This window comes from Burkholderia sp. Ax-1724 (genome assembly GCF_011752995.1).
In the GTDB taxonomy this organism is placed as follows: domain Bacteria; phylum Pseudomonadota; class Gammaproteobacteria; order Burkholderiales; family Burkholderiaceae; genus Paraburkholderia.
In genome coordinates this window covers 1-57,006 of record NZ_VWWL01000035.1, presented here as the reverse complement: position 1 = coordinate 57,006, position 57,006 = coordinate 1, and the positions used below count along the sequence as shown (strand labels likewise).

Sequence of the window (57,006 nt, the reverse complement as noted above, 5' to 3'; positions counted from 1 at the left end):
GCTCTCGATGAACGCCTGTTCCGCTTCGAATTCCCGGAGCGCCCGGGCGCGCTGATGAAATTCCTCTCGTCGATGGCGCCGAACTGGAACATCAGCCTGTTCCACTATCGCAACCAGGGCGCGGACTACAGTTCGATCCTGGTCGGTATCCAGGTGCCCGAGAGCGACCACGCCGCGTTCGAGCGCTTCATCGAAACGCTCGGCTATCCGTGCTGGGAAGAAACGAAAAACCCGGTCTATCGCCTCTTCCTCGCCTGACCTCTCTGAACCGGAACGCACCGATGGCGCTGTCACTCGCCGACAAACTCGTGGTCGCCATCTCGTCGCGCGCGCTGTTCGACTTCGAGGAAGAGAACCACATCTACGAGGCCGGCGACCTGAAGGCCTACGAAGCATTGCAGCGCGAGCGTCTGAACGTGCCCGCCAAACCGGGCGTGGCGTTTCCGCTGATCCGCAAGCTGCTCGCGTTGAACGCGGGCGGCCATCGCGTCGAAGTCGTGATCCTGTCGCGCAGCGATCCGATCAGCGGACTGCGCGCGTTTCACTCCTGCCGCGAACATGGGCTCGCGATCGAGCGCGGCGTGTTCACGCGCGGGCGCGCGCCGTTCGGTTATCTGAAGCCGCTGAACGCGTCGCTGTTCCTGTCGGCGAATCAGCAGGACGTGCGCGATGCGCTCGCCGCGGGTTTTCCGGCCGCGCGCGTGTTGCCGGAATCGGCGAAAATGGCGAGCAAGTACCCGGATGAAATCCGCATTGCGTTCGACGGCGACGCGGTGCTGTTTTCCGACGAGGCCGAGCGCATCTTCCAGCAGGACGGCCTGCGCGCATTCGTCGGTCACGAGATCGACAACAAGCACCTGCCGCTCGCGGACGGTCCGCTCAAGCCGCTGCTCGAAGCGCTACACCGGCTGCAGAAACTCGCGGACGCGGCCGCGCCGATGCGTATTCGCACGGCGCTGGTCACGGCGCGCTCGGCGCCCGCGCACGAGCGCGCGATCCGCACCCTGATGGCATGGAACATCGAAATCGACGAAGCGATGTTCCTCGGCGGCCTCGATAAAAGCGCCTTCCTGCGCGAATTCGAGCCCGACTTTTTCTTCGACGACCAGATCGGCCACTGCGAATCGGCCCGCGTCGTAACGGCGACCGGGCATGTGATGAGTGGCATCGTGAACGCATCATGACACCCGAACAATCTCCGCTCGGCAAGTCCTCGACTTACACCGAACAATACGATCCGACGCTGCTGTTTCCGATTGCGCGCAGCCATGCGCGCGAGGCGATCGGCATTACCGCGCGACTGCCGTTTTTCGGCACCGACATCTGGAACGCCTACGAGCTGTCGTGGCTCAACACACGCGGCAAGCCGCAGATCGCGGTCGCGACGTTCTTCGTGCCGGCCGACTCGCCGAACATCGTCGAGTCGAAATCGTTCAAGCTCTATCTCGGCTCGTTCGCGCAGACCGCGTTCGACTCGGCCGAAAGTGTGCGCGACACGATCAGGCGCGACGTGTCCGCATCGTGCGGCGCGACGGTGTCGGTGCATCTGCACACGCCGCACGAATTCGGCAAGCTGAAAATGGAAGAATTCGACGGCCTGTCGCTCGATCGGCTCGATCTCGAAGCGAGCGTCTATCAGCCGGACGCGTCGCTGTTGAGCGCGGCGCACGACGAGGCGCCGGTCGAGGAAACGCTGTTCTCGAACCTGCTGAAGTCGAACTGCCCGGTGACCGGCCAGCCCGACTGGGGCAGCGTGCAGATTCACTACGCCGGCCCGCAGATCGATCATGCGAGCCTGTTGCGCTACATCATTTCGTACCGCAATCACACGGGCTTTCACGAGCAGTGCGTCGAGCGGATCTTCGTCGACATCATGAAGATGTGCAAACCGCTGAAGCTCGCGGTGTATGCGCGCTATACGCGGCGCGGCGGGCTCGACATCAACCCGTTCCGCACCAACTACAACCTGCCGATGCCGGACAACATGCGGCTCGCGCGGCAATAACGCCAACGCGCGCGCACGGCAAAACGCGGCGGCAGGTCAACGCGACGAGGGCGCAGCAGCGCCATCACAGCCTGCCGCGCCCTCGTCATATTTGAGGCCTTCAGTCGGGTGCCAGATCAGGCCGCCGGCTTCTTATAAGCCACGCAATCCACCTCGACCTTGCAGTCGATCACCATCGACGACACCACGCACGCACGCGCCGGCGGATTCTCGCCGAAGTACTCGCGAAACACCTTGTTGAACGAAGCGAAGTCGCGCGGATCGTCGAGCCACACGCCGCAACGCACGACGTGCTCGGCACCGTAACCCGCTTCCTCGAGGATGGCGAACACGTTCTGGATCGCCTTGTGCGATTGCTCGACGATGCCGCCGTTGATCACCTCGCCGTTTTCCATTGGCGTCTGCCCCGATACGAACAGCCACCCGTCCGCTTCGACCGCACGGGCGAACGGCATATGCTGACCACCCGTTCCTTTTCCGCCTTCCACGCCATATCGCTTCATCGTCATACTCCTTAAAAAAAGTCGGGCATGCGCGGCGCCCTCGCTGCGCATGCCGCCATCAATCGAAAAATTTAGAACGCGCCCTGCGCATCGCCCTGCGACGGCGCGCCGCGCGTGACGAACCGGCCGGCCCGCTCGCCCGTCGCCGCGCCGTCGCGATACGACAGCACGCCGTTGACCCACACCGCGTCGATACCGGCGGCCGCCTGCTGCGGCTGCTCGAACGTCGCCGTGTCCTGCACTTTCGCCGGGTCGAACAGCACGAGGTCGGCGTGATAGCCGACATGTACTTCGCCGCGTTCCGCGAGACCGAAGCGGCGCGCGGACAGGCTCGTCATCTTGCGTACCGCTTCTTCGAGCGGCAGCAGCGCGGCATCGCGCGCATAGTGGCCGAGCACGCGCGGAAACGCGCCCCACAGCCGCGGATGCGGCAGCGGATCGTTCGGCAGGCCGTCCGAGCCGACCATCGTCGCCGGATGCGAGAGGATGCGCCGCACGTCGTCTTCGGACATGTTGTGATAGACCGCGCCCGCCGGTTGCAGGCGCTTGCCCGCTTCCTGCTGCGAGACGCCCCACTCTGCCGCGACTTCCTTGATGAGCTTGCCGGCCATCTCCGGATGCGGCTCGGACCACGTGATCGTGATGTCGATATCGCCCGTGACCTGCTTCAGATCGAGCGTCGACGAACTGCGGTTGTACGGATAGCAGTCGCAGCCGACCAGTTGCCGGCCGCGCGCACCTTCGAGCGACTTCAACACCTCGACGCTGCGCCCCCAGTTCGACGGCCCCGCGCATTTCAGATGCGAGATGATGACCGGCACGCGCGCATGGCGGCCGACGCGGTAGGCCTCGTCCATCGCGTCAAGAATCGCGTCGAACTCGGTGCGCATATGCGTCGTGTAGAGCGCGCCCGCCGCGGCGAGCGGTTCGGCGAGCGCCATCACTTCCTCGGTCGGCGCGGCGAACGCCGAACCGTACGCAAGCCCCGAACTCAAGCCGAGCGCGCCATGCGCGAGCGCTTCCTCGAGCTGCGCGCGCATGCCTTCGATTTCCTCTCGCGTCGCCGCGCGATCGAGCCGGTCCATCTGGTTGTTGCGCAGCGCCGTGTGGCCGATCAGCGCGCCGACGTTCACGGCCGGCCGCGCGGCGTTCACCGCGCTTACGTAGTCGGCGAAGGTCGGGTACTGGAACGCGTCGCGCTCGCCGAGCAGGTTCATCGGGTCGGGCGGATCGCCCTTCAGCGACACCGGCGACGCGCTGATCCCGCAATTGCCGACGATCACCGTCGTCACGCCCTGGGTGATCTTCGGCAGCATCTGCGGCGAGCGGATCACGTGCGTGTCGTCGTGCGTATGCACGTCGATGAAGCCCGGCGCGAGCGCCCGGCCGTCGGCCTCGATCACCTCTTCGGCGAGCCAGTTCGACAGATTGCCGATCGCGGCGATGCGTCCGTCGCGGATCGCCACGTCGCGCTCGACGGGCGGCGCGCCCGTGCCGTCGTACAGTTGCGCGCCGACGATCAGCGTGTCGGCGGCTTCGGGGTGCGAATGCATGGATCAGTCTCCTATCAGTCCCCTAAGGGTTGTCGATCGCCGCCGCCGCGGTGCGCGTCGAGCGCGTGCTTCATGCGGCGCAGCAGTTCCCGGCTCTCGTCGCCCTGACTGACGGCAAGTTCGGTGACGAGCACATCGAGCGCCATCATCATCGCGTAACGGGATGACGACGGCTTGTAAATAAAGTCGGTTTCGAACGCGACGATCGGAATCAGCCAGTCGGCGAGCTTCGCGAGCGGCGACGCGGGCGCGGTCAGCGCGATCACGGTCGCGCCGTAGCTGCGCGCAATCCGGCAGTTCTCGACCACCTCCGGCACGCGCCCCGTGGTGGACAGCGCGATCACCACGCACTCGCGCGACACCGTGCTCGCGACCATGCGCTGCAACAGCCCGTCCTGATAGGTCGCGACCGGCCGGCCGAGGCGCACGAGGCGGAAACGCATTTCGTCGGCGAGCGCGGTCGAGCCGCCGCCCATGCCGAACACGTAGATCATGCGCGCGTCGCGCAGCGCGGCCGCCGCTTCGGCGAGCGGCGCCTGGCGCAGCAACTGATGATTGTGCGCGAGCGCCGTTTGCAGTTCGTCGAAAACGCGCGTGGCAATCGGCTCGGGGGCATCGCCGGTGGCCCCCGCTTGCAGGAAGCGCTGACCGACCGCGGCCGCCTGCGCGAGCCGCAGCTTCAGTTCGCGCACGTCTCGGCAGCCGACCGCCTTGGCGAAGCGCGTGACGGTCGCGACGCTGACCTCGGCCTGCTGCGCGAGTGCGCCGATGCTCGCGCGCGACGCGCCGGTCAGATCGTCGAGAATCAGCGCGGCGACCTTGCGTTCGGCCGAGCGCAACTCCGGCGCGCATTCGGCGATGCGCGCGACGATGTCGAAAGCGAGCGGTTCGGCGCTACTGTTCATGGCAGGCAGTGGGGTTCGCGGCACGTCCTGCGCGGGCCTTTCCGGCGGCCGGCGTGAGCGTGGCACTCGCGTGGTACTAAATAACATTTCTCCGGACATCCTACTTTCGGTAACATACTAAAGTCAAATCCGTTTCAATTTAACTGGCCGATGGAGCACGGAGACATGAAAGTTACAAACTATCAAGGCGCGACGATAGATCCTTATAGCAAGGGCTTGGGCATCGTTCCGGGCACCAGCATCCAGCTCACCGACGCCGCGCGCCTCGAATGGAATCTGCTCGACGAGGACGTGAGCCTGCCGGCCGCCGTGCTGTATGCCGATCGCGTCGAACACAACCTGAAGTGGATGCAGGCGTTCGTCGCCGAATACGGCGTCAAGCTCGCGCCGCACGGCAAGACCACGATGGCGCCGCAACTGTTTCGCCGCCAGCTCGAAACCGGCGCATGGGGCATCACGCTCGCCACCGCCCACCAGGTGCGCGCCGCCTACCACGGCGGCGTGTCGCGCGTGCTGATGGCGAATCAGCTGGTCGGCCGTCACAACATGATGATGATCGCCGAATTGCTCAGCAATCCGGATTTCGAATTCTTCTGTCTCGTCGATTCGGCCGAAGGCGTCGAGCAGCTCGGCCAATTCTTCACGTCGGTGAAGAAGCCGCTGCAGGTGCTGCTCGAACTCGGCGTGCCGGGCGGGCGCACCGGCGTGCGCGATGAAGCGCAGCGCAACGCGGTGCTCGATGCGATCGCGCGCTATCCGGACGTGCTGAAGCTCGCGGGCGTCGAACTGTACGAAGGCGTGCTGAAGGAAGAGCATGAAGTGCGCGCGTTCCTGCAAAGCGCAGTTGCCGTCACGCGCGAGCTCGTCGCACAGGGCCGTTTCGCGCGCGCGCCGGCGGTGCTGTCGGGCGCGGGGTCGGCGTGGTACGACGTGGTCGCCGAAGAGTTCGCGCAAGCCACCGAATCGGGCAAGGTCGAGGTCGTGCTGCGTCCCGGCTGCTATCTGACGCATGACGTCGGCGTCTACCGCAAGGCGCAGACCGACATCTTCGCGCGCAATCCGGTCGCGAAGAAAATGGGCGAAGGGCTGCTGCCGGCGCTGCAACTGTGGGCTTACGTGCAGTCGATTCCCGAGCCCGATCGCGCGATCATCGGTCTCGGCAAGCGCGACTCGGCGTTCGACGCGGGCATGCCGGAACCGGCGCGCCACTATCGCCCGGGCAGCGAGGCGCCGCGCGACATCGCCGCGAGCGAAGGCTGGGAAATCTTCGGCATGATGGACCAGCACGCGTATCTGCGGATTCCCGCCGGCGCCGATCTGAAAGTCGGCGACATGATCGCGTTCGACATTTCGCACCCATGCCTGACGTTCGACAAGTGGCGTCAGGTACTCGTCGTCGATCCGCAGTATCGCGTGAAGGAAGTAATCGAAACGTTCTTCTGATTCGAATTCGAGCGCGCGGCGCCGTTGCTTGCGGCGACGGCCCAAAAAACGAAGGCTGTGGACCCTGAGGTCCACAGCCTTTTTTATTGCACGGCGAACGCGTAGTGAACCTGTGAACGCGTGGCGCGCTTCAGATACGCTGCGCCGCCTCGTCGCCGGCCGTTTCCGGCACCGCCGCGACAGTAGCGTCCGCCATGCCCGGTGCGGCTGCTACTTCGCCGATGCGCGTCTCCAGTATCTTCAACGCGCTCGACAGCGCCCCGAGCGCATCGTCCGGCAACCCCGCCATCGTGTCGTGCAGAAACGCATTGCGGCGCGGCAGGCTCGCCTCGGTCGCGGCCTGCCCCGCGTCGGTCAGGCGCACGTTGGTCACGCGGTTGTCGCGCGTATCCATGCTACGCGCGATCCAGCCCATCCCTTCGAGCACCTTCAACTGCCGCGTGAGCGCGCCCGGATCGACGCGCAGCCGCTCGACGAGCCGCTTCTGCGACGACTCGCCGGCCTGCTCGTGCAGCGCGAGCAGAATACGCCAGCGCGGCAACGGATGCCCCACCTGCGCCTCGAAAGCGGACATGAACGTCCGATACGTGCGGCCGAATTGCTGCATCACGGCGACGCGGTCCTGTTCTTCCATAGTCTGTCCGTCAAACGCCAAGTCCAAAAATCAGTCCACGTGCATCACGGGCTCGAGCTTGCGCTGCAGCTTGATCGGCGGCACGCGGCGGCTTTGCCACACCGACACCACGGCAATCACCGCGGCCATCGCGAGACCCAGATGGATCGCCGAGACCAGCGCCTCGCGCGCGCCTTCGAGCAGCACCGCGCCGTTGTGGCCCGCGTGCGTCAACTGGGCGACGAGCGTGGTCTGCGCCTCGCGGTTGATGAGAATCTGCGGATCGCCGAGATCGCCGAACCAGTGCGACGCGCCCGCGCTGTCGAGCGCGCTGCGCACGCCACTCTTGTACATGTGGGTGACGAGCGTGCCGGTCAGCGCCGTGCCGATCATCCCGCCGATCATCCGCAGCGACTGCAGCAGCGCCGTTGCGATACCGAGGTGCTCGCGGCCGGCTGTCTGCTGCGCGAAGATCGTCAGGTTCGGCATTACGAAGCCGAGCCCGAGGCCGCCCGCGACCATGAACGACATCAGCGCCCACTGCGGCATCGAACGGGTCGCGACGACGACGCCGAGGCAGGCCACCGCAACCAGCGCGAAGCCGACGTACAGCATCAGGTTCGGATTCTTCACGCGCGACACGACCCGCCCGTTCGCAATACTGCCGATCGTGATGAACACGACGAGCGGCGTGATAACCAGCCCCGCGTCTTTCGGCGACATCCCGAAACCGCCCTGGAACAGCAGCGGCGCGTAGAACAGCAGCGAGAACATCGAGAAGCCGCCGAGCACCGCCAGCGTAAAGAGCGCGGACAGGCTGCGGTTACGGAACATGTCGACCGGCAGGATCGCGGTCGGGCAGCGCTTTTCCCACTGCCACAATCCCACCGCCGAGGCGATGCTCAGCGCGAGCAGCGCGAACGCGCTCAGCGTGACGCCATGCTTCGGCAGCAATTCGACGAACAGTTGCAACGAGCCGAGTGAGACCGCGATCAGCACCGCGCCGGGCCAGTCGAGCCGCATCTTGCCCTCGTGCTCGACCTGCCGCAGATGCGGCAGGAACCGCCACACGAAAAACAACGACAGCAGCCCGACCGGCAGATTCACATAGAAAACCGAGCGCCAGCCGTAGTACTGCGTAAGAAAGCCGCCGAGCGACGGCCCGACCGCGTTGGCGATGCCGAACGCCGAACTCATCAGCACCTGCCAGCGCAGCCGCACGACCGAGTCGGGAAACAGATCGGGAATGCACGCGAACGCGGTGCCGACCAGCATGCCGCCGCCGATGCCTTGCAGGCCGCGCGCGAGCACGAGAAACAGCATGCTGTTGGCGGCGCCGCACAGCACCGACGCGCCGGTGAACACGACGATCGACGCGATCACGAACGGCTTGCGCCCGTAGTAATCGCCGAGGCGCCCGAAAATCGGCACGGTGATGACCGAGGTCAGCAGATACGAGGTGGCGACCCACGCGTATAGCTCGAAGCCCCGGAGCTCGGACACGATGGTGGGCAGCGCGGTGCCGACCACGGTCTGGTCGAGCGCGACCAGCATCGTGACGAAGGAAATGCCGAGCATCGCCAGCAGGGATTCACGGAACGGTAAAACTTGCCCACTCGAATGGTGGGCGGCGGTATGGACAGCCATTTTTGATAGAGCAAAAGTTGACTTGTCAAAGAATAGGGAATCATACCACGGCCAGGGGCTCTAAGCGTGACGTGCCGGCGCAACACCTCACACCGGCAAGCCGACCCATCGGATCCATGAACATGAACACGACCACGCCAGGGAGGCTCATGCAGCCGAGTTCGCTCGCAACACCGTCTTTATCGGAGCAGGACCTGAGCGCGCTGCGGCGCGCGAAACATCAGCTCGAAAGCCCCGCACTCGCGATGAAGCTCGCGAGCATCGTCGGCGCGCCGATCGAGAAGCTGCTCTCGCGCATTCCGGCGTTCGCCAACGAAAAGGTCGCCGATGCGACCCAGGCCGCGCTGCGCAAATGTCTGTCGATCGCGCTGCGCACGCTCGGCCGGCGCGACGCGGCCAAGCTGCTCGCGCCCGACAAGCCGAACAATCTGCTGCACAAGTTCGCGGTGGCGACCACCGGCGCGGCCGGCGGGGCGTTCGGCCTCGTCGCGCTGCCGGTCGAGCTGCCGGTCACGACCACGCTGATGTTCCGCTCGATCTGCGATATCGCGCGCAGCGAAGGCGAAGACCTGAGCTCGATCGAAACGCAGCTGCAATGCCTGACGGTGCTCGGCATGGGCGGCACGTCGAGCGAGGACGACGACGCCGACCTCGGCTATTTCTTCATGCGCGGCGCGCTCGCGCAGGCGGTGTCGAAGGCGTCGTCGGAAATCGCGAGCAAGGGCTTCACGACGCACGGCTCGGCGGCGCTGCTGCGGCTGCTCAACGCGATCGCCGCGCGCTTCTCGGTGCAGGTCAGCGAACAGATCGCCGCGAAGTCGATTCCGGCGATCGGCGCGGTGCTCGGCGCGATGGTCAATACGGTGTTTATCGACCACTTCCAGCAGGTCGCGCACGGGCACTTCACGGTGCGGCGGCTCGAACGCGAGTATGGCCAGGCAGCGATCGAGGCCGCGTATCAGACGCTCGACGTCACGCCCGATAACTGAGCGGCATCGGCGACGCGGGCGGCGCTCGCGGCGCGGCTCGTCGCGCGCCGCACGAACGCGGCCGCGCGGTCGAGCGCACGGTTCGCCTCGGGCATGAACGGCGCGAACATCGGCCAGACGTGCGGCACGTTCTTCCACACCTCGCATTCGCAATCGACGCCGGCCGCGCGCGCCTTGTCGGCGACGCGCCGCGCGTCGTCGAGCAGCACTTCGGTGCTGCCCACCATCATGTAGAGCGGCGGCAGACCGCGCAGGTCCGCATAGAGCGGCGACGCATACGGATGCGTGGCCGGCGCATCGCCGAGATAGACGCTCGCCGCGCGCGCGATCGACGCGCCGCAGAACATCGGGTCGGCGCTGTCGTTGTCGAGAAGGCTCGCGCCGGTCGTCGCGAGATCGGTCCACGGCGAGAACAGCAGTCCGCCCGCGGGCAGCGGGTCGCCGGCGTCGCGCAATGCGACCAGCGTGGCGAGCGCGAGGCCACCACCGGCTGAATCGCCGGCAATCACGATCGAGCTGGGCGCGATACCCATGACGAGCAACTGGCGATAGGCGGCGATCGCGTCGTCGAACGCGGCCGGGAAGCGATGCTCGGGCGCGAGACGGTAATCGAGGGAAAAGAGCCGCGCGTTGACGCGCGGCGCGAGCGCGAACGTCAGCGAGCGATGCGTGTCCGGCGAGCAGAAGTAGTAGCCGCCGCCGTGGCAGTAGAGCACGACCGGTTCCGCGGCGCCGGCCGGCGTGCCGTTCGCGCGCTCGAGCCATTCGCCGCGCAATGGCGCATCGTGCTCGCCGTACGTTTCTCGCAGATGCCAGCCGCGCGGCACGCGAGGCGTCCAGACGCGCTTCGAGGTCAGCGCGCGCGCCCGTTCGACGTCGATATGCGGCTTGAGCGTTTCCGGCCGGAAGTGCCTGCGCAAATACCAGCATGCGAGCGCATTTTGCCAACTCATCGGGACATGCTCCTTCAATGATGTCCCGTCATGGTACGTGCGTTGGCCGCGATGCCGGTGGATGGCGGGTTCTAATCGCGGGTTGCCTGCTGAGGTTTGGTGGGGCTGGGTCGTTGAGCGTCCATGTCCGGGCGCTTGGGCTTGAACTCATGCTCAAGCCGCAACCGGGACCGCAGCCTCCGCAGCGAGCCCGCGCCGACGCTGGACCTAGTTGGCCGGCAGGACCTGCCCGCGAATCTCGCCCATCGGGTTCTGCGCGGTGTGCACGTTGAAGTACCACTGCCCCGCCATCAGATCCGTGACCTGCTGCTCGGTCAGCTTCGCCGATCCTTTGATCGGGCTCGCCAGCGCGTTCTTGTCGATCGGCACCTGGACCTTCGCGTTCTGGCCGACCGGCGCGGGACCATGAAAATGCGCGGCGCTCGCCGGGCCGCTCAAGCCTTCATAGGTGACGGTCCATTGCAGCGATTGGGTCGACGTGTCGAAGGTCGCGTTCAGCATGCCGTGCCCCTGACTCACACGCGGCGGCACCTCGCTCGACGGTTCGAGGTCCGCTTTCAATGCCACCGTATCCGCAAGCGCCACACCCGACGCCAACGCCCACATCACCACGGCCAGATTCAATTTTCGCAGCGTAATCATAGTTTTCTCCGGACTTTGACGCGCCGCCGCGGTGTCGTTTCGGGCCGCGCGGAGCTCCCACATACTAGTGCAAATCGGCGGGCCTCGGTGGACGTGCTCGGGTGTTCCGGCAAGCGCAGATCGAGCTACGCCGGACGCCGGTTCGTCGCGGTTCATCGTTATTCGTTGCGATGAAAAGTACGCAATACGTACACACGTTCGACAAAAAAGCCCTGAAAAAGGGACTCAAATGCGCGACACCACTGTTTTAAGCGATTTATTCAAACAATTAATTGTGCAATTTGTAATGAATAAATGAGACTACAGCGGTTATGCTTCTGCCTGCGAGAAGTGACTCCTTCATCGAAGGACGTCTCCAAATCTTTAACGCGGCTTCGGCCGCGTTTTTTTTCGTCCATAGCGTTTGATTCGCGCGTTTTTACGAGACAAAACGCTACGCGAGCAACGCCGCCTGCTGTTCGATCCCGTCCATGAGCGCCTCGCACTCGCGGATCAACGCAAAACCCTCGTCGCGCAAACGCTCGGACGTCTTTATGTCAATGCCGTGACGATATGTTTCGAGCAGCTGCATCAGCGGCGGATACTGCAACACGCTCGCCGCGCCCTCCACCCGATGCAGCCATTGCCGCACGCGCGCGACCTCGGCACGTTCGAGCAGCAACGCGAGCGATTGCAGATCGTCGCGCGTGGACGAAACAAACGAGTCGAGCAACGCCTTCACCGTCGATTCGCTTCCCCACAGCTGGATCATGTGTGCGAGGTCGACCGGTACGAACGGCTCCTGTCGTCGAAGGCCCGGTTGAACCGTCGGGCCTTCGGGGGCCTCTACCGCTTCCGCTGTCGCCCCTGTGACCACAACCGCGTCGGCCGGCGCGGCCTGCCCCTGCCACGCACTGTCGGTGCCGAACCAGCGGCTCAGATAGTCGCGCAAGGTGGCGAGCCGGGTCGGCTTGATGAGGCTGTCGTCCATGCCGGCCTCGCGGCACAGGTCGAGGTCGTCGGGTGCGGTGTTCGCCGTGATGCCCAGAATCGGCAGACGATGCGCGCCGCCGCGCGCCACCTCCGCTTCGCGGATGCGCCGCGTCAGCTCGTAGCCGGAGAGATTCGGCATATGGCAATCCGTGAGCAGGCAGCCATAGCGCGTGTGTTCGAGCGCGACGAGCGCTTCCGCGCCGTCGTTCACGACGTCGCAGGCGAACCCGAGCAAAGCCAGTTGATGGCGAATCAATTCCTGATTGACGGGGTGATCTTCCGCGACAAGGATCAGCCTTCCGTTCGCGATGGCCCGCGCGCGATCGGGTGGCGTCGCGACGCCTTCGGGCGCATGCGCCACACCGGCTGTGCGCGGCACGAGCGCGGCGAGTCCGGTCAGCGCAGCGGCGCACGCAGCGCCGAGACCGCGCCACGAAATCGGATTGATGCTCACGCGCACCTTGTCGTCGAGAATGCGGTAGCCCGTCGGCTTCGACTTTTCGGTCAGCGTGACGATGCGCGTATTCGCGCCGATAGCCGCCGGCAGCACCACGTCCTCGCCGACGAACAGCAGGTCCACGCCGGCCAGCGCGGCAGGCGCGCGCAACCGTGCCGCTTCGGGCACGATGGCATGCAACTCGAGCCCGAGCGCCTTGCCGAAATGCGTCAAGGCAAGGCCGACACGCGGGTCGCCGGCAATCACGACGCCGCGCTTGCCACGCAAACCGTTGACCGAATAGCGTTGCGCGACGACGGATAGCGTGAGCCGCACGATCATGTTCGTGCCGCGACCGGGTTCGCTGCGCAGCGCAAGCGTACCGTTCATCAGTTCGATCAGCTTGCGGCAGATCGTCAGCCCCAGACCCGTGCCGCCGAAGCGCCGCGTGGTGGACGATTCGGCCTGCACGAACGGCTCGAACAGACTGGCCTGCACGTCCGGCGCGATGCCGATGCCGGTGTCGTGCACGCTTATTTCGAGCGTTTGCGCAGATGTCTCCGCGAATGGGCGCGACAATGGACGTGACCCGCCGCCGTGCGCGGCGACCGACACGCTCACGCCGACCTCGCCCTTCGTCGTGAACTTGATCGCATTGCCGAGCAGATTGAAGAGAATCTGCCGCAGGCGCACGCTGTCGCCGCGCAACGTCGCGGCAACCTCGGCGGCGATTTCCACGCGCACCTTGAGCCCTTTTTCATGGGCTCGTCCCGCAAGCAGGCCGACCGCGTTATCGACGAGTTCGCGCAGATCGATCGGCTCCGCTTCGAGCGTCAGCCGCCCCGCTTCGATTTTCGAATAGTCGAGCAGATCGTCGAGAATCTGCAGCAGTGCGCCCGCCGACTCGTGGATCATGCCGAGCATTTCGCTCTGGTCCGTGCTGAGCGGCGTGCGCTCCAGCACCTCGACGAGACCGAGCACACCGTTCATCGGCGTACGGATTTCGTGGCTCATCATCGCGAAGAAGCTGTCTTTCGCGCGCGCGGCCGCCTCGGCCAGATCGCGCGCCCGCGCGAGTTCCTCCGAGCGCGCGTGCTCGAGGCTCGCATCGACCCAGTAGCCACTCCAGACGACACCGCCGTCCGCTTCGCGGCGCGGCACCAGTTCGGCGCGCACCCACTTGGGCTGGCCACCGCTATCGAGGCGAAACTCGGTGTGCACCGGCGTTTCGCACCGCGCCGAGCGCTCGAGTTCGGCCAGCACGAGCGGCCGGTCTTGCGCCGACACACGCTGAAAATCACCCCAGCCATGCGGCCCCGGCGACACCTCGCCGTCGCCGAGCAGATGCCGCGTGTCGCCGCCGACATACGGAAACGAATACGCACCGGCCGGACTGCGCCGCAGTTGGAACACGACGGCCGGCAACGAGCGCGTCACGTCGAACAGGCGCCGTTCGGTTTCGCGCGCAAGCATTTCGGCGCGGCGGATGTCGGTGACGTCGACCATCGTGCCGAGCACGCAGACCGGCTGGCCGTCGCTGCCGCGGCAAACGCTCGTCCAGAAGAAGCCGTGCCGCGTCTCGCCTGCCTCGTCTTCGAACTGCAGTTCGACCTTCGCGAGACTGCCGCCGCGGAGAATCTCGCGCGTCATCTCGTCGAGCTTGCGGCTGTTCTCTCCGCCCCAGGTTCCCACTTCCGCCGTGGTGCGCCCGAGTACCGCGTCGCGGCGCTTCCCGCACGCTTTTTCATAGGCCTCGTTGATCGCGATATAGCGCCCATCCAAGTCTTTCGCGATGAGCGGATAGGGCACCGTCTTCATCATCGTCTCCTGAAAGTTCAGTTGCAGCGCGAGTTCGCGCTCGGTCTGCTTGCGCAACCTGACTTCGCGTTGCAGCAGCAGATAGGCGCGCAACGTGACCAGCAGCACGACGCCGATACCGATCAGCACCGGCAGCAAGCGCATTGCGGTCACGCTCCAGACTCTCTCGTTGGCGGCAACGGGGCTCACCCACTTCTGCCGGATACGCTGCTTTTCGGCAGCGGGCATCGCCTGCAATGCGCGGTCGATCAGTTTGACGAGCGGACTCAAGTCCTGACGCACCGCGAAATACAGCGAATCGGCTTCGCCGAGCGTGCCGAGCACCGCGAGCACGCCCGCATAGCGCTGCTGGAGTTGCGCATTGATGGCGGCCGCATTGCCGACGAGGATGTCGGCCTCGCCGCTCGCGACCTTGCGCAACGCATCGCCGAGACTCGCCGCGACGGCGATGTGTCCGGCCGGTACGGCTGCGAACGCGAGCGGCAGCGAGCCGGCCACATGCGAGGGAATGACGATGCGGCATGAAGCGAAATCGCCGAACGAACACGCGGGTGGCGCACCGCTGCGTCCGACGATCACGAGCGGATCGCGCTCGTAGACGCAGCTATGCTCGGCGCCTTCGAGAAGCGGGCCATGGCGCGACGCCGTCGAGAGAATCGCGAGGTCGCCGCGCTGGAACGCTTCGACGGTGGACGGCCAGTCGGTCATGCGCGCGCGGTTGAATACGACACCCAGCGTGCTGCTCAGATAGGCGAGGTAGTCGGCGGTGAGACCGACGGGTCGGCCCGCGTCGTCGATATAGCTGAACGGCGGCCAGTCGCCGTCGAAACCGACCTGCAACGGCGGCAGCGAGCGCAGCCAGTTCTTCTCCTGCGACGTCAGCGTGAAGCCGGGCTCGGCCGGCTCGGGCGCGGCGCCGAAGTTGCCGGAAAGCCAGCGCGCGCGAATCGCGGCGGCCTCGGCGGGATTCATCGACGCGATTGCGTGGTTCAGACGATCGCGCAACGCAATGCGGTCGAGCGGCACGCCGAAGCGCAAGTCGAGTGCCTTGCCGCCCTGCTCGAACGCCACGCGCAGGCCGCGAAACTCGTCGGTCGCCAGTTCGAACTGCACGACCGGCGTGAAGCCGATGTAGAGATCGGCGTCGCCGCGCAGAACCGCCGCCAGTGCCTCGCGCGTGGTCGTGAACGGAACGAGCGCCGCGTGCGGAAACCCCTCGCGCAGCAGACGCTCGCGGGCGAACCCGTGCTCTATCGCAATCCGCGCGCCGGCGAGTCCGGCCAGATTGGTATAGCGGTCGTCGTCGCGCCGCACGACCGCCGAGGCGAACGCGCGGAAATAGGGCGCCGTAAAACTGAGGCAGCGCTCGCGCTCGGGCGTGCGGGCAACGCTGATCAGCAGATCGACGTCGCCGGCGCACGCCGCCGCGAGCAATTGCGCCATATCGGGAAACGTCTTCGCCTCGATGACGACGTTCGGCCCGACAAGCGCGCGCAACAGATCGCCGCTCACCCCCGTGAGCCGGCCGCCCTGCTCGATATCGAACGGCGGCCAGCCTTCGGCGAGCACACCGACGGTCAGCCTGGCGGGGAAGTTCGTGGAATGCGCGGCGAAATCGGTGGTGAAGGAAGCGAGAGGCAACGCCGATGCGCGGGGAGCCTGCAACGCGCCGTGAGACGGCCTGGCGATGCCGGTCGCAAACACCAACGCCGCGACACATATCGCGAGCAGCCGCCACAACGAGCGACGCGCCCCGCACGTTGCCGGCATGACGTGGCGCACATTCGCGTAACGCGCAACCGCATGACGCAAGCCCACGCGCAACGACGCCGCCTGCCCTCGACAACCGCTCACGCGACGTCACCCCGCTCATCGGCCAACTTAGCGGACGGATCGGCGTTGCCGTGCATCAACGAGAACAGAACGCCGGCCGCGACCGCGCCCGAAAGTGGCGCGGCCCAGAACAACCAGAGCTGATCCAGCGCCCAGGCACCGACGAACAACGCCTGCGCCGTCGAACGCGCCGGATTGACCGCGCCGTTGGTGACCGGAATCGACACGAGATAGGCAAGCATCAAACAGGCGCCCGTCACGAGCGGCGCGACCGGCGCCAGCTCTTTCCGGTCGACGACGAGCAGGCAAGCGATGACGAACACGAAAGACAGCGCGAACTCGATGACGAGCGCCGAATGCAAGGGATAGTCCGCCGGCGAATGCGCGCCGAAGCCGTTCGCCGCGAAGTCGCTCGCGGCGATTTCGAAGCCGGGCCGGCCGCTCGCGACGTAGACGAGAAAAGCCGCCGCAAGCGTCGCCCCCACGAGTTGCGCGGCGATATACGGCAGCAGGTCGCGCACCGGAAAGCGTTGCGCGACCGTGAAGCCGATCGTGACCGCGGGGTTGAAATGCGCGCCCGAAGTCTCGCGAAACACATAGCTCGCGGTCGCAAAAGCAAGCCCGAACGCCAGCGACATTTCCAGCGCGCCACTGCCTTGCAGCACCCCGCCCGGATCGAGCACGGCGCTCCCGCACCCGACGAACACGAGCCATGCGGTGCCCACGCTTTCGGCCCACAGACGCTTACCTAGCGCGACCATTCCCTCTCCCATTCGTGTCGATACAGGGCAGAGGGCGCCGCCGGACAGCACGAAAACCTCTGCATTGATATCCCTCACCGCCTTCTATCAGGATGGCGAAATAAACGCCGCGCTACTCACAACGCTTGACGAGTCGTGAATAACACCGTGACGGGTTCGACATTATTGAATGGTGCCTACCCACGACCAATCAGAATATTCTTAAAACCAGGAGCAATCTGAATTGGGCTGTCACGAGACGCTGCGCGCATACGTCAAACATCGTCAAATCAATCCGATCTGACTCGCGTAGTTGACGAGATCGCCTTCGGTTTCGAGACCGAGCTTGCGCATCGCGCTGCGTTTCTGCGTGCTGATGGTCTTGCCGCTGCGCCGCAAGCGCCTGGCAATTTCATGCACCGAGAGTCCATGCGCGTAGAGCTGGAACACTTCCCACTCGCGCGCGCTGAGCGTGCCCGAATCCAGCTGCAAGTCCGGCTGCGCCGCTTCGAGCACCGCGCGCACCTGCTGCGACAGATGAATCCGCCCCGCGGCGACCGCTTCGATCGCATCGATCAAGGTCGCCGCGGCATCGCGTTTGTCGACGATGCCGGTCACGCCGATTCTGCGCAGGCCCATCAGCATCGGCGCGCGGTTCACCATCGTCAGCACGACGACGCGCGGATGCCGCTTGCGCCTCAGCACACGGCGCAACAGCGGCACGGCGTTGCCACTGCCGTCGAGCCCCGGCATGCCGATGTCCGAGACGACGACATCGCACGCGCAAGTGTCGAGCAGTTTTTCGAGCGCGTCGGCATCGGCCGCTTCACCGACGATTTCGAGATTGGGTCGCGTGTGCAGCAGATGTCTGACGCCTGCGCGAATGCAGTCGTGATCGTCCGCCACGACAATTTGGATCTTGTTTGCCATCCGTTGTTGTGTTGTCATCGGCACGCCCGCACGCAACGTGCTCCCCGGGTCATGCCGATAGTGATGCCAGTGCCGCGCGGCTGCGCGGCACATCGCCGCCGCTCAGCGCTCCTGCCCGTCGCCCTGCCGGTCGCCGGGGTATTCGTCCTGCTGCCAGTCCGGTTCGGGGTCGCCGGCGCGACCGTAGACCGTGCCATGCTCATGGACATATTCGTGGCCATATCCGTGACCATATTCGCCGCCATAGCCAGGCCCGTACTCGAAGCCCCGGCCCGGCCACTCGGACACCACGCCGTGCTCGAACGCAAAGCGGAACAGTTCCGCGTCGCTATGGAGAGCCAGCTTGCGCATCGCCATGCGTTTCTGCGCGCTGATCGTCTTCACGCTGCGCCCGAGCCGCGCCGCGATCTCGGTGACGCCGGAGCCGGCCGCATATTGGGTGAACACCTCGAGTTCACGGCGCGACAGCGTGGCGCGCACGATGTCGCGCTGCTGGCTCATGGCGACGTCGGCGAGCAGCGCGCGCACTGCGGGCCCGACGTAGCACTCGCGCGCGAGCGCCGTCACCACCGCCACGCGAATCAGATCGATCCGGTCGCGCTTGCTGAGCAGTCCGTCGACGCCGAGCGACATCAGCCTGCGCAACGTCGACGCCTCGGTTTCCATCGTGAGGATCACGAGCGCGACATTCGGGTAGCGCTCCTTGAACAGCCTGACGGCATGGAAACCGCCGCCGTCGAACGCGCCCGGCATGTAGAGGTCCATCAGCACCAGGTCGCATGGACTGCGATCGACCTGGCGGAACAGCTCGTTGAGGTCCGCCGCGCGGCCGACCAGTTGCAGATCCGGATAGTTGCCGATCAGGTGCTCGATAGCCAGCAGAACCAGCGGATGGTCGTCCGCGATAATGGTTCGAACCGGCATGCCTGTCGCAGCAATGGAGTTCATCGTCTCACGCTCCCTCTTACGTTCGTTTCGTGATGCCTGATTCCGTGTGAACGGCATCTTCGAAATGATTGAGGATTTCGGCGGCGATACATATAAGAACGCTCTGAAATGGCGCGAACGATTTCGCGCATCTACGCCGGCTGATCCGATTCGAGGCAAGGCATGCCGTGAGCGCGCACATGCGCAAGCAGATCGGGGTCGGTGGCGACGCCGAGCCGCTCCATCGCCGCGCGCTTTTGCCGCGTGACCGTACGGCGATGGCAGCCGAGCGCCACCGCGATCTCGCCGATCGACTCGCCGCACACGAGCCGGCGCAGGATTTCGCTTTGGCATCCCGACAATTGCGACTCGGGCGCGAACGCCGGTGCATTCCCGTCGTCCGGCACGGGGCCAAGCGCCGCGACGACGGAGCGGCCCAGATAGCGCACGCCGGCCGCGCTGCGCGCAATCGCCTGGGCAAGCTCGTCGAGCGGGTCCGCTTTGGAAAACACACTCACCGCGTCATCCGAGACGAGTGCGCGCAGCACGTCGAGATCCGTTTGCGCGGTCGCGACGACCACGCGCAGCGCCGGCCAGTCGCGGCGAATGCACTGCACGAGGCCGAGTCCGTCTTCGAGCGTGCCGGCGGGTTCCGGCATCGAGAGATCGATCACGAGCACGTCGCACGGCGTGCTTTGCAGCAGCGCGATCAACGCGGCGGGAGTGTGCGCCTGGCCGACGACCGCGACACCCGTTCGGATCGCGAGCGTGGAGCGCAAGCCGAGCAGAATGAACGGGTGATCGTCAGCCAGGATGATTCGGAGAGTCGTCACGATGGACCTCGCATGTCGTAGCGGTGATGGGCTCGCGCGGCAAACGCCTGGTTGCGCCGCGCGTGTCGGGCCGCTTCCCGCTGCGCGCCAACGTGCCGAATCGGCTATCAGATCATCGCCACCATCGCGCGACAATCGGACCGTTCCGAATCCGCTTCAAAAGCACATCGTGAGACTCGCGTTCCGGCGTCTCACGATCCGGCGACATCGCAGGCGCGCGCCGTCGGCATCGCGCGTGCCGAGGCCGCGCGCGGCAGCACCGGCAGCGCGATCAATGCGCATGCGCTCGCGACCGCCCACACCATCGGCCACGAACCCACGGACAGCAGAGGCGGAATCACGAGCGGCGTCACAAACAGCGTGAGGAACACACAGGTGTTGCCGATCGCGAGCGCGGTGCCCGCGCGGCTCGTGCCGGCGAGCGTCGCGAGTTCGGTGAACGCGACGCCGTGCCATGCGGACGCACTCACACCACCGAGCACGATCATCAGCGCGAACAGTGCCGCGAGCGCGCCGTGATGCAGACCGGCGATCCCCGTCGCAAGCGCGAGCGATGCGAACAGCACCGCGGTGAGCAGACTGCAGGCGCGCATATACGCACGGCGATTGCCGCGCCGGTCGGTCCACGTGCCGCTCCACACGCGCGCGATCGCGGCCCCCGTTTGCACGGCGGCCATCGTTACGCTGATCGCGAGCACGCCGGCCCGGCCGAAGTCGTGCAGAAACACGGTGCCGAACGTGATGACGGCGATCTGCGGTGCGCACAATGCGCCCGCGCCCAGCGCGACGCGCCAGATGCGCACGTCGCGCAGCGGCGAGACCGCCGCCGGCACGCTGGGCCGCGCCGCCGCCGCCGCAGCAGCAGCAGCAGCCTGCCGGCAAGCCGGGCGGGCGGCGTGGGTGCCGCGCGCCCGTTCCGCGCCGCCAGCATCGTTAGCCGCGTTGGCTCCATTCGCGCCGTCTGCCCTTTGCCCGTCTTCCGTGCGCAAATGCGCCGGCTCATGCAGCCAGCACCACGCAAACCACGCCGTCACCGCGCACGCCACCGCCAGCACCGCATACGCGCTCGCAAAACCGCAGCGCGACACGAGCACCGGCAGCACCAATGCACCGAGCCCGCCGCCGGCCGGCACGGCCGTCTGCCGGATGCTCATCGCGAGACCACGCTCGCCTTCTCGAAACCACGCCATCACGGCGCGGCCGCTCGATCCGTTGACGCTGCCACCGAGCAGGCCGACGAGCAGCAGGCCAAGCGCGAGCGGCGTCATGCCCGGCACCTGCGCGCCGCCCGGCGACACGAATAGCGCAAGACCGGCGAGCGCGGCCGCGGTCGACAGCAAGCCGAGCAGCAGCACGCGGCGGTCGCCCCAGCGGTCGGTCAACAGCCCCCACGGCAACTCGCTGACCGCAATGCCAAGCCCGAGCATGCCGAGCACGAGACCGAGCCCGTCGTTGCCGAGGTGATAGCCCGAGCGTAGAAAAACCGCCGTCGTCGGAATGCCCGAGAACGCCGCCGAAAAGCTCGCGTTCGCGGCAAAGCCCACGCCGAGCACCTTCCAGCGATGCTTCGCGCCGCGTTCGACCGCACCGCCCAGCGGCACCGCAGATTCGTTGTCCATTCCACCCTCCGAAAGAATTCAGAGGTATCCTACGGCTGGGCTTTCCATCGGAAAAGCCGGAAAATCAGATCGTCATCATCGGAAATACCGAATCATGAGCCAGCGCGGATTCGACCTCACGCAGTTGCGGACTTTCGTCGCCGTCGCCGAATCGGGCAGCGTGTCGGCGGGCGCGGAACGCGTGTTCCTGTCGCAGTCGTCGGTGAGCGAGCAGTTGAAGAAGCTCGAGGAACGCGCGGGCCAGCCGCTGTTCGTGCGCAGCAAGCAGGGCGTCAGCACGACGCCCGCGGGCGAGCGGCTGCTCGATCATGCACGGCGCATCATCGCAATGAGCGAAGCGGCATTCGACGACCTGCAGGGCCGCTCGCTCGACGGCGAACTGCGCATCGCGATCACCGACTATTACCGGCCGCACGACATCGCGCGCATTCTGAAAGCCTTCTCCGAGCAGCACCCGCGCCTGAGGCTGCACGTCACGGTGCAGCCGAGCGCGGTGATCGACAGCGGCGCCGACGATCACACCTCGTTCGACATCGGGTTGTCGGCGCGGCTCGTCACCGGCCAGACGCGCACGCGCGGCGGCGCACCGGCGAGCACGGTCGTGAGGCGCGAAAAGCTGCTGTGGGTCAGCGCCGCCGATGCCGCGCCGCGACCGTCCGCGCCGTTTCACCTCGTGCTGCTGCCGTCGACATGCCAGTTGCAGCGTTTCGTCGTCAAGCTGCTCGACGAGCACAAAGTGGCCTACGTGGTGTCGCATTCGGCCTCGGGCGTCGCGGGTCTGCAACTCGCGCTGAAGGCGGGGCTCGGCATCTCGTGCCTGAACGAATCGTCGACCGGCAACGGCGTGGTGGCCTGCCCGGCCAACACGGGCTTGCCCGCGCTGCCCGCGGTCGAGTTTCATTTGCTGCCGGGGCGGCCCGGCGAAAGCGAACGGGTCAGCAATGCGCGCACGGCGCTGATGCGGCTCTTCGCATAAGACGTCACGCGCCAACATCGGACGATCACATTCGCATACCAACCCGCATCGCCCAAGCGACGCTGTGCGCCCGCACATTGAAATTGCGTTGCATCGTGCATAGCATGGTTTGATCTAGCTCAAGAATCCGTCGAAGCGTCGGCCGTTGCGATTGACGCTCCTGTTGAATTGCTGCAACCTGTGCGCGCTGTCCTGGCCCGACTCCACGCAGCCGTTTGAATGCGTTGCTCATGCTCAGTGCGGCAGCAGCCGTCCTCGGCGTATTCAGCGTGCATCATCGTTGTCGCCATGCAAGTGCATCGCCATCGCGAATCGATACTTCGCGATGCCAAACAAACCGGTTCCGCCTCGCTGTTCAAGCAGTCCTTAAAACAACGGGCAGGAAACACACGATGGTCCGTCATGCGCCGCCGGCCGGATTCGCCTGAGAGCCCGCGAACGCGTATGAAAAATCGATCGTGAGAAAAGAACGTTCCCCTGACGAGGCCTCGCGTGCATCGTAGAACCATCGGATCTTCAGTTCTGCTATTTCTGCTGTACGCGCTCGGCAGCGGTGCGTCGCTCGCGGCCGCCGAGGTGCCCGGCGCGATGCCCTCGGCGATGGACGAGCGCGTGCGCGCCTGCACCTCGTGCCACGGCGTGCAGAGCCAGGGCCTGAACAACGACTACTTTCCGCGCATCGCGGGCAAGCCCGCCGACTATCTGTTCAACCAGCTCACCGCGTTTCGCGACGGCGGCCGTACCTATCCGCCGATGGGCTATCTGCTCGCGTTTCTGCCCGACGACTATCTGCGCAAGATCAGCCAGTATTTCGCCGATCTGCAACCGCCCTATCCCGAGGCCGATCACGGCAACGTATCGCCCGAGGTGCTCGCCGCAGGCGAGCGGCTCGTGCGGCACGGCGACCCGGCGCGCAAGATACCGGCCTGCATCGCCTGTCACGGCGCGCGCATGACCGGCACGCAGCCGGGCATTCCAGGCCTGCTCGGCCTGCATGCGAGCTATATCGCCGGACAGATGGGCACGTGGCGCTCGGGCACGCGTCACGCGCTCGCGCCGGACTGCATGCATACGATCGCGGTCAAGCTGAGCGACCGCGACATCACCGCGGTGTCGAGCTGGCTCGCGCGCCAGCCGCGTCCGGCCGATCCGCGGCCCGCGCCGACGGCCGCCGGGCCGCTGCCGCTCGCCTGTGGGAGCCAGCCGCAATGAAGCCGATACGTCGTTCGCCGGATTGGCTGCGCTCGCTGGGTGCGAGGCTGGGCTTCGGCTCGGATCGTGGTGTGAGATCCGGGTTGAGTTCTTCCGGGTCGAGTTCCATTCCGCGTTTCGTCACGCGCCTTGGCAAGCCGCGCCACACAATGAGATCGCTCGCGGCCGGCTCGCTGGCAGCTGGCCTCATCGCGAGCGGCGCTGGCCTGCTTGTCGATCTGCCGGCCATGCCGTTGATCACCACGGCCCATGCCGCGGCGCCGCAAGCCACGCCCGCCGCCGCCAACGCAACGACAACCGCAACCACCGCGGTCACCACACCCACCGCCGCCCCCCGCTCCGACCTCGTCAAGCGCGGCGAGTATCTGGCGCGCGCCGGCGACTGCATCGCCTGCCACACCGCGCCGCGCGGCAAGCTGTTCGCGGGCGGCCTCGCGATGGACACGCCGTTCGGCACGCTCTATTCGCCGAACATCACGCCCGATCCGCAATACGGCATCGGCACGTGGAGCGAGGACGCCTTCTTCAAGATGATGCGCACGGGCCGCAAGCCCGACGGCACGCTGATCTATCCGGCCATGCCGATTGCGCAATACACGAAGGTCACGCGCGAGGACTCCGATGCGATCTTCGCATTCCTGAGAACCGTCGAGCCGGTGCGCGAACCGAACCGCAAGCACACGCTGCGCTTTCCGTTCAACCAGCGCGAGCTGCTGTACGGCTGGCGCACGCTGTATTTCCACGAGGGCGAGTTCAAACCCGATCCGGCCCAGTCGGTCGAGTGGAACCGGGGCGCGTATCTCGTCGAAGGGCTCGGACACTGCTCGATGTGCCATACGCGCATCAACATGCTCGGCGGCTCGTCGCAGCGCGAGCAGTTCGCGGGCGGGCTGATTCCGGTGCAGAACTGGTACGCGCCGTCGCTCACGTCCGACAAGGACGGCGGCCTCGGCGACTGGAGCATCGAGGACATCGTCGATCTGCTGCAGGCCGGCATTTCGAAGCGCGGCGCGGTCTACGGTCCGATGGCCGAAGTCACCTATCACAGCCTGCAGTATCTGTCGGACGACGACATCCGCGCGATGGCCGTCTATCTGAAGTCGCTGCCCGACAATCGCGGCCGCAAGAGCGGCCCGAGCGCGACGCCCGACGCGCAGGTGTTCGCGCTCGGCAAGCAGATCTACGCGGACAAATGCGCGCTCTGCCACGGCGCCAACGGCGAGGGACAACTGCCGCACTATCCGCCGCTCGCGGGCAACCAGTCGATCGAAATGGATTCGGCCGTCAACCCGATCCGCATCGTGCTCAACGGCGGCTTCCCGCCCGGCACGAAGCGCAATCCGGAGCCCTACGGCATGCCGCCGTTCGGCCAGGAGCTGAACGACACCGAGGCGGCCGCCGTCGTCACCTTTATCCGCACCGCGTGGGGCAATCACGGGCTGCCGGTGACGGCCCGCGAGGTCAACGCGTTGCGCAACGCGCCGCTGCATTGACGCGCCGCCCCGGACAACACGGAGAAAACCGCAAGATGGAAGCGAACGACACCCACGACGCGCCGCCCACCGACGCCGAAGTCGAGCGCATCGTCGCCGCCGGTCCGCATGGCGCGATCGCGCTCGCCGGCGTCGCGACGCTGATCGTCATCGCGATCTGGTTCGGCTTCTACTTTCTGGTGTTCCTGCCGCGCGGCATCATCCACTGACCATGTCGACCGAATCGAGCCATCAACCCCATAGCGGCCATGCGGTCGCGTTACGCGCCGAGCGCCGCTGGGCCATCTTCGCCAGCGCGCTGATCGTGCTGCTGCTCGCCGTGATCGTGTTCTCCGGCGTGCACTGGGCGATGATGCCGCCCTCGCGCGTCGAGACGATCGATCCCGCGCGGCTGCAACTGTCCGGCGAATTCGTCGAGGACAATCTCGGCAGCGCGGTCCAGCCCGACGGCTCGGTGATCGTGCGCTTCGTCGCGCAGCAGTACTCGTTCACGCCGCAGTGCCTGCTCGTGCCCGCCGACACGCCGGTCACGATCCGCACGACGAGCGCCGACGTCGTGCACGGCCTGCTCGTGAACGACACCAACATCAACACGATGATCGTGCCCGGCTACGTCTCGACGCTGAACACCTATTTCGACCATCCCGCCGACCACGCGATGCCGTGTCACGAGTTCTGCGGCTTCGGCCATCAGACCATGTGGGCGCACGTGAAAGTGATCGACAAAGCCGCCTTCTTCGAGCAGGCCCGACAATCACGGAGACTCAGCTGTGTTTCACGCTAAGCGACTCGTTCTCGCGCATTTCTGGCTCGCCTTCGTGCTGTTCCTCGTCGCGCTCGTGCTCGGCGCCTGGCAGATGCTCGCGCGCAGCCCGTTCCTGCCGTGGGTCGGCGACCCCGAGCTGTACTACCGCTCGGTGACCGCGCACGGCACCGTGATGGCCTACGCGCTGCCGACGCTCGTCGCGATGGGCTTCGGCTACGCGATCGTCGAGCTTGCGCTCGCGCAGCGCCTCGCGGGCCTCAAGTGGGCATGGGCCGCGTTCTTCATCCTGCTCGTCGGCGCGGTCATGGCGATGGTGCCGGTCGCGCTCGGCGAGGCCTCGGTGCTCTACACGTTCTATCCGCCGATGATCGGCAGTCCGTTCTACTACCTCGGCGTGGTGCTCGTGGTGATCGGCTCGTGGATCTGGGTCGCGCTGATGCACGTGAACCTGCGCATCTGGAAGCGCGCCAATCCGGGCAAGCCGGTGCCGCTCGCGATGTTCGCCAACGTGGCGGGCGCGTATCTGTGGGCGTGGACCGCGGTCGGCGCGGCGCTCGAAATCCTGTTCCAGATCCTGCCGGTCGCCTTCGGCCTCACGAAGACGATCGACGCCGGCCTCGCGCGCATCCTGTTCTCGTGGACGCTACATGCGATCGTCTACTTCTGGCTGATCCCGGCGTATATCGCGTACTACACGCTGGTGCCGCGCGCGATCGGCGGACGGCTCTACAGCGACTCGATGGCACGCGTGTCGTTCATCCTGTTCCTCGTGTTCGCGATGCCGATCGGCATCCACCATCTGTTCGCCGATCCGCAGGTCGGCGCGGGCTTCAAGTTCCTGCACGCGGTGTTCACCGGCATGGTGTCGGTGCCGACGCTGCTGACCGTGTTCACGATCTGCGCGTCGGTCGAAATCGCGGGCCGGCTGCGTGGCGGCAAGGGAGCGTTCGGCTGGCTCACGGCGTTGCCGTGGCGCAATCCGATGATGCTCGTGATCGCGTTCTCGTTCGTGATGCTCGGCTTCGGCGGCGCGGGCGGGCTCATCAACATGAGCTATCAGCTGAACTCGACCGTGCACAACACGCAGTGGGTGACCGGGCACTTCCACCTGATCTTCGGCGGCGCGATCGTCATCATGTACTTCGCGATCGCGTATGAACTGTGGCCGCAATTGACCGGCCGCGCGATCTGCTCGGCGAAGCTCGTACGCACGCAGTTGTGGCTGTGGTTCATCGGCATGATGGTCGTGACACTGCCGTGGCACTACGTCGGCCTGCTCGGCGCGCCGCGCCGCATGGCCTATTACGACTACAGCATGCCGGGCATGCAGGGGCAGGCGTTCTGGGTCGGCATGTCGGCGGTCGGCGGGCTGATCCTGCTCGTCTCGGGGGGGCTGTTCATCTATATCCTCGCGAAGTCGCAGTTCGGGCCCGCGACCGAACCGCAAGCATTCCGTTTCGCGACCGCCGCGCATCCGGTCGAGCGCGTGCCGGTCGCGCTCAACGGCTTCGGCCTGTGGGTCTCGCTGATGATCGGGCTCACGGTCGTCAACTACAGCGTGCCGATCCTGCAACTGCTCAGGCTGCCGCAGACTTCGGTGCCGGCGGTCGTCATCGGAGCGCAGCGATGAACGAGGAACGCGTCTTCAGCTTGCGCAATCCATGGTTCACATGGAGCGTGGGCGGCACGATCGCGATTGCGATCGTCGCGATACTGATCGGCTTCGTCTGGCTGCCGTCGGCGAGCACCGCGTTCGGCGGCCTCGATCTATGGGCGCGCATCTGCGGCGCGGCGGGCGTGCCGTCGAGCTGGTACAGCGGCGACAGGAGCGTCCCGGCAACGGTGCCCAGTGAAGTGGTCGTGCTGCCGCCGCAGCGAGTCACGCATGCGGCGGCGGATTCGATCGGCCGCGGCGCGACGATCGCGACGCAGAACTGCTCGATGTGCCACGGCGTGTCCGGTACACCGCCGGTCACGGCGCCCGCGCTCGCGGGGCAATACGCCGACGTGATCTACAAGGAGTTGCGCGACTATCAGAACGGCCAGCGCCTGAGCGCGGTGATGCAGGCGATCATCGCGCCGCGCAGCGAGCAGGATCTGCACGATCTGGCCGCTTACTATGCTTCGCTGCCGCGCGCCGAAGCGACATCGTCAACTTCGCGCGCCGGCGCGGAGCCCGATGCGAACGCGGTGCGGCTCGCGATGCAGGGCGATCCCGAGCGCAATATCGCGCCCTGCGCGGCCTGCCACGGACAGCTCGACCGCAAGGGCGCGGCGCCGTGGCTCGGCGGGCAATCGGCGGTTTATCTGGCGGCGCAGCTGCACGCGTTCGCGGCGGGCGACCGGCATAACGACATCAACGAGCAGATGCGCAACGTCGCGCGGCAAATGACGCCCGAGGAAATCGAAAGTCTCGCGAAGTACTATGCGGCGATGCCGTAACGCACGACCGGCTTGCTGGCGCGTGCGGCTTGAGATAAATCAATAAGGTGTCGCAACGCAATTCCTGTTCGGGAGTGTCCTCCGTATGTCGGAAATCGGTTCGGCCGTGCTGGTGTTCGTGCTGTTGCTGGCCGCGACCGGCATCGGCGTCGGCGTACGGCCGCTGCTGCCTGAGGAGCACAAGGCGCACGAGACCGTGCAACTGATCCAGCTCGTGATCGGCATGCTCGTGACGTTCGCCGCCCTCGTGCTCGGCTTGATGACGGCCTCGGCAAAATCGGGCTTCGACACTGCGGCGAACGATCTGCGCACCCTTGCCGCCGAGCTGATCGAATTCGACACGACGCTGCGCGAGCTAGGCCACGATACCGACGACTCGCGACGCCTGCTGCGCCAGTACACGGCGGCGGCGATCGCCTCGACGTGGCCGGGCGAGCCGGCGCCGGGCGGCGACTATCCGCGCGTCGGCACGCAGGACAGCGCCGGCACGCTCGAAAACGAGCAGCTCGGCGACATGCTGACGTCAGTGGGACAGCAATTGCGGCAACTGCGCACGCGCGATTCGCTGCAGCAACGCACGCTGGAGGATGCGTTGACGCAATACCGGCGCGTCGTCGACGCACGCTGGCGAATCATCGAAGAGGCGCACAGCTCGATCTCGCAGCCGTTCTTCACGACGCTCACGTTCTGGCTGTGCGTGATTTTCCTGAGCTTCGGACTGATCGCGCCGCGTAATGCGCTCGCGCTCGTCACGATCACGCTGGGGGCGGTGTCGATTGCTTCGTCGATCTACGTGATCGTCGATCTGGATACGCCCTTTTCAGGGCCGATCATGATTTCGAGCGCGCCGCTCAGAGGAGCGCTCGACCATCTGCGCAAGTGAGGCGACATTTCCGATGCCTCGCGCGAAACGCAGCGGCACGAGCCGACGCAGACCTCGGCTCGATTGGCGTACTAGGGTTTATCGACGGTGCCCTGAAACGAAGTCTTCGCACGGTCCATCATGTCGTGTACCAACGGCCCGTTCGTTTTCTGCAAAACGACCAGCGCGACGGATGCCAGAACCAGCAACGCTACGCCGCCCCATAGAATCCGCGCCCGGCGACCCGCTCCTCGCGTACCTCCCGCTGTCGGGCGGGCTGTCGCGCCCACGGGCTGATCGGTGCGTTCATGTTCGGAGACCGTGCCGATGCCGTCGCCGCGCAGCGCGACGACTTCGGCTTGCAGCCTCGTGAGTACTTCGATCTTCCGGTTGGCAATTTCACCGTCGATCTTCGCCGCGCGCAGTTCGCCGCTCAGCCTCAAGACGGCATCCTGAAGCGCGGCGGCGTCTTTGTGAGCCTGCCTGAGCAATTCTTCCAGGCCGTCCCGGCCGTTTAGCACATGAAGCCCTTCGGTATCCAGGGGTGAATTGATTGGAGCGTGATATGTGTAGTTATAAGGTTGGTTCATGATTTCGTTCAAATTTTTGTCGAAATAAATTTTATACGTTCGATTACGGGATATATTCATTGCAGGAGAAATGACATTCGCCTTTTGTCAAGATGGCAAACAGATAACTGCATTTTTTAATTGAGCGAGCTTTATTGGAATGCGCTTGCCATCTTCGTTGCGAATGCGGCCGACGTAACGAGCGTCGATCATCGAACGGATGTGGTCACAGGGATTAGCCTGTGCAAGCGCTTCTGGCAATCGTGCCGGCGATGGCTACGTGCCCATGAACCCGGGGATTGCGCTGTCAAACGGACGGCGCTCTAATGCAACTCTGCGTGCAACCCTGATCTGTATCGCGAAAAAATCTTGTGATGGTGATGCCTGATTGAACGGCACCGCATTCGGAATTCTTTTTATCAGCAGCAGCACTGAAATTGAATCAGCCGTGTCCGAAATTGGCGGAGTTCTGGGTTTTATTTTTTATTATTTTCCAGATCGACTGATCGAATTATTTTGGGAAATAACGTGCTCGACAAAAGCGGGAGAGGAAGGCGCCAATACTGTGAGGCACACCCTTGGTATTCACGTCGATGCCGTTGTTCCAGTCTTCTAACGGTTCGAAGAGCACCACGCTATCTGCCCTTGATATGACGCGATTTTCAATGGGCGAAGAAGTGTAGCCGTATGCGATTTACATAGACGGCTCATCTCTTCGAACACAAGCCAGTACGGGTGACGCGAATATGCGCGGGCCGTTCTTTCACGTAGTCGTTGAGTAAAAACGCCATCCAGTCACAATTTGGCACGTGGGTAAAGAAAAAGCCCGTGTGCTCAAGGCACACGGGCTTCAATCAACACAAATTACGCGAAGTAGGTTTTAGAACCATTATGAGCACCTTTCGCGTGTAAACAGTCCTGCAAATATGTTCAGCACGGATGTCAGGCGGCATCACCGATCACAAGGTAAACAAGTAGCGCCATTGATGATCACTTGTTTACACTTTTCATCGTCCCGCAAACCCCCGCGTAGCGGATGTATACGGCGGGTTTGTTGTTGCCTTTGACCTTTCGACCATAAATATTTCTCATTGGCATTAGGGGGTGCAGGGGGAGCCTGTGGTCAAGTTATCCACAGGGCCGACTTCACAACCGAATTACTTCACCCGTGGATTTTCCGAGTTTGATTTCGCAGCTACCTCGGCCTGCCTTGGAAAATTCCAGACCATCCGAAACCCGTCATAAGGTCGGCCACATGGTCGAGGACTACGAGCTTAGCAAGATTGCTGACGGACCATGACCACGTCAAGCGCATGCGGGGCGACACACTGGTCGAAGCGTTCAAACGCGGGCGGATCGCTGCCCATGGACGATCGAGCAGGTACTGAGCGAGGATTTCGTGCCCGCATGAGATGCCGTAGGGCTTCCATGCATTGGCGGTAGATTCCACCAAAAACGGGAGCAACATGAAGAAACTGCGGTTTAAAACCACCACGCATACATCGTCCTTTGTCGCGGGCCTCGGGATCGGAATAGGACTCGCGTTCCCGTTCGCGGCACTTCTCAGCGGAATGCGCAGCGCACCGCGGCGTCACCCATCCTTGTCTGCGTTCCAGTGGGTCGGGAAAAAAGAGTCCGCAATTTTCGCCCGCGTACCGTCTTGGCAAAATGGGGTTATACGGCATCGCTCACGCTAGTCGCCGCAATGCGTAGGGCAATACGGAGCGGAGTCGCGTAGTGTCTTCCATTCGAACGGGTTCGAGATCATTGGGCCGCTGACGGTGTGGCGGCATTGCTTCCCGCGGGCGGTGCGAGCCGTGCAGCGCACACGACCGCTCAGCTCGACCCATTCGGCATATTCGTCTGGCGTGAGACCCGAAACGCGCGCCGCGAGATTCACGCCGTCGAGGATGGCCGATGCGATGTCTTCACCCGTGATGTGCGCGTGCGCGCATCCACAGGCACCAGGGTATTCCAAGATGAAGTTACAACGGGCCTTACGAAGCGTTTCGATGGCGTCGATGATCGCGGCGCGGCTGGTCATTTGACTATCTCCATGAGTAAGCCATGACGATGCTAGTTTTCGTCGATCAGCTTCCGTAATCCGGCGATGTAACGTTCCCTAAGCGCGGCACGAAACCTGTCATCGAATGTCGGTGTCTCAACATCAGCCCGATAAAAGGCGACATCATCGACCGTAATCACCAACTCCTCGCCTTCGACCGTCATCTCGAAGTGAAGCGTGAAACGTTTATCAAGGCTCGAAAAATGGGAAAATCCTAAGGTTTTCTGGAATTTTTCCGCGAAGTTCACATAGCCAGTTTGGTACGGTTTCAGACGATCCGATCCGATCTCGTCTAGAACAGATCGATGAATCGCCTCGACTTCCTCCATAGCGATGTCGTACAGCTGTTTATTGCGAGTGAGCTGCTCGTTGGCTTGGTCATTAAGCCTAGCCTTTATAGCTTGCAAATCATTGTCGGTGCTGTCCACGATTTCCCTATTTTTTTCGATTAACACCGCTTCCAGCGCTTCTCGCATCTCAATCGCAGACGTGAAACGCAAGCTGATCTTTTGCGCAAACGTATGGTCAAAAAATCCCAAAAGACGGTACGTCGCCTTTCCACCCACCTCTCTTAGACGATCAAGCACTTCGGCTCTTTGGTGCGGCAACCTTCCGTCACCATGTATAAGAGCCCCCGGAATCACACCTGTGAGCATGTAGAACAGGATGCCTCCGAAGAACGCAAGATCAGTCCGTGGATCTTGCTTCTGCACGCTGTTCACGGATAACTCCGGCAGACGCAAGAATCGATTGTCGAGTCCTTGGCCGTCTTCAGTTTGAAATTTCTTGGTAACGCCATCCCTGTATGCAAGCCCAAAGTCGATCAGAACCGGATCCGACAGGTCGCCATTTCTCAGGATGATGTTGTCGGGCTTAATGTCGCGGTGAACCCATTGCTCCGAGTGGAAATACTCGGCCACATCGAGAAGACGAATGGTCGTGCTTGCTGCTTCCTCCAGACTCCTAGGTCCTGTCTCTTCGATGAACTCCCACAGCGTTTTTCCCTCGATAAATTCGGTCACTAGAAAAAGCTGAACGCTCTGATCCTCGTGCATCTGCGCGTTGCTCTGCACGAGACTGGGGATGCAAGCGTGGTCGCATGTCGCATAGGCAGTAGCTTCACGAAACAGCCGTGCTCTCCGCTCCGAATTTTTCGGTTTGTTCAGGGTCTTCATACAAGCAATCGCATTTGTGGCGCGATTGCGGACCTTTCTTGTGGCTCCTTGGCCTCCGTCGCCGATGCCCTCAAGCGATATCCATTCTTCTTCCCATTTCTTTTGTTTCGACCATTTTTCCATGTGCTTTTGCCCGTGATAAGACGAAGAAAGAGCTTGCTGACGATGACTTACAGACTATCGTGAAGTGGCTGCCAACCGTCCAGGGGCGCGCCGTGAACTCGTTGCAGCGGACATCTAGACGATTGCCAAGGTCCGCTGCTACGAAGGAAACGAGTGCTCGACATTCTCCCTTAACCGTGAGTTTCTGGCCCTGTGATTAGATTCTGATATATCGGCAAAATCTCTGACGCCTGAACAGGGCCAAAGACGGCGAGGGCTGAAACAACGGCGCGACATGTAGCAGGAGGTACAAAAAATGATGAAGCCTGCTCCCCAAGTTAGCGCAACATGTCACGAGGGCTAGCCGCAAAGGTAATCCTGTTTTCGAATATTGATTTCCATAACTTAAAAAGTGCTTCTTGGGCGTCAAGTTTGACTGCCAAGTAGACGTTTAAGGTTGGTCCGAAGCTGTTCTTCGACGGCGCTGCGAGGCATCGCCCATACGTCTGAGAGCGTGGTGCAGACGTTCCAAGCATCCCAGGGTTTCAAAGGAACACCACCCTCCGTAGCGAACGGTCCATCAGTCTCCGGGAGAACACGATCCAGCGGCATGTGGCTCAACAAGCTGCGGCCCTTCTCGCCGGCAAGCATGGCAGGCCCGACGCTGAACCAGCAGCCGAGGCGTGCTGCCGTTCGAAGCTCGGAGACTCCTCCGGAAAACCAGTGCAGGACTGGATAGCCTACGTCATGCGCTTTCGCCAACGCTTCGATAGTTCGCTGCGCTGCCCCACGGGAGTGGATGCTGACGATTTTGCCACCTTGGCGGCCACATTCAGTGAGGACCGCTTGAAAAATGCGCTCCTGTACTTCAATGGATTTGCGAAACCTTGGTGAACCGTCGAGTCCAACTTCACCGATAAATCTTGCATCCTTGACTCCCGCAACCAACGCGTCCAGTTCATTAGACTTAGCCTCCGCAACTTCGGGATGAAGGCCAAGCCCGATGCGGATGTTTCGCAACCCGCTAAATACTCGTGAGGTTGCGTAATAAGCGCGCGGACTGGTTGTAACGACGAGGGTGAATTCGTTGCGGCGGTTGACCTCGCGTGCCAGCGCTAAGCCGTTGGGATACAGGTCAAGGTGGGAATGGAAGTCAATCACAGGACACGATGCAAGCGCAGTAGGGCACCCAATTCTCGCAGTCCTCGCTCGACCACGCCTTCGAACGCAACGCGGCGAGAGGAATCCGCAAAAGCGAACTGGCCAGCGGTGACGGCACGAATCCCCTCGTCCTCGAGCTTTACCACGGCAGTCGCCACTGCAGCAACGTCATTCGGGCCCTTATCGGGCTGCGCAGCCTTCAAATCGTCGTAGACGTAGCTCACAGTGGTATCCGTGGTGCCGGACCGGAGAAAAGCCGACCGACGAACCATACAGGGCACGCACCGACCACAGTGCCGCAGTCCGAACACGGCGAAGCGGCCGCAACTCGTGGACATTCCGGCCAGATCCGCCAACCGGGTTTGGTCAAGACACTCGGCCATCATCTCCCCCTTGGTTTGGGCAGCGTAGGGGAGCCGCAAGGTCGCGGGTATTCCCAACTGAGTCCAGAGGGCTTGCAACCGCTGCATGAATACCGGGTGGGTAGTCTTCGTGCTCAAGCTACCTACCCGGCCGGCGTTCAGCGGCACATTCAAGCTGATGAGACCGTTCTCTGGCACGAACACCTCGACAAATTCGGTATTGGTCGCGGTTGCGTGGCTGTCGGCAGCAAGTGCCGCAAAGGCGAAGAATACGATAGACCGCGCCCGAGTGGAGCCCTCACCATCTCGCTGCGGCTTCAGCCAGATGTTCTGATTCCACTGCAAATGGCGATCGCCCGCATCGAGTGTTCTCGCGTACAGCACTTGCGTCTCTGAATCGCCCTTAGCAATATGCGAAACGAAAATTGGGCGCCGACCTTGGGCCGTGAGGTCCAGCGCACCGATCAGACTATCAAGACCACCTGACAGGAGCGCTATACAGTCCGCATCGTGCACCACGTGTTGTCGCGGAATTGGTGGGGGGTATCCACCATCGACGAAGCGCAAGCGCCAGAAATCGCCCGTCAAAAAGCGCAGCGCCTGCTCGATTTCGTCCTTCAACCGCTCAAAGGGTTCTGGCTCGTACAGGGCTATTTCCAATTCGATAATTCTGGTCCAACCGTCGGCTGAAATACCGCGTTCCACCGCATGGTCGGCCGCGTTGACCGCGAGTGCAAGCGACAGGAAGTCCCAACTCGATGTGCTCGGGGCGAGGCCTGCCCTACGAATTTCATCGATGAGGGACGTCCCCACCGTGCTAACGTCAGGCAGCCCATCGTGTGCGTACATCGAGACATACGTAGTGTCAGCACGACGGGAGTCTGGAATCAGGTCTTTGGGTGCGCTGAAAATCTTCATCATAGATCGGCCTCGAAGAGTTCGAAGGTCATCTTCAATGCCTCTTGCAGAATGCCGTTCAACTGAGACCGCGTTGGATTCGCGCTACTACCTTGAAGCAGGTCGACATGCGCTCCAATTTCGTTCTTCAGAAAACGTCGCATCTCCCGTTCTCGCATGACTGCGGTTCGTGGGTCAAGCTGCGAACTTTCGAAGATGGGGCCCAAATCAAAGCAAAGCCGGTTGGCGGCCTCAGTTGCCAGGTAGCCTTTCATCAGCTCCCAGATGTCGTTGACTCCCATGTTCAAGGGGTCAATGGTTGGGTCTTCCTTGATGAACTCAGACAAAGCGAAGTCCATTGCATCACGGAACGATTCTTCGTCTGCGCTACCACCAGGAGGGGCCAACTCCCGAATGATGGCGTCGACCACGTCGTCCGCCGAAGGGTTGGTGGCACGTAGCGCATCCACCCATTGGCGGGCCTCGGCTGACGTTCCTTGGCTAATGGCGTTGAGAAACGAGAACAGTGCGGCGCCAGCACTGGTCGATGCGCGCATGCGGCTGGCCGCCGCACTCGCGCCGCCGCTACCCCGATGCGAGTAGTGCCCGATGGCTTTTCGAAGATGTTCGGTGTTCCCTGTCTTGGCGAATTTCCCGAACTCTCGACGAGCATCGCCGTATCGCGCGGACGGAGCATTACCCATTGGACCTGCAGGAGAGTCAGCAGGAACTGCGTCATTTGGGGTGACCGCGCTACCCTTGCCGATATCGCCCACGACGTCGTCCAGCCAAGGCGGGTCGAGGCTCACTCCACTGCCCGGGCCCGTGCTGGATGTGGAGGTTCCCATTACTTGGCTCCCCTCTTCTGCAAGTATTTGCGCGATTTTTCGTCGGTCTCCGGGTCATCCGCCCAGTCTTGCAACAAGTCGCTGGCCCAGGCCCGCGACTTGAGCAGGGGGAGGAGCGCCACGCTGCGTTTGCTTCCCGGAACCTCAAAGAGTGCGGGCACAAGTTGAAGCCCCAAATTGGGATGGGCATCTGTGCAGTTAAGGCATCGCATAATGTCGTCAAGCTCCCACTGACTTTCACGCGCCTTACGAATCGTTCGGTTAAGGATTCGGGAGACGTCTCCTTCCCCTAGGGCCGTCAACTGCTGGACTAGAATTTTCGATAGCTCAGTCGCCTCCATGGTTGCTTCGAGCACTTTTCTCGCTTCAGCAGACAGTTCGTCGTAGGCAGCCAGGCCCAAACTGCGGTCGCGACTGAGATGCAAGATCGGCCGCAAATCCTTGTCTGCCAAGCGCGGAGCGAGCTTGACCCATTGTTCGTAGAATGGGCCCGTCCACGATGCGTGAGGCGGCTCGTACTTTTCTGCCTTTTGTGCCGCAGTCTCCACCGAGTCCAAGAATTCGGCCTTGCCGTCCGGATTCGAGGCAACCGCTTTGACCAGGAATTCGAATGCCGCAGTCGATGCACAGCGTTCGAAGAGCTGAATTTTGACAAGCTCTTCCAAGGCAAGCGGCATGTCCATCGCTTCGGCGATGGTTTGCCGAATCATAAGATTGTTCAAAAATCGCTTGATGAGCCGAGGATTGCCAGCAATCTCCGCTGACGTAACCAGCAACGGTGCCAACTGGTCAGCGATGTCCAGTTCTTTGGCTACCAGCGATTTCTCGGGACCGAACGCCTCGTCGAGAAGCTCGCGCGAAATGCCCTTTTCCCACGACTTCTTGAGCAGTCCGAGAACCGCGGCTTGCCCCCTCGTCTGAACGTCCACGGAAAGGCGGTTTTTTCGTGCAGCAAGCTCCGTCAAAAGGAGTACCAAGTAAGCCTTGACCTCATTGATGCCCAAACGAGGGACGCGCAAGGGAATTTGGATGAGCTTGTCGAAGTAACTGGTGACAAGCCCCTCTTCAATGTCAACGCCCTTAAAGTGCGCCCGGACCGCGCCACGAATCATGCTCTCATCGGCAGCTATCAGGAAAGCAGTTCGCTTGACGTGGAGCAATAGTCGCATCGCTTCCAACGTTCCAATGGCAGTCGTAGGGAGGCATCGGTCCAAGTCATCTACAAACACAACTAGACGAACGTCGAGCTTTTCCAATAGCTCAGCGAACGCTTTGCGCAGCCCCTCAATTTCCTTCGGCAGGGACGTTTCCTTCTTTTCTCCGATGACTTCCTTGAGTTCCGGAGAGAGTTCCGCGTAGGCTTCCTGAATCGCCTTCATGCTTTCCGCACGTTTTTCTTCGTCGGAGAAGCCTTGCACCAAGCCGCTGACTGCACCGAACAGGGCTCCGAGAGGGCCCGCTGCGACGGTTCCGACGGCAACGTGCGCAACAACTGGCGCGACGATACGTCCGAACTTGAGCAGTTTGACACGCTTGGCGAAGTCCGTCGCTTTGTCGACAAACGTTTTCCGCTTCGTTGCTTCCTCTACGAGGCGATCTGAAACCGCTTGGAGTAGCGCCTGGCGCGCGTCCTCGTACCCCTGATAAAGCCACGCGTTGAACTCCATGAGTATGTAGGGGGAGTTCTTTTCGTCGTTCTTCGTGTCCTGCTGCAGCTGAGCTTGAACAAGCTTTACAAGGGTAGATTTGCCGGCACCCCATCCGCCAGAAATTCCGACAGTGACTGGCGTGTCGCCCGCGTCCTTTATCAGATTTGCTGCTGCATTCGCTACCAAACCGAAGTTGAGTAGGTCAATCTCAGCCTCAATGTCGTGCCACATCTATTATTGTCCTTATTCCTACAGCCATCTTCGGGAAGCTAGACGCACGTGTCGTTTGCGCGGGGGCGAGACGCCTGCCTTACACGCTTCTCGCGGCGACGGCTACGAGAACGGGGAGGACGGGTACTAGCCTAGATTGTCTTTAACGCTGTCGCGATTGTCGACCATCTTCGAGACGCTGTCGAATGGCCGACTACGGACTTATGCTGTACGCATCACCACCGTTCGCTAGCAGCACTCTGCAGATCGCATCGCGCCGGCTGTGTGGCATCAATGTGCGTGAGCAAACCTTGTAGAATTTCACACTGGTCGCTTCCCCGTTCTGGCGAATTGGCGCAGGCCTTGTGCTCGAGATCTTTTCGTACGCGCGAGCAAGCGTTATGCGACGAGGTCATACCGCCGAGTCCCTGCACATGCGAAGCATGAACCACCGCTCCGGACACATGAAATCCACAGAATTTTCTACCCTGTCTTCTCTTCTTGAGAGAGAGATACAGCCAGATCCGGAAGCGGGTCTGGAGAGCGCTGCCGACGCATGCCTAGTCTCTGCCCAATATGGTGAAGCGCTTTGCGGATACTGCCAGCTTGACCTCACGAATGCGCGTATCGCAACGAAGATGGCCTACTGCGAGTGGCTGACGGGGAACCATGACGAGGCACGAACCCGACTCCTTGAACTCGGAGACGATCTCGAGGAAGACGGTCTCGGTCTGTTATCTAATCTAATCGTCGTCGATTCCGACTACAAGCGGCGACGCGCTGACATGGAAGCGATCTGGCCGCGGTTGCAGGCGGTGATCGCTGCCGATTCGGTACCGCTGATTGCAGCGGTCGCCCGAAGCCAAGGATTTTGGCCAACCGATTCTGAGAACAGGAAGCAACGCCGATGTGACGTTGAGCGCCTCCTCGAACTCCACCCGGCCAATCAGTTCATCCGCCTCGCAGTCCTGCGTGAGAGGCAGATTGACGACGTCGATGCGGTCGAGCAATACGCATTGCTCAAGGCAATGCCGAATCGGTCACCGGCGCCTCGTTACCTCTGGGAAGCTGCCAAGGTCGCGGCGAACGCAGGGCAACCGGCCGAGGCGCTCGAGTACCTGAACCAGCTTGATGTGCGCGAGCGCAGCAGTGTTGCCCCATCGAGCAATCTTCTCTTTCAGATCGAGCTCGCGCGTTGCGTCGTCGCGACCGCAGAGAATGCGCCCGACTCGATGTCGGGATTCGATCGTCTGCTTGGTGACACGTCGTTGGACGGTGAACATCGCGTGATTGCGTGCCTCGCCGCACTTGAGGCTGCGTGCCGAGTTGCCCCGGTGCGCGTCAGTGAACTTGGTGACCGCTACCTTGCCGCTCGGCAAGCGCAAGGCTACGGGCTCAGCTTCGAGGCGTACGACCTCTCAAACGACACTATGCCAATCGAGGGAGCCGGGTGGGATACGTGGGCAAATACTTGGTCATGTGGCGACGTACGGCCGCTTCTCACGAGGCTCGGTACCGCATCGCATGGGCGCGCCAGTCTTTTTTTTCGGGCCTGCCTTGCAAACTTGAAAATTGACGAGCAAACCGATGCGGGCGTCGAGGTTGCAGACCTTCCGACTTCGTTCTGGGATGCCCTCGCCGAAATTCTCGGTGACATCGCGGGCTACGAAGCGGAGTTTAGCGGACGACTACTGTCCTTGCACACTGCCATTCGCGCCCATCGCGCGGATCCTGACTGGGCCGCGATCGGGTGGCACTGGATCGCCTCAGAATGGGCCGGCAAGCAAGACAAGTACGCAGTGACTCACGGGGAGCTGACAGTCGAGCTGGCTCGTCGCGAAGCCGAGTCGGTCCAGCGCTTCGCGGCCGGCATCATAGACTGGCTCAAAGATACCCCGGTGCCCGCGCCAAGCGGCTACGACATGGTTGAAGGGGTCCTCGACGAACTCCGTTCGAGAGAGGTACGCAACGAGTTCTATCAGTTGATCGATATTGTCTCGCAGCGCGACGATCGGCCCGACGTGCAGTTCGATCTCGGACTAGGCGCCCAGTGGATGAAAAAAGATGCGGCAGCTCGAGCGGCCTATCAGCGAACCCTGGCCAATCAGCCCGAAAACGGCTCGGCGATTTTCAATTCGCTTCTGCTCTGCAAATCGTCCGCCGACGCGCAATTTTTGGAGGAGATCGCCGGCTTTGTTGTGCAATTTCCGGCAAGCGCGTCGGAGCGCAAGGCACAGCTCGAAAGCGCGCTTGAAAGCGCCCGAAAGAGGTGCGAAGACGTGGATGCGGCCAAACGGCGGATGATTCGCGGGGTACTGTCGCGCTACCCTGCGCTCGTGGAGGGGCGCATTGAACCAGCCGACATCTCGCTACGTTCAGCGGTGGCGCTGCTTGCGCTCTTTCGATGCGCGAATGCCGAACCAGGCGATAACGATCTGCCGCCCTTCAAGGCAAGCGCGATCCCGTTCACCCCGGTCGTAAGTTGTCGGCGCATCCTGTTTAATCTTCTGGAAACCGGGCTTGTCACCGTCCATCCGAAAACGAGCATTGACGCATTCGCCTTCAAGGACGGGGAACTTACAGGATGGCGTTTCGACAGCATCAGGTGGCACCTCTCGCCGTCGTGCGAGTTCCTAATCGAGCGTCTGCGCGCCCTGAACGGTACGATACCGGAGGCGTGGCGCGAGGAAGTTCAACCGCTCGCGCTTGAAATCGCACGGGGCGAGGTTGTCGAGTACCTCAACTTTCTCGCAGAGGAGCGCGGCTGGCCCGAGCCACGGGACACCGAGGAGGTGGCTGATCTGACTCGTGCGCTGGTCAATGAGTTGCCGGTTGCCCAAGCCTTCCATATGGCCTATCTAGGTGCGATGTCGGCCAGCGACTACAAGCAGAAGTATCCGGTCAGTGCTCAACAGGCGGCCGACATGCTCGTCAAGCGCACCGGGCAGAGATTGGAATCTGTGCGGGCCGGCCGGTTTCCCCCTAGAGAATTTGAAAGGCCATGGAAAGTGGCTCGCTCGGCCGTCAGCTACGCGCTGTGGGGGACGATCCTCGACATGGGCGACGACGGGTTCACGCGACTGTTAGGAGACTTGGCTGGTGAGTTTTGACACGGTCGCGCCGTTAGACCGCCGCGCTCGTGCATGCGACTGGTGATTGGCTGATTGCCCGCCCGAGCCATGCGAAACGGCCAGAGTGCCAGTGACGGACGATCGGAGTGCGGTGCCGGTGTCGCGAGCGGCGGCGTGCGGTTGAGCGCAACGCGTCCGGGCGGAGACGAAGCGCGTGCGGCACACCCGTTGTTCGGCGGTTCAATCCATCCATCACCGGAGTCATACATGAGCGTCACCATCGAAAAACGCACCACACAGGGCTTTGGAGAGGCGAGAGATCTCGCGACTTTCCTGAACCTAGTCGACCGCTGGACCCAAGGAATTCCAGATCTCGGCTACACCATTTCGCTGTTTCGCGGTCAGGAAGACGAGTCTTGGTTACTCAAGCCTGGCATCGCGCGCAAGCAGTACGCCAAACGGGTGCGGCCTGACACTGAGCAGCGCATGCTCAATGAATTCAAGCAGCGCGGGATTCCACACCTGGAATCAACGGTCGAACTGGCGGACGCAGACTGGCTCGCGATCGCGCAGCACCATGCGATGCCGACGCGCCTGCTCGACTGGACTGGAAGCGCGCTGGCCGCGTTGTGGTTTGCGATCAAGCGACCGGCCGTCGAGGGAAACGACGGCGAGTTGAAAGCGGCAGCAGTGTGGATGCTGGCTGCGACCGACGCCGACATGATCAAACCTGGTGAGCGCGCGAACCCGCTGGAAATCACCCAGACGAAGCTCCTGAAGCCGCGTCACGTCTCCCGACGCATCGCCGCGCAGGACGGCTGGTTCAGCGTACATCGCGGAATCAAGGACGGCTTGGACATGAAGTATGTGTCGCTCGACACGAACAAGGATTACAAAAAACGCCTGAGCTATATCCGGGTCCCACCCGAGGCATTTGGCAGTCTGCGCGGGCAACTGCAGACAGCCGGTATCAACCGTGGCGTGCTTTTCCCCGACCTCGACGGGGTGGCCGGCCGGATCGCCGACGCCATCCTATACCCCGACGATCAGGTGCCGCTGGGTGCGGGCAATCTCGGCAGAGCCTGATCACGTGGCCAATCGTCTACAGCCGGTCGAATTGCTGCCGCCGTGCGTGGCTAGCCGTGTAGTCGCGCGCGATCGCGCGCCTGATCCAGCAGTTCTTTCCAAACTCGCCGCCCTCAGCCGACTGTCGTCAATGGAGAACATAGCTATATCGCTAACACGCCGGTTCGGCAATAGGCGAGCGAAGAAGTCCGCGCTTTCGGCCGACTCTCGCCAACTTTTCGGATGTGACGTATTTGGATGCGGCCATACAGTCGGGCGCGTTATGCAGGCTGCGTGCGTGGACTACGCCATGTAGAAAGCTTTGGTTTCGTGCGCAAATTTATCCCCCGGCGTCGGCTCACACACCCCCCGCTCCTTCTCGAGCAGCCGATCAAATTCGTTCAATCTTTTTTCTCCCTCCCCTTCCGTGACCGCCTCCCAGTGCGGCCGGAAGTAAAGCTTCGCGATGACAAGCGCGAACGCCAGCGGCGTCAGGCGCGGCTGAAGCACCCATCGATCGTCCCCATACGTCCCGATGTGAAGGTGTGATACCGGATGAACACCCGCGTCATACTGCTCAACGTTGTACTCGTACCGGACGACCGGTCTTCGATAGTTGACGGGCTGAGATTCTGCGAACGTCATCAACATCTCGACGTCGGCGGCGTCGCGCGCACCAAGTCTCTGCTGCAGCTGAGCGATCGAGGCCAGCGCGTCCGTCGTGAACGGCGAGGGGTAGAACGCATAGCGCACGTCCTCATCGCTCGTGTAAGAGAACTGAAAATAGGAGAAGTCTGTCAGCGCGAAGTTATACTGGCCGAGCTTAAGACCCGCAAAGAACACGTCCGTATACGGACGCTCCGTATCCAGCGCGATCCGGTTGAAATCCGTGCGAGCCGGCAAGGAAGTCGGACCAGCCAACGGCTCGGCCAGTCCAAGTTCTCGTGAAAAGAAGCCATGCGCATCTCGCAACGAGAGCGTGAACGCCTTTTCATTCACTTTTGTTCACCCCCTCCGCCCACGCCTGTGCATCATCCTCCGAGAAGCCGAGGTCGGACATCTTGCGCAGGTAGTCCTCGCGGGCGCGTCGCGCCTGTGACTGTCGTTGGCTGAGATCCCGCTGGATCATCTCTACATCAGGGAGGTTCGGCCACGGAAACTCAAGCGTCGGCGCCTTGCCGAGGGCGGTGTCGATTTCGTCAAACAGGTTGCCGGCGTATTGAGCCAGGCCGCTGATGCGCAACCAGCATTTGGTGCGAGTGAAGGCGGTAAAGAGCCGGTTACGGGCAGTGCGGCCGCGCAGTCCCGCCGCCACTGCATCGATCCCGGCCACGAACACCGCTGCGGCTTCGTTGCCCTTCGCCCGATGCACGGTACTCAAGGTAATGCGCCCTTCAAACCGGAAGGTCGATGCCGAGAACGGGTTGTTCAGGACATCGTGCGTGCCGATACCGCACGCTGACAGCCGCTGTGTCAATCCCTCGTGGTAGGTCTTCGCATTCCTGTCGTCAAGGCAGATGATCAGGATATCGTCGGGCCGCAGCCCCTGTTCAATCAGGTGCGTAACCTCGGCCACAATCCAGTCGAGCTCCTCACGGAGGCCCTCAGCGCGATAGAGTTTGACCAGTTCTTCGCGGGGCTCAAGGTCTGGAATGGACAGTGGACTGTTCTCCGCGGGCCGGGTTACGACGGTCGGCGAGCCAGTCGTGAAATCCCCTTGCTCAACCACGTATCCCACATCTTCCCAATGTGCACGGTCCTGAAGCATCTGCACGATCTGGTCGCCATATATGCCCAGCCCGATCGCGTGACTGCACACGAGCACCTCGCGAGGGTTGCGATAGCACTTGTACAGAACCAGATCGTTGCTGACGTACTCGCCCAGACCAAGGCGGGCGGCAGAGCGATCGAGGTCGACGTACGCCTCCCCGCCAGGGTCCACGCCAAACAGCTCGCGCGGCGTTCGCATCTGCGGGCTGAATATTGATTGAAGCTCGTCATACGCCCAGATGATCGTCTTTTCGTCACGCACGCCACGGGTGAGGCGATATAGCAACCGGAAGAAGCTTTCCGGCAGATCCTGCGCTTCGTCGACAAGCACAACATCGTATCTCGGCTCGATGCGCGCTTTCTGGTTCAGCTCAGCACATATCCCTTCGAACGTGACGGGGGCAGCAGGACTATAGGTGCGCGGCGGAATCATGTGCTCGACGCAGGCGTTGTAGTAGACGCCCGGTTCACGCTTGCCACCCCACGCATGCAGGACATGCAGATTCTCCCAGTTCGGGTCCGAATCCCTGAAATGACGGTAGAAGCGCGTGATCTGCTTTCGGATCGTTTCGTACAGGCTTCGCGTATAGAACGTGAAAAGAATCTTCTTTTCGGGGTTAGTCAGCAGGATGTGCGCGGCCTTCCACGCAAGAATGATCGTCTTGCCCGAGCCAGCGAGTCCGCGGATGCGCTGCGGACCGAGCGCCACGGTCAGTGCCGCGCGCCGCTGATTCGCATCAAAATTCGCGATCTCGTCCTCAAGGGCGCGCAGCACCATTGCCTTTGGCTTTGATTCGTCAATTGCAGCTTCACGACCGCCACTCTTTGAGAGCGCCTTGACGCCCTCGATGACGCTACGCGCCTCGAGGAATTCCGCATCGCTGAGCGCATCGAGTTGCGCCTGGTCAATCGCAGCCCGGATGCCCTCAAACGACGAGACGATCACATTTTCACTCTCGCGTTCGCCGGCATTAACGCCCTGAGGAAGATAGAGGATCGTCGTGATGTTGAGCTTCAGGGCGTTGCGACCGCTACGGAGACGTTTGCTCGCCAACAGCTTCGCATACAGCAGACTGTGGAATTCGTCCAGCATCGCATCGCTTTTGTCGACATCAAACGCGGTGTCGGGCATGGAGACGACAATCGCGCCTTTCTCCGGGTGCAGAATGAAGACCGCCGGCTGATACAACTCCTCTTCATAATCCCGAAACAACGGAAAATCGTAGTAGAGAATCGCGCGCTCGAGCTGTAGTTCGGCAGCATGAGCCTGCAGGTCATCAATAAGCAAACGGCCGACAGGATCGTTCTTTAAACGGGCGGAGGAGACAACCTTTTCCATGGAACACGCACCTGGGTCTGGGGTGGCGGAGCGCGCTGGCGCGCGATAGTTATGGACGATTGTACGCGCAACGTCGCGCTTCGAAATAGGCCTCATGACGCCTCGCTTTGCCCGGGCGTCGCCACATTTCGTTCCAAGGCCGCCTCAACACCCTGCGCTATCTCCAGCGGGCATGGCGCTCGATAAATGCCGCCTGGTCGACGATCTTTGCGAACGGCGCGAGGGCGGCCCGTATCACATCGCCGTCAGACCTCGAAATCCAATCGTCCTCGTCAGCGAGTAATTCAAGGATGGCACGCAGGATATAGTCAACGTTGCTGGCACCCGCCACCACGCGATGGGAACGAATGTGCTCCCCGATTGCTTGCGCGAGATCAGCATGGTCGGTAACCGATCGTTCTAAACTCAAATTAGAACTCACGAACCCGGGCCAACCCCGCCCGGCACGCGCCAGCAACGCAGCTATGCGATATAGGGACTCGGCCTCTTCCTGTTGCACAAACGGCTCGGGATCTTTATGCACCGAAAAAAACGCTTGGATGCGTTCACACGTTTCGACGATGCCTTGACACAAGGTACCGTCACAGAATAGCGGACGCTGCCGTAAATCGCGTGCAACAAACACTTCTTCGAGCCGGTCAGCGAACATACGAGCTCGCCTAGGCGAAAGCAGGCTGCGTAACGGCCGTCCAAAATGGCGTTCGTAAGTCCAACGCCGGACCGCCGGCAGCAATTCGTCGTTGAGCCATTGAAAAGCATACGCACAGGACCACCAGCCGCGACGTGTAACGTCCCTCCGTGCCCCCATCTCCTCAGGCTGCCATAGCACCACGACCTCACTGTCGCGACAAAGACCGTCAAGTTCTTCGGTGACGTGGAAGATGCCGTGATATCCAGCGTCGAGGTTGTCAGTCGCCGTGGTTAAAAACGGCTTCAAAGCATTCAGACTCGGATCAAAGATATGCCATGCGCTATTGCCTTTCCTCGAATCGTGCGCATAGGCAAACTGCACAATTTCTCGCCAGACGCCTACAGGCAGTGCTGCTATCGCGACACGTGTTCCGCCAGCACCCTTTACGAACGGAAAGTCAGTGGCCTCCCAAGTGCGCTCGAGCTTCATGAGCGATTCTCTGACTATATCAGTCAGGGAGTCGACGACAGTCGCCAGCTCACGAGTCTCCGCATAGGAAAGCGTCATCCGACAGTGTGGAAGGTCAACAATGTAGTCCGCGCCTTCCTGGGGCGCGATGCGGTCGACCACAAAGCCCCGATAGGCCCGGGTGAGTGGAGCGCCCTGCGCGAACAGCATACGACCGAGCAACCATCGGTGATCGAACGTAATCGTGACGCCGCTGGTATCCTCGCGCTTGAACGTAACGGCGCCAGAGGCGGATCCAAAGCGTCCGCCAGGTAGAAACACGCTCAACGAAAACCAGGGGCCGTTGAAACTCCAACTATCTACCGAACTCACGACCTTGCGAATCTCGCCGTCGATGCGCAAACCGTGCTCGTCAGGCTTTGCTTTGCCCACCGAGTCCAGCATCTCCCTCGCGAGCCGGGCCACTGAAGGCCTAGGGTCAAATATGGCCTTGGTCAGTTGCTCGATAAACGCCACCCGCTGCATCCACTCGTTAGCAAAGTGCTGAGCGACGTGGCCTGGGAAGAACTTCGACAATATATCCGGGTAAGGTTGCACCTTCAGCGTCAGGTCGTGTCCATTCCATATGTCCGCTTCGATTCCGGCGTCCTCCAGCTTTTGCTTTTCTGTCACCCAACGGAGGGAAAGCCGCCCGCCGAGATCTTCTTGAGCAACGATAAGTACGAACTTCCGCGCAATCATCTTCCATTCGCCAGCCAAGAAGCGATCGACTGCCTCCCCCATTTTCGACGGCGTGAGCTCATTCCAGCATTTGCATTCGTAGACGACTAACCGCCCAGGCCGCAGGGTCTCATATCCTAATAGGTCGATTCCCCCCTGGCTCGCCCCACTGCCACCAACCCGTTTGCAACCAACGAGCGAATTCTCCTTTTTGAGCAACCACCAACAAAACTGCTCGAACGTCACGTCGTTCATCGCTGAGATATTGAGAACATGGGCGTCAGTCGGCTGCGCTGTCCAAACCGGCGAGACCTCCTGTCCAAAGTCAAGGTGCTCCGGCCAATCTTGCGGAAATGGGAGATCGGAATGCATAAAGTAAGAAGAGATTAAACTGTCATGTTGATCTTCGTTAGAAACTGACCCGGTTAACACTCATTGCCCAAACAGTTCGATCTCGTCGGACTTAAACCATCCCTGTCTAATCATGGCATCTCGCGAAGATGCAGGACCGGCTGCGTAGTAGACAACCGCCAGGCTCTCCTCGGCGCGGCTACATGTCACATAGAAAAGCCGACGTGTCCGGTCGATTGTGGTCTCTTTTCCGGTTGCTTCGTTTTCGAGGTCAGCCTTGCTTTTTCCCTTCCCCCCAAATAGCTTGTCGTAAGCGAACGTAAACCCCCGCGCCTCCTCGTCGCTCACAATGACCATCACCCGCGGAAACTCCAGCCCTTTGACGCCCTGGTGTGTATCGAACTGCGAGACGCCCCTAACATATCGATCGTATTTCTCGATCTGATCAAATGGTGCTTCAAGCGCTTGGCGCCAGTTGCCAAGCTCACCCGCCAGATCGAGGTCTTCTTCCTGACTGGTTTCATTGTCAGCCTCTCCGCCGGCATTGCCCGCGATGGCAACTTTGTCGGCAGTAGCGAACGGCACCAACACGTCGGGGATCGCGAAAAGACGGGTCTTGGCGATATAGGCCAACACCGCGCGTGCCGAGGGCTTCTCATCGGCGGACACGAGCGCCAACAGGCCGTCGCAGGCCACGTTGGCCTTGCTGAGAATGTCGGCCTGCTTGTCGCCCGCCTCCTCTAGCGCCTTTCGCTCAAGGAGTGGTGAGGCTCTGCGAACGATTGCAGCGGCCGCGAAGCGGTCCGACGCGCGCAGCGCGGTCACCAATGGCAAGATCTCGCGCGTGAACAGCCCGATCCCAGCACCCGTTCCTTGGAGGAAGCTTGTCCGGATGCGCTCGACGGAATAGAGCGGCTCGAAAAATGCCTCAAACCCGAAGCGACGAGCCGCCATCAGATGCTCAAGAGCGAGCGTCTTGATCGCTTCGGACCCCTGGGCCCAGTTCCGGTCGCCCGTGATCTCGGCCATTCTGGCGGCGATCGCGGCCTCGGCCGCCGTCTTGTCGGCGGTCCCCTGCGGCACAACGAACAAACGGACGACGCCGGTGCTGGCATCGCTGCGCGGCACCTGTTCTTCACGATCCTCGTCCTGGCGAATTCTGTTGATCAGCTCGATGACTCTGGTTGGACAGCGATGATTCATCCGCTTCCGAGGCCGTGCCCAGCTCTCGGGAATCGCCTCGGCGAGGCGATCCTTCCCGTCAGCATAGATGCGCTGCATCGTATCGCCGAAGAGACCCAGGCAGAAGGCATCACGATATGCCACCTCCACATCTAGCAGTACATCCATGAGCCTGCGGTTCGTGTCTTGGCTCTCGTCGATGAGCAGAATCGGAAAGCGGGTGACCAACAAGCGACGCAGCCCAGGCTTCACGGCCAAGAAATCGGCCGTCATCGATATGACTTCGCTATGACTAAGGGAGTCTCGGGTCCGGTTATCGCCAGTCGGGCTGTAGACGAAGCGTGCGATCGCATCAAGCCCAGCGTGGCGGCGTAGCTTGCTCTCGATCGAGCGGGCGCGATCCGTGGCGGCCTTGCTGCCCGGACGCCCCTTCGCCTGCGCTTGCTCTAGTTCGGCGACATCCTGGAGCAGCCTCGTGGCGAGCCATTGGCGGATGTCCCCGTCATGGCCTGCGATCAGCGACCAGGCAAACGCATGGATCGTTGACACTTCGACGCGTGGGTCGAACTCGAGCCGCTGTTTGATCTCGTCACACGCAGCGTTGGTGTACGTAATGACGCCAATTTTCTGCCCAGTAAGCGAGAGCCGACGGCCTTGCTCATGGCAGACCCTACGAATTGCCTCTACAAGCGAGCGGGTCTTGCCAGAGCCCGCGCCCGCGTATAAGAAGAAGCTTCTCGGCTTCTCCAGATTCAGACAACCGAGGATCGTCTCGTCGGCCGCTGCATCGAACTGGTCGTCGGCGGCACTCACGTTTCGGCCTGCTCGCCATGTTCTGATTGCTCGGCCTGCTCCTCCTGGACCAAGATCTCGACCTGCTTCTTCTTCAGTTGCTTGAGGAGCCATTCGAGCCCCTCGGCGATATAGCTAGGCACGGCGATGTCGTCGAACTTCTCAACGTCGAGGATGTCTAGCGCGAACTCAGCCTTCTTGCCATTCCTGAGAGCTTGATACATGCGTTCACCGATCGCGGTCGCTCCGCCGCCGGTCGTAATCGCGTCGCGAAACTTGCGTACCAGACCTGCTCCCTCAAGCGCCGAGAAATAGGCAAGGTTCTCGAACGCGAGCGCATCCTCGAAGGTATAGGGGTAGGCTATTTCGGGTTCGACTGCCCCTGGTGGAGTTACAGCCAACGGCGTCTGATAGGCAACGCGTACCGCGAACAGAGGATCGCCGTCTGCGCGCAGCGTCTTGTCCGCGGCATCTGCATCCATGAGCGCATCGACATCCTCGATGCCAGGCACCCAAGTTTTCAACGTCGCGTTGTTCGTCTTCTGATTGGCCCCCTTGGCTGGCTGTGTAGATGTGCCGCCGGTGCCGTCGAGAGTATCGAGGTCGGTGATGATGAGCGTCAGCAGCCCCAGATGGTCAATCAGTGCCTTGAGACGATGCGCGTGGCTGCCGCCGATCTCAAGTAGCGTGATGTAGCACTGGTTGAGTTCGTCATAGTGTGCGCGAATGAAATTGGGGACGAGCATGCGCTCGGCCGGCCCTTCTACGAAGATGGCAGCATCGGCGAAGAACAGATCAGCGTGCTGCGCACGCAGATAGCGCGTAACGAACCGCTCGGTCTCACTTGATGGACCGAACACTTCTGACAGGTTGACGACCGTCGAGACCGGCACGTTGGCCGCCATACCGGCCGGCAGCCGACGGAAATAGCGTAGGCACGAGAAGGGGGTCTCATGCGCCATATGGCTCGAGTGGGTGCTAACTACGAGTTGAGTACGCAGCCTCTTACTCTCGCCCAAATCCTCATGAGCGCGCAGCACAGCATATGCCTTTTTGATAAAGACCTGCTGCACCTGCGCATGGAGATGGGCCTCCGGTTCCTCGACCAGCACCAGATGGAGCGGTTCAATGTCGGTGTTCGTCGTCCCCTTTGACGCCTTGCCAACGCGCATCCACGCGTCGCGGAAACTCATCAGCCGGAAGATCATTGAGATCAAATTCTGATAGCCGAGCCCGTTATTGGCCTCGGGCAATCGGAGGATGGGCATAGTCGCACCATCCTCAGTAATCACATCCACTTCGAAACTGATCGCCGCGCTATGGTTGAGACCGTCAATCGCCTTCAGTCGGGTTGACACACACGGACGGGGATCGGTCACGCCAGGATACCCCATCCCCTCGACCTCGGTGAAGGCTACCTCGAAGCTCTCGGTCAGCCGCTTGTCGAATGCATCTTGAGCAGCCTCGATCGCCTGGAGCGCCCCAAGGTCCTTGGGATCCGGGCCCTTGGTCGGATCGAGATGTTTGGCGTAGTAGCTTCTCAACTGGTCCGACAGACGGCTGCCCGCCGACGCGGCCGGAGTATCCTCGTCATCTCGGCTGGACTGCTCCTCACCGAATCCACGTTGTGCAGGGATGTCGTGCACGCGGATCAGGCCGTTCAGGGGATCTCCCTCGATCGGCAGCGAAGCCGCTGGCAGCGCTTGCGGTCGCGCCTGGGATTTGTCAGGTGCCGCGAGTTTGGCAGGATCGAGTGAATAAGCACGAATTGTGAAATGAGCGGAGAGCTTCTTGCCAAGAAAGTCGACAAGGTTATCCGGCCAAAGCGTGAGCTTGGGAGGGTCTGGCGGGGAATCGGAGTCCTGATGCTCCGACGCCGCTGCGGCAATTGCCGCAGCCCTCATCGCCTCGGCTTCGGCCACGGCGCCCATAAAGTCCTTGAACAACAAGTCGAGATCCTTGGGCTCGTAGCGCAGTCGGACGCCGAGCCTGCCACCATCCCAATCAAGCGTCGGGATCAGGTCACGGACACGATGCATCTCGCCAGTCTCAACATGCAGCCAGAGGTCAAGCGTCGGGAGAAAACGGACCCACGGGGCGACGACCAGATCGACGACCTCCCCAGCATCGCGCGCAGCAATCCAGCTTGTCCCGAGCGCAACGATCGCGGGCAAGTGAGACAGGGTGAAGTCGTGTATTTCAAAGTGGCAGCGGCGCGGCGAAAGAAAGCGGCGCATTGCAAGCATCGCCGATGTTTTGCCACTATTGTTAGCCCCGACGAACAGTGTCGTGGTGGTCGACAGGTCGACGCGTGTCGACAGCAGCTTTCTAAAGTTGGCGATTTCGACGAATTCAATATGCACCCAGCATCTCCCGTGATTCCAGGTATCTTCGCTTCGCTATAAGAGCCGCTATTAAGGATGGTGCCAACCGTAGCGTTGCGTCGCCTAACCGCTCAAAAACTCTGTCGCCCACTGCGATCGGCGCAAACGCAATGCTATCGGATCTGTCGTCCTACTAAAATCGGGGCAATACAAGCAGCCGTTAAGGCGGTCCGTCCAGTGCCATGCTTAAAGCGAATCGCTTCCATCATGTTTTGAAGATAGGCACCACCTCTCTCCGTATTAGCTCGCGTAACTCGCTCTGCCAAGGCTGCGGAACGGATACGACTGCACGCGGTAAGGTGCACCGTTATCGAAAATAACGGGTACTACTTGCTTCAGAAGCTGACGTTCTGAATCTGTCGTGTTCGCGTTCGGGACGGCAATCCGAAGTGTCACCGCGCCAACTGCCATCCTAACCGGCTCCGGGACGTAACGGCTCGCAGTTCCTTAGCCAAGTCCAGCACCAATGGGAACGAGGTCGACTACCGCCTCGTTACGGTCGCTCCTGCAGTAACGACGACGGTTCAACGCATAGAGCCATTGCTATCCGTTCAATGTTGTAGATCGTCACATTCTTCTCGCCCCGCTCCAGCATACCCACATAGGTGCGGTGTACGCCGGCTCGCTCCGCAAGCGCTTCCTGCGACAGACCGAGCGCAATGCGTTCCCGCCTAACATTCTCGGCGAAAACGGTGACAAGGCGGCATTGTGCGGGAGCGACGGACATGCTGCAAATGTCCGTCGTTGCATACTAAGATTCTACATACTAAGATTAGCATTTTCACTCGGAGCGGTGTCAGAAATGCGAGGCCTCGCCCAGTCCCCGAGGCGGTTCTCCCCGGTTCCGACAATAAGTCATCGCGTCCGAACACGGTCACCGTCTCCATGCTTTCAACTCAACGAGCCGGGAAGACCACCAGGCGACATGGCGCCAACTCGTCAAACCGTATCTTCCACTGCAATGCACTGCTGCCTCGAATAGTTCCCGCTTGCTTCTTCATTCACCAAGATCATCTAGGTGGAGAAGATGACGAATTACCTATCGGGGCGTACCTCGTGGCAACACCCGAAGATCTACTTGCCGTCGCGGCACGACGGCAAGCCGACAGGATGCCAGTTAGTTACCTCAAGGAATATGGATGTTAGTAACGGATGCGACGTGGGCCGAGCGTGATGCGGCCAAACAGCAGCTTGTAACGCCCTTTCAGGCGTGGGACTGCGTGGGGTGGACGGACGAACCCCTGAACTTTCTGGTGATCGCATCTCACCACCGACGGGGTGATACATCGCGGCCGGCCGGATGGCTATTGGCTGGCCCCGAAGTCTTGCTCGAGGCGGTTTCGGAGTGCGAGCGAGATAGCTTCCTCGTGTATGTACTGGATCGCGCCACTGATGGTATCGGCCTCCATCTTTACCAGGTCGCAGGCATTTGGCGAGAGCGCGAGCCAAACGCAGGCGACGAACCTTGGAGATGGTATTCGACCAGTCATGGTGAGCTGAGACCGTGCACACGAATTCGGCGCTGTCTTGTATCTCCACCGGAACTGGTAAGCGAGCGGAGTTTTAGCGCTACCGTTGTTGCTGCCAGCCGAGATACTTAACGCTTTCAGGTGACACCAAGACTGCTGATGGCCCCTTTGCGCTCAGATGAGAGAATTTTCTCGCCAAGTAAATCAGTGATCCGTGGCAACGCCGCCGCCCGTGCAAACGGGCGGTCAGGTCCTGTACCATGATTTCGAGGGGTACTGCATCCGGAAGACGTCTGGCAGCGACTAGGGATCGGCCCATACGTGGCCTCTCCCCCGGGACATATGGTGTTCGGATATGCCAGTTTGCTCGACGAAATCCTCGCGCCCTATCCAGACGTGCAGATCGTCATTTCGACAAGCTGGGTTGTTGCCTACGTAACGTCCTTAAGGTCGCACGCCGGTTAGCCAAGCATCTACATCGCTACGTGCGAGCTTTTGCATTGAGGTTTGTCCATGCCTTCTCCAGCCATTCCTGAAGATTTTCCAAGAGAACCTGCCCAAGGCACCGTCGGTGGGTACCAGCCAAAAGTTTTGCTCCGCCGGACCGGTGACAAGCTTATCTCCGGGTTGACCGATGAAGAGCGATCCACCCGATACGATGCGTGCGAAGACCTCGCCCGCCAGCTCGCCTTTTATGTCCACAGGAAACTGGCTGAGAATCAGTCGAGGTCACTGCGTGATGCAATATTCAAGATCGAATCCGACGTAACCGGGAAAGTGTCGTCGGGACAGTGGGATATTACCGCGGCCGAAATTACCTGGCTCATGAAGCGAGTCCGCGAGTTGCTGGCAGAAAAGCTGCAGGATGACTACCCGCGGGACACAAGCGACCAAACGTAATGAAGTAAGACAGCCATGATTCGAGCCCGTCACCCTTCGACCAAGGAATTCCCGACGACGGATCTTGTGCTCAGCCTGCGGCTGCCGGCCGGCACCGACCCCGCCATCGTATCTTCCTTGAAACAAGGTTTGGAGGATTTAGTGGCGACCGTTCTGACGCAAACTCCGTTCGAGGAAGCGATTCTCAAGCGGGCAGACGATCTTGCCACCGCGATCACTGGCGTGTCGGCGCCGGCCACAACCCTGATCGAGGAGCGCATTCGACGTCGGGAGGCTATCCGCGAAATCCTTGCACGAGGCGACTGGCTCACGGCCCGGCAAATTAATGCGCTCCAGGCTGCGCCGCCTGCCAACAGGGCGCGGCCGGCGAGCGATTGGAAGCGCCGTGGCCGCATCTTCGGCGTGTTCATCGGTGGCAGGGAATATTTCGCCGGCTACCAGTTCGATGCGATTGGCCAGCCACTGCCGGTCATCAAGGAAATCCTGGATGCACTTGGCATGGTAGCCGACTCGTGGAAGATCGCCGCTTGGTTTCATTTCGAGAACGGATGGATCTCGGGTACCGGAGAGTATCAAGATCAGCCTGTCTCTCCAATGGATGCCCTTGATCGACGTGACGCCGTGGTTAACGCGGCCAAGCACATGGGCCAAACATATATTGCTTGATTCCTATTCGAATGCCGACGACGTTTGACGCCTATGTGTCGTGGCTAGCCCACGAATCAGAACAATGCCGAATTCGTCTCGGGACTAAGCTACAAGCCGCAGACGACTCCAGTGCTAGGAGTCGGTAGCACGGGCGAAGTTCTGGCGGTCTATTAATCACGGACCACGGTCAATCTCCCTGGGAAACGCGCGACCTGCCATGCGAATGGAGGCGCTCACTCCGCTCCCGATCCACTGCTGGAAGCGGTGAATTCAGGATCTCTTTGGTCAGATTCCGGGTCTGGGCGTTATAGGCCCAACGGGCGAACTGCTCGAGCAGACTGCTGTTCTCGGCAGCAAGCCGCTGATTTTCCGCTTCCAGACGTACAATCCGCTGTAGGGCGGCCTGCAACTCCGGTGAAACCGTTTCGTGAGACTGCTCATCCGGTTGCCGTGACAACTGTTTTTTTCTTACGGTAAAGGCGAGCCGAATACGCTCGTGGCGATGAAGTGCCTGCCGCGTGTATTTGAGGCCCGTGCGCTTCTCGATAGCATCGATGAGGGCCTCCCAACTTAGCTTGCCGCTCCAGCCATCGAGCACCTGGACGATGGTTTCAATGACCTCATCACCCAGGTTTTTTTCTCTCAATCGAGTCATTTTGTCTCATCCCTAATGGTCGGCGAGGAATCTGCAATTACTGGCACCGGCAGCGATGCGCGGGCTTGCTTGGCTTGGTCGAGCCGGGATGGAATGTCTGTAGGTACGGGCTGAATAATTGCACCGCGAGGCACGAGCGGGTTATCCAATATGTTGAGCAGCGCCGTAATCTGGGCCAGCTGGGCTCGATGGTGCTCGGCCTATTGCTTCGCGCCGAGTTCGCCCTCGGTTTCCGCCCGCTCTGCCATCTCCACCAATCGAGTTATCTCCTGGTGTGCTTGACGGATGTGCTTCTCCTTCTCCGACTCGCCCTTTATGCAAACCTGTTCACTGCAGTTGAGGCAGTCGCGGTGCATCTGACACGGAGACATCACAAAATCGTGAATGCAGTATCCAAAGGCCGTCGTATGCGCCGTCGGCACCTTCAGCCGTGAAAATTCGTCCCGTGTGATAAGTGCTGACCGAGAACCCTTGGCCAAGGGCCCGAACATACGCGCGTCATCGCCAATCGCCTCCCGGATTCGCGCAACAACGGTGTCAACTGTCTCGTGGTCGTAGTACTTGTTCTGCCTGACATCCTTGCGCCCAGACCATTTGGCAATGTCAAGCTGGCTCATACCACCTGATTGTGCCAAGGTGTTGAGGTAGTGGCGGAACTGGTGGGTAGTCACGCGCATGGGGCTACCGTCTGGTTCAAACAGTCCGCAACGCTCGAAAATGGATTTGACACTTCGTTTCGAACCAGCTCCCAGACGAACATAGATCTTATCTTGGCTGACTGGCTCGATAACACAGCGCAGTCGGGTGAGCGTTGCGTGCAGCGCGTGGCGCTGAATCACAAACAGCGCTTCACTGTATTTAAGCCTAGTTGGCTTGTGCAGATAGGGGAATCCGTCAGGTAGCATCCGGAGGACCGCCGATTCCAGGTCTGCAAACCGAACACGGAGCTTTTGGCGCCGCTTTTCGAAGGGAACGTTATGGTTCACACACCACTGCCGAGCGCACGCACTATGGACCGGGCCCGCAAATAGGATCTCGTTAATATCGGCCATCGACAACCATAGTTGCTCCCGCAGGTGTGCTGTCGCTTTCGTCAGGTAAAGCATCCCCGGGTTCTTTTCATACCACTTGGCGACCTCTCTAGCCTCATCGGTAATTCCACGAATTCTGGCAAGCGCTTCCTCGACTACCCCCGACATCGATGAGATGACCCATTTCACCATCGGCTCAGCCCCTTTTGCTGGCCACCACCGAAGACCATAGGCGCTTCCATCAGAACCATTCCTGTTGATTTGCACGGAATCCTGACCCACCCTCGGCAGTAATTTGCATCGAATCTTGACCCACGTAGAACACTGACCTGCTCGGCAACGGGCGGGGGAACGGAGTGATCGACGTGGCTATATTGAGC

At 61.8% G+C, this 57,006-nt stretch carries 44 protein-coding genes and 2 pseudogenes; 18 read left to right on the top strand and 28 right to left on the bottom strand.

Annotated elements, in window-relative coordinates; genetic code table 11:
* The 3 genes and pseudogenes from F3J19_RS30120 to queF all read left to right on the top strand — a co-directional run.
* A pseudogene (locus F3J19_RS30120) lies at positions 1-258 on the top strand (threonine ammonia-lyase, biosynthetic); the annotation flags it as partial.
* A 23-nt stretch (positions 259-281) separates the two neighbouring features.
* Entirely contained in the window at positions 282-1,184 is a 903-nt protein-coding gene (locus F3J19_RS30115) for a 5'-nucleotidase (RefSeq protein ID WP_167049763.1), read from the top strand.
* Positions 1,181-2,005 (top strand): NADPH-dependent 7-cyano-7-deazaguanine reductase QueF, encoded by an 825-nt coding sequence (gene queF / locus F3J19_RS30110; RefSeq protein ID WP_167049761.1) that lies wholly within the window; start codon positions 1,181-1,183, stop codon positions 2,003-2,005. Before F3J19_RS30115 ends, queF begins: the two co-directional genes overlap by 4 nt.
* Before the next feature lie 116 nt (positions 2,006-2,121).
* On the opposite strand, the gene F3J19_RS30105 is transcribed toward queF, so the two are convergent.
* From F3J19_RS30105 to F3J19_RS30095, 3 genes are all read right to left on the bottom strand, one after another.
* Positions 2,122-2,508 carry a RidA family protein gene (locus F3J19_RS30105; RefSeq protein WP_167049759.1) on the bottom strand — a complete coding sequence of 129 codons (387 nt, stop codon included), beginning with the start codon at positions 2,506-2,508 and terminating at the stop codon, positions 2,122-2,124.
* 71 nt (positions 2,509-2,579) lie between these two features.
* The gene (locus tag F3J19_RS30100; protein ID WP_167049757.1) at positions 2,580-4,061 is read right to left on the bottom strand and encodes a D-aminoacylase; all 1,482 of its coding nucleotides are present in this window, start codon (positions 4,059-4,061) and stop codon (positions 2,580-2,582) included.
* Between the two features lie 14 nt (positions 4,062-4,075).
* Complete coding sequence (locus F3J19_RS30095; protein WP_167049755.1) at positions 4,076-4,966, bottom strand: MurR/RpiR family transcriptional regulator; 891 nt, start codon at positions 4,964-4,966, stop codon at positions 4,076-4,078.
* Between the two features lie 165 nt (positions 4,967-5,131).
* Between F3J19_RS30095 and F3J19_RS30090 the strand changes: the two genes are divergently transcribed.
* The gene (locus F3J19_RS30090) at positions 5,132-6,409 is read left to right on the top strand and encodes an amino acid deaminase (RefSeq protein WP_167049753.1); all 1,278 of its coding nucleotides are present in this window, start codon (positions 5,132-5,134) and stop codon (positions 6,407-6,409) included.
* A gap of 130 nt (positions 6,410-6,539) precedes the next feature.
* On the opposite strand, the gene F3J19_RS30085 is transcribed toward F3J19_RS30090, so the two are convergent.
* On the bottom strand, positions 6,540-7,043 hold the full coding sequence (locus F3J19_RS30085) for a MarR family transcriptional regulator (RefSeq protein ID WP_167049751.1): 504 nt from the start codon (positions 7,041-7,043) through the stop codon (positions 6,540-6,542).
* A gap of 30 nt (positions 7,044-7,073) precedes the next feature.
* Positions 7,074-8,669, bottom strand: a complete 1,596-nt coding sequence (locus F3J19_RS30080) for an MDR family MFS transporter (protein ID WP_167049749.1) — start codon at positions 8,667-8,669, stop codon at positions 7,074-7,076.
* A 149-nt stretch (positions 8,670-8,818) separates the two neighbouring features.
* On the opposite strand from F3J19_RS30080, the gene F3J19_RS30075 reads away from it, so the two are divergent.
* A complete protein-coding gene (locus tag F3J19_RS30075) occupies positions 8,819-9,658 on the top strand; it encodes an EcsC family protein (protein ID WP_167049767.1) in 840 nt (279 codons plus the stop codon).
* Here F3J19_RS30075 and F3J19_RS30070 read toward each other — a convergent pair.
* The 8 genes and pseudogenes from F3J19_RS30070 to F3J19_RS30035 form a co-directional block, all read right to left on the bottom strand.
* A complete protein-coding gene (locus tag F3J19_RS30070) occupies positions 9,628-10,611 on the bottom strand; it encodes an alpha/beta hydrolase (protein ID WP_167049747.1) in 984 nt (327 codons plus the stop codon). The genes F3J19_RS30075 and F3J19_RS30070 overlap by 31 nt on opposite strands.
* Before the next feature lie 207 nt (positions 10,612-10,818).
* Positions 10,819-11,253, bottom strand: a complete 435-nt coding sequence (locus F3J19_RS30065; protein WP_167049745.1) for a CHRD domain-containing protein — start codon at positions 11,251-11,253, stop codon at positions 10,819-10,821.
* Positions 11,254-11,686: 433 nt separating this feature from the next.
* Positions 11,687-16,333 (bottom strand): transporter substrate-binding domain-containing protein, encoded by a 4,647-nt coding sequence (locus F3J19_RS30060; protein WP_345891077.1) that lies wholly within the window; start codon positions 16,331-16,333, stop codon positions 11,687-11,689.
* Positions 16,330-17,073 (bottom strand): aquaporin Z, encoded by a 744-nt coding sequence (aqpZ, locus tag F3J19_RS30055; RefSeq protein ID WP_167049743.1) that lies wholly within the window; start codon positions 17,071-17,073, stop codon positions 16,330-16,332. Before aqpZ ends, F3J19_RS30060 begins: the two co-directional genes overlap by 4 nt.
* A 264-nt stretch (positions 17,074-17,337) precedes the next feature.
* On the bottom strand, positions 17,338-17,982 hold the full coding sequence (locus F3J19_RS30050) for a response regulator transcription factor (protein WP_167049741.1): 645 nt from the start codon (positions 17,980-17,982) through the stop codon (positions 17,338-17,340).
* 285 nt (positions 17,983-18,267) lie between these two features.
* Positions 18,268-18,930: pseudogene (locus F3J19_RS30045) on the bottom strand (response regulator transcription factor); the annotation flags it as partial.
* A 131-nt stretch (positions 18,931-19,061) separates the two neighbouring features.
* Positions 19,062-19,742 (bottom strand): response regulator transcription factor, encoded by a 681-nt coding sequence (locus F3J19_RS30040; protein ID WP_167049739.1) that lies wholly within the window; start codon positions 19,740-19,742, stop codon positions 19,062-19,064.
* Between the two features lie 191 nt (positions 19,743-19,933).
* On the bottom strand, positions 19,934-21,361 hold the full coding sequence (locus tag F3J19_RS30035) for an MFS transporter (protein WP_167049737.1): 1,428 nt from the start codon (positions 21,359-21,361) through the stop codon (positions 19,934-19,936).
* Between the two features lie 94 nt (positions 21,362-21,455).
* Between F3J19_RS30035 and F3J19_RS30030 the strand changes: the two genes are divergently transcribed.
* The 8 genes from F3J19_RS30030 (at position 21,456) to F3J19_RS29995 (ending at position 29,133) form a co-directional block, all read left to right on the top strand.
* Positions 21,456-22,337 (top strand): LysR family transcriptional regulator, encoded by an 882-nt coding sequence (locus F3J19_RS30030; protein ID WP_167049735.1) that lies wholly within the window; start codon positions 21,456-21,458, stop codon positions 22,335-22,337.
* Between the two features lie 492 nt (positions 22,338-22,829).
* Positions 22,830-23,549 (top strand): c-type cytochrome, encoded by a 720-nt coding sequence (locus F3J19_RS30025; protein ID WP_167049733.1) that lies wholly within the window; start codon positions 22,830-22,832, stop codon positions 23,547-23,549.
* A 227-nt stretch (positions 23,550-23,776) separates the two neighbouring features.
* Positions 23,777-25,042, top strand: a complete 1,266-nt coding sequence (locus F3J19_RS30020) for a cytochrome c (protein ID WP_240159354.1) — start codon at positions 23,777-23,779, stop codon at positions 25,040-25,042.
* Positions 25,043-25,077: 35 nt separating this feature from the next.
* Positions 25,078-25,251 carry a hypothetical protein gene (locus F3J19_RS30015; protein WP_167049729.1) on the top strand — a complete coding sequence of 58 codons (174 nt, stop codon included), beginning with the start codon at positions 25,078-25,080 and terminating at the stop codon, positions 25,249-25,251.
* A 2-nt stretch (positions 25,252-25,253) separates the two neighbouring features.
* Positions 25,254-25,826: a cytochrome C oxidase subunit II gene (locus tag F3J19_RS30010; RefSeq protein ID WP_167049727.1), complete on the top strand. Its 573-nt coding sequence runs from the start codon at positions 25,254-25,256 to the stop codon at positions 25,824-25,826.
* On the top strand, positions 25,813-27,438 hold the full coding sequence (locus F3J19_RS30005) for a b(o/a)3-type cytochrome-c oxidase subunit 1 (protein ID WP_167049725.1): 1,626 nt from the start codon (positions 25,813-25,815) through the stop codon (positions 27,436-27,438). Before F3J19_RS30010 ends, F3J19_RS30005 begins: the two co-directional genes overlap by 14 nt.
* Complete coding sequence (locus F3J19_RS30000; RefSeq protein WP_167049723.1) at positions 27,435-28,250, top strand: c-type cytochrome; 816 nt, start codon at positions 27,435-27,437, stop codon at positions 28,248-28,250. The genes F3J19_RS30005 and F3J19_RS30000 overlap by 4 nt, the downstream gene beginning before the upstream one ends.
* 85 nt (positions 28,251-28,335) lie before the next feature.
* The gene (locus F3J19_RS29995) at positions 28,336-29,133 is read left to right on the top strand and encodes a DUF4239 domain-containing protein (protein WP_167049721.1); all 798 of its coding nucleotides are present in this window, start codon (positions 28,336-28,338) and stop codon (positions 29,131-29,133) included.
* Between the two features lie 71 nt (positions 29,134-29,204).
* Here F3J19_RS29995 and F3J19_RS29990 read toward each other — a convergent pair whose 3' ends face one another.
* Positions 29,205-29,714, bottom strand: a complete 510-nt coding sequence (locus F3J19_RS29990; RefSeq protein ID WP_167049720.1) for a hypothetical protein — start codon at positions 29,712-29,714, stop codon at positions 29,205-29,207.
* 355 nt (positions 29,715-30,069) lie between these two features.
* Between F3J19_RS29990 and F3J19_RS29985 the strand changes: the two genes are divergently transcribed.
* Complete coding sequence (locus F3J19_RS29985) at positions 30,070-30,297, top strand: hypothetical protein (RefSeq protein WP_167049718.1); 228 nt, start codon at positions 30,070-30,072, stop codon at positions 30,295-30,297.
* Between the two features lie 1,077 nt (positions 30,298-31,374).
* Here F3J19_RS29985 and F3J19_RS29980 read toward each other — a convergent pair.
* The 6 genes from F3J19_RS29980 to F3J19_RS29955 form a co-directional block, all read right to left on the bottom strand.
* Positions 31,375-31,725, bottom strand: a complete 351-nt coding sequence (locus F3J19_RS29980) for a hypothetical protein (protein ID WP_167049716.1) — start codon at positions 31,723-31,725, stop codon at positions 31,375-31,377.
* 32 nt (positions 31,726-31,757) lie between these two features.
* Positions 31,758-33,044 carry a protein kinase gene (locus F3J19_RS29975; protein WP_167049714.1) on the bottom strand — a complete coding sequence of 429 codons (1,287 nt, stop codon included), beginning with the start codon at positions 33,042-33,044 and terminating at the stop codon, positions 31,758-31,760.
* Positions 33,045-33,449: 405 nt separating this feature from the next.
* Positions 33,450-34,184: a Qat anti-phage system TatD family nuclease QatD gene (qatD, locus tag F3J19_RS29970; protein WP_167049712.1), complete on the bottom strand. Its 735-nt coding sequence runs from the start codon at positions 34,182-34,184 to the stop codon at positions 33,450-33,452.
* Positions 34,181-35,467 carry a Qat anti-phage system QueC-like protein QatC gene (gene qatC / locus F3J19_RS29965; RefSeq protein ID WP_167049710.1) on the bottom strand — a complete coding sequence of 429 codons (1,287 nt, stop codon included), beginning with the start codon at positions 35,465-35,467 and terminating at the stop codon, positions 34,181-34,183. The genes qatD and qatC overlap by 4 nt, the downstream gene beginning before the upstream one ends.
* Positions 35,464-36,291 (bottom strand): Qat anti-phage system associated protein QatB, encoded by an 828-nt coding sequence (qatB, locus tag F3J19_RS29960; RefSeq protein WP_167049709.1) that lies wholly within the window; start codon positions 36,289-36,291, stop codon positions 35,464-35,466. Before qatB ends, qatC begins: the two co-directional genes overlap by 4 nt.
* Positions 36,291-38,171 (bottom strand): P-loop NTPase fold protein, encoded by a 1,881-nt coding sequence (locus F3J19_RS29955; RefSeq protein ID WP_167049707.1) that lies wholly within the window; start codon positions 38,169-38,171, stop codon positions 36,291-36,293. Before F3J19_RS29955 ends, qatB begins: the two co-directional genes overlap by 1 nt.
* A gap of 443 nt (positions 38,172-38,614) precedes the next feature.
* Here F3J19_RS29955 and F3J19_RS29950 point away from each other — a divergent pair, with 443 nt between their 5' ends.
* Together F3J19_RS29950 and F3J19_RS29945 are read left to right on the top strand one after the other, a co-directional pair.
* On the top strand, positions 38,615-41,260 hold the full coding sequence (locus F3J19_RS29950; RefSeq protein WP_167049705.1) for a hypothetical protein: 2,646 nt from the start codon (positions 38,615-38,617) through the stop codon (positions 41,258-41,260).
* Positions 41,261-41,488: 228 nt separating this feature from the next.
* Positions 41,489-42,307, top strand: a complete 819-nt coding sequence (locus tag F3J19_RS29945) for an FRG domain-containing protein (RefSeq protein WP_167049703.1) — start codon at positions 41,489-41,491, stop codon at positions 42,305-42,307.
* Between the two features lie 282 nt (positions 42,308-42,589).
* Here F3J19_RS29945 and F3J19_RS29940 read toward each other — a convergent pair whose 3' ends face one another.
* The 6 genes from F3J19_RS29940 to F3J19_RS29915 all read right to left on the bottom strand — a co-directional run bounded on the left by F3J19_RS29940 (position 42,590) and on the right by F3J19_RS29915 (position 52,650).
* A complete protein-coding gene (locus tag F3J19_RS29940) occupies positions 42,590-43,285 on the bottom strand; it encodes a DUF2290 domain-containing protein (protein WP_167049701.1) in 696 nt (231 codons plus the stop codon).
* Positions 43,278-45,395, bottom strand: a complete 2,118-nt coding sequence (locus tag F3J19_RS29935) for an ATP-binding domain-containing protein (RefSeq protein WP_167049699.1) — start codon at positions 45,393-45,395, stop codon at positions 43,278-43,280. The genes F3J19_RS29940 and F3J19_RS29935 overlap by 8 nt, the downstream gene beginning before the upstream one ends.
* 157 nt (positions 45,396-45,552) lie before the next feature.
* Entirely contained in the window at positions 45,553-47,469 is a 1,917-nt protein-coding gene (locus tag F3J19_RS29930; RefSeq protein WP_167049697.1) for a hypothetical protein, read from the bottom strand.
* A 177-nt stretch (positions 47,470-47,646) separates the two neighbouring features.
* Complete coding sequence (locus tag F3J19_RS29925) at positions 47,647-49,560, bottom strand: UvrD-helicase domain-containing protein (protein ID WP_167049695.1); 1,914 nt, start codon at positions 49,558-49,560, stop codon at positions 47,647-47,649.
* Positions 49,557-51,902: an AAA family ATPase gene (locus F3J19_RS29920; RefSeq protein ID WP_167049694.1), complete on the bottom strand. Its 2,346-nt coding sequence runs from the start codon at positions 51,900-51,902 to the stop codon at positions 49,557-49,559. The genes F3J19_RS29925 and F3J19_RS29920 overlap by 4 nt, the downstream gene beginning before the upstream one ends.
* A 514-nt stretch (positions 51,903-52,416) precedes the next feature.
* On the bottom strand, positions 52,417-52,650 hold the full coding sequence (locus F3J19_RS29915; protein WP_167049692.1) for a helix-turn-helix transcriptional regulator: 234 nt from the start codon (positions 52,648-52,650) through the stop codon (positions 52,417-52,419).
* A 1,255-nt stretch (positions 52,651-53,905) separates the two neighbouring features.
* Between F3J19_RS29915 and F3J19_RS29910 the strand changes: the two genes are divergently transcribed.
* The gene (locus tag F3J19_RS29910) at positions 53,906-54,292 is read left to right on the top strand and encodes a hypothetical protein (RefSeq protein WP_167049690.1); all 387 of its coding nucleotides are present in this window, start codon (positions 53,906-53,908) and stop codon (positions 54,290-54,292) included.
* 15 nt (positions 54,293-54,307) lie between these two features.
* The gene (locus F3J19_RS29905; RefSeq protein ID WP_167049688.1) at positions 54,308-54,958 is read left to right on the top strand and encodes a hypothetical protein; all 651 of its coding nucleotides are present in this window, start codon (positions 54,308-54,310) and stop codon (positions 54,956-54,958) included.
* A 169-nt stretch (positions 54,959-55,127) separates the two neighbouring features.
* Here F3J19_RS29905 and F3J19_RS29900 read toward each other — a convergent pair whose 3' ends face one another.
* Positions 55,128-55,595, bottom strand: coding sequence for a hypothetical protein (locus F3J19_RS29900; RefSeq protein WP_167049686.1), 468 nt, complete (start codon positions 55,593-55,595; stop codon positions 55,128-55,130).
* Between the two features lie 200 nt (positions 55,596-55,795).
* Positions 55,796-56,893 carry an integrase gene (locus F3J19_RS29895; protein WP_167049684.1) on the bottom strand — a complete coding sequence of 366 codons (1,098 nt, stop codon included), beginning with the start codon at positions 56,891-56,893 and terminating at the stop codon, positions 55,796-55,798.
* Between the last annotated feature and the right edge of the window lie 113 nt (positions 56,894-57,006).

Excerpts from the sequence above, each read along its gene's own strand:
- F3J19_RS30115 (WP_167049763.1), top strand. The coding sequence starts at position 282 with ATGGCGCTGTCACTCGCCGACAAACTCGTGGTCGCCATCTCGTCGCGC.
- queF (WP_167049761.1), top strand. The coding sequence starts at position 1,181 with ATGACACCCGAACAATCTCCGCTCGGCAAGTCCTCGACTTACACCGAA.
- F3J19_RS30105 (WP_167049759.1), bottom strand. The coding sequence starts at position 2,508 with ATGAAGCGATATGGCGTGGAAGGCGGAAAAGGAACGGGTGGTCAGCAT.
- F3J19_RS30100 (WP_167049757.1), bottom strand. The coding sequence starts at position 4,061 with ATGCATTCGCACCCCGAAGCCGCCGACACGCTGATCGTCGGCGCGCAA.
- F3J19_RS30095 (WP_167049755.1), bottom strand. The coding sequence starts at position 4,966 with ATGAACAGTAGCGCCGAACCGCTCGCTTTCGACATCGTCGCGCGCATC.
- F3J19_RS30090 (WP_167049753.1), top strand. The coding sequence starts at position 5,132 with ATGAAAGTTACAAACTATCAAGGCGCGACGATAGATCCTTATAGCAAG.
- F3J19_RS30085 (WP_167049751.1), bottom strand. The coding sequence starts at position 7,043 with ATGGAAGAACAGGACCGCGTCGCCGTGATGCAGCAATTCGGCCGCACG.
- F3J19_RS30080 (WP_167049749.1), bottom strand. The coding sequence starts at position 8,669 with ATGGCTGTCCATACCGCCGCCCACCATTCGAGTGGGCAAGTTTTACCG.
- F3J19_RS30075 (WP_167049767.1), top strand. The coding sequence starts at position 8,819 with ATGCAGCCGAGTTCGCTCGCAACACCGTCTTTATCGGAGCAGGACCTG.
- F3J19_RS30070 (WP_167049747.1), bottom strand. The coding sequence starts at position 10,611 with ATGAGTTGGCAAAATGCGCTCGCATGCTGGTATTTGCGCAGGCACTTC.
- F3J19_RS30065 (WP_167049745.1), bottom strand. The coding sequence starts at position 11,253 with ATGATTACGCTGCGAAAATTGAATCTGGCCGTGGTGATGTGGGCGTTG.
- aqpZ (WP_167049743.1), bottom strand. The coding sequence starts at position 17,073 with ATGGTCGCGCTAGGTAAGCGTCTGTGGGCCGAAAGCGTGGGCACCGCA.
- F3J19_RS30050 (WP_167049741.1), bottom strand. The coding sequence starts at position 17,982 with ATGGCAAACAAGATCCAAATTGTCGTGGCGGACGATCACGACTGCATT.
- F3J19_RS30035 (WP_167049737.1), bottom strand. The coding sequence starts at position 21,361 with ATGGACAACGAATCTGCGGTGCCGCTGGGCGGTGCGGTCGAACGCGGC.
- F3J19_RS30030 (WP_167049735.1), top strand. The coding sequence starts at position 21,456 with ATGAGCCAGCGCGGATTCGACCTCACGCAGTTGCGGACTTTCGTCGCC.
- F3J19_RS30020 (WP_240159354.1), top strand. The coding sequence starts at position 23,777 with ATGCCGTTGATCACCACGGCCCATGCCGCGGCGCCGCAAGCCACGCCC.
- F3J19_RS30015 (WP_167049729.1), top strand. The coding sequence starts at position 25,078 with ATGGAAGCGAACGACACCCACGACGCGCCGCCCACCGACGCCGAAGTC.
- F3J19_RS30010 (WP_167049727.1), top strand. The coding sequence starts at position 25,254 with ATGTCGACCGAATCGAGCCATCAACCCCATAGCGGCCATGCGGTCGCG.
- F3J19_RS30000 (WP_167049723.1), top strand. The coding sequence starts at position 27,435 with ATGAACGAGGAACGCGTCTTCAGCTTGCGCAATCCATGGTTCACATGG.
- F3J19_RS29995 (WP_167049721.1), top strand. The coding sequence starts at position 28,336 with ATGTCGGAAATCGGTTCGGCCGTGCTGGTGTTCGTGCTGTTGCTGGCC.
- F3J19_RS29980 (WP_167049716.1), bottom strand. The coding sequence starts at position 31,725 with ATGACCAGCCGCGCCGCGATCATCGACGCCATCGAAACGCTTCGTAAG.
- F3J19_RS29975 (WP_167049714.1), bottom strand. The coding sequence starts at position 33,044 with ATGGAAAAATGGTCGAAACAAAAGAAATGGGAAGAAGAATGGATATCG.
- qatC (WP_167049710.1), bottom strand. The coding sequence starts at position 35,467 with ATGATGAAGATTTTCAGCGCACCCAAAGACCTGATTCCAGACTCCCGT.
- qatB (WP_167049709.1), bottom strand. The coding sequence starts at position 36,291 with ATGGGAACCTCCACATCCAGCACGGGCCCGGGCAGTGGAGTGAGCCTC.
- F3J19_RS29955 (WP_167049707.1), bottom strand. The coding sequence starts at position 38,171 with ATGTGGCACGACATTGAGGCTGAGATTGACCTACTCAACTTCGGTTTG.
- F3J19_RS29950 (WP_167049705.1), top strand. The coding sequence starts at position 38,615 with ATGAAATCCACAGAATTTTCTACCCTGTCTTCTCTTCTTGAGAGAGAG.
- F3J19_RS29945 (WP_167049703.1), top strand. The coding sequence starts at position 41,489 with ATGAGCGTCACCATCGAAAAACGCACCACACAGGGCTTTGGAGAGGCG.
- F3J19_RS29935 (WP_167049699.1), bottom strand. The coding sequence starts at position 45,395 with ATGGAAAAGGTTGTCTCCTCCGCCCGTTTAAAGAACGATCCTGTCGGC.
- F3J19_RS29930 (WP_167049697.1), bottom strand. The coding sequence starts at position 47,469 with ATGAACGACGTGACGTTCGAGCAGTTTTGTTGGTGGTTGCTCAAAAAG.
- F3J19_RS29915 (WP_167049692.1), bottom strand. The coding sequence starts at position 52,650 with ATGTCCGTCGCTCCCGCACAATGCCGCCTTGTCACCGTTTTCGCCGAG.
- F3J19_RS29910 (WP_167049690.1), top strand. The coding sequence starts at position 53,906 with ATGCCTTCTCCAGCCATTCCTGAAGATTTTCCAAGAGAACCTGCCCAA.
- F3J19_RS29905 (WP_167049688.1), top strand. The coding sequence starts at position 54,308 with ATGATTCGAGCCCGTCACCCTTCGACCAAGGAATTCCCGACGACGGAT.
- F3J19_RS29900 (WP_167049686.1), bottom strand. The coding sequence starts at position 55,595 with ATGACTCGATTGAGAGAAAAAAACCTGGGTGATGAGGTCATTGAAACC.